Source organism: Plantibacter sp. AC185, assembly GCF_979258065.1.
This window is the reverse complement of record NZ_OZ409831.1, coordinates 2,423,898-2,480,376: the sequence shown is the minus strand read 5'-3', so window position 1 is coordinate 2,480,376 and position 56,479 is coordinate 2,423,898. Positions and strand designations below refer to the sequence as shown.

Genomic DNA, 56,479 nt, shown 5'->3' with positions numbered 1-56,479 from the left:
TACGCCGACGACGACCTCATCGTCGGTGCAGCCGACCCGTTCCAGCTGTTCCGGATCCTCTACGAGGTCGTCCGCGGCGGCGGCCTCGACGACGACTCGCCGGTCGCGTTCATGCTCGACCAGTGCCACAACGTGGAGGACAAGATCCCCGGGCAGATCCGCTCGGTGTTGAACGTGCAGGAGATGACCGCGCGCGCACTGCTCGTCGACCGCGACGCACTGACCGCGGCACAGGAGGCCGGCGACGTCCTCGGCGCGAACGGCATCCTCATGGACGCGTTCTACACCGACGTCCGCGGGCCGCTCGCCGCCTGGCGCGAGAGCCGCGGCCTGCCGGCCGATCCGTTCAGCGCCTACCTGGCCTCGGGCTACCAACAGCAGATCGCCGAGGAGCGCGTCGGCGGGACCCAGGCGAGCTGGGGCGCGTAGGCGGGAAGGCCGAGCCCTTCGACAGGCTCAGGGACCGGGTATCAGTCACTGAGCCAGCCCCGGTCACTGAGCTTGTCGAAGTGCACACCAGCAAACCCGCCCTTCGACAGGCTCAGGGACCGGAGATCAGTCACTGAGCGCGTCGAAGTGCCGACTACTTCGCGAGGAAGGCGAGCAGCTGCTCGTTGACCTCGCGGTAGTGGGTCCAGAGCATGCCGTGCGGCGCGCCCTCGATCTCGACGTACTCGGCGGAGGGCAGCGCCCTGGCGAACACGCGACCGGTGGAGTCGATCGGCAGGACGCGGTCCCCGGTGCCGTGCACGATGAGTGACGGGACGTCGATCTTCGCGACGTCGGCCCGGAAGTCGGTCAGCCAGGTCGGCTGCGCAGCGACCGATGCGTACGGCGACGCGTTGTAGGCGAGCTGCGTGTTGGCCCGCAGCGCCTCCTCGCTCAGGCGCGAGCCGAGGTTCTCGTCCGTGTTGAAGAAGTTCTCGAAGAAGCTCGTGAAGAACGCGTAGCGGTCGTCGGTGACGGCCTCGAGGAGCCCGTCGAACACGTCCTGCGGGACACCCGTCGGGTTGTCGTCGGTCTGCAGCAGGTAGGGCTCGAGCGATCCGAGGAAGACGGCCTTCGCGACGCGCTCCGAGCCGTAGGTGCCGAGGTAGCGGCCGACCTCGCCGGTGCCCATCGAGAAGCCGACGAGGACCGCGTCGTGGAGGTCGAGCCCGTCGACGACGGCCTTGAGGTCGGCGGCGAAGGTGTCGTAGTCGTAGCCCTCGGTGGGCTTGGAGGACTTGCCGAAGCCGCGGCGGTCGTAGGTGATGACGCGGTAGCCGGCGTCGAGGAGCGCCGCGGTCTGCTTCTCCCACGACGAGCCGTCGAGGGGGTAGCCGTGGATGAGGACGACGGGCTGGCCGCTGCCGTGATCCTCGACGTAGAGCTCCACGGAGGTGCTGTTCTCGGTTCCGACGGTGATGAACGACATGGTTCGATTCCTTTCGTCTTCGGCGTCCGGACTCGTCGCCCGATTCCACGCCCCGAATTGAGAACGATCGTTCTCTTCGGTGTCCATCAGCATAGGGAACGATCGTTCTCAATGCAAGTACACTGAGGGAATGACCAGCGAACAGACGATGACGATCACGTCGCCGAGCCCGGCGGCCACACCCGCGACACCAGCATCCGTGCGCGACATCATCGTCGACGCCGCCGACCGCCTGTACTACGCGAAGGGCATCCAGTCCGTCGGCATGGACGAACTGCGCTCGGCGGCCGGCGTGTCGCTGAAGCGCCTGTACTCGGAGTTCCCGAGCAAGGAGGACATCGTCCTCGCGGTCATGGAGCGTCGACACGAGCTCTGGACCACCGGCGTCAGCGCGCTCGTGGACGACGCCGAGACGCCCCGCGACCGACTCCTCGCGATCTACGACTACCTGGCCGGCTGGTTCAGTGACGACTCGTTCCGCGGCTGCGGCTTCATCAACGCCTTCGGGGAACTCGGGGGCGTCTCGCCGGCGGTCGCCACCATCACCCGCGAACACAAGGCGTCCTTCCAGGACTACGTCGCCGACCTCGTCGCCGACGCCGGCGCTCCGGCATCACTCGCCCCCCAGCTCGCGATCCTCGCCGAGGGCGCCCAGACCACCGCCGCCATCACCGGCTCCCCCGAGGCCGCGCTGCACGCTCGTCGCGCCGCCGAGACGCTCATCGACGCCGCCTCCTAGGGATTCGTTCGCCCATTTCCGGGCGAACGGGACCTCGCTCGCCCGAAAATGGGCGAACGGATGTGGTCAGGCCACACTCTGATATATTTTCCGCTCAGAACTCCCCCGGGTTCCACGCGCCGTCGACGCGTCCCACCTCAATGGAGAGAGAGCATGTCCTCACCAATCGGAACACCCGCGCCCAGCATCGGATCCCCCGGCACCCGACCACCGAAGGCCTTCCTCGGCCTCTCCGGTCCGCTGCTCTGGGGGTACGTCGCGATCGCCTTCTTCATGACCGGCGACGGACTCGAGCAGGCGTTCCTCTCGGACTTCCTCGTCACGAGCGAGGGCTTCAGCACCGACCAGGTGGGCTCGCTCTTCACCGTCTACGGCCTGATCGTGGCGATCGGGGCGTTCGCCTCCGGTGTGCTGGCCGAGTACTTCGGACCGCGCCGCATCATGATCGCCGCCGCCGCGGGGTGGATCGTCTTCCATGCCGGCTTCGTGTACTTCGGCATCATGCAGCACGACTTCGCGATGATGATGGCGATGTACGCCATCCGCGCCGTCGCCTACCCGCTGTTCGTCTTCGGGTTCGTCGTGTGGATCTCCTACGCCGCCCCGCAGGACAAGCTGTCTTCCGCGATGGACTGGTTCTGGTGCTCGTACTCGGTCGGCGTCGGCGTGTTCGGGTCGTATCTGCCGAGCTTCACCATCCCGGCGTTCGGAGCCGTCGAGACGATGTGGGGCGCGATCGCCTTCATCGCCGTGGGCGGCGTGCTCGCGGGCGTCCTCGTACGCGGCAAGGGACCGGAGACCTCCGAGCCCCGCACCCTCCGGGGCCTCGGCGAGACCCTCGCGACCACGATCGCGCTCCCGTTCCGGAACGTCCAGCTCGCCTACGGCATGCTCCAGCGCGTCATCAACCAAATCTCGCTCTACGGGTTCATCGTCATGCTGCCGATCGTCTTCGTCCGCGACATCGGCTTCGAGCAGGGCACCTGGCTGCAGCTGTGGGGGCTCGTGTACATCGTGACGGTGTTCACGAACCTCCTCTGGGGCATCCTCGGCGACCGCATCGGCTGGATCCGCACCGTCCGCTGGTTCGGGAGCCTCGGCATGTTCGCGTCCACGCTCCTGCTCTACTTCATCCCGCTCGTCGTCGGGCCGAACCCCTGGCTCACGGGGATCGCCGTCGTCATGTTCGGGTTCGCGGTCGCGGCCTATGTCCCGCTGTCGGCGCTCATGCCGGCGCTCGAGCCGAACCACCGCGGCGGCGCGGTCGCACTCCTCAACCTCTCCGCCGGACTCTCCCAGTTCGTCGGGTCGCTGCTCGTCACCCTGCTCTGGACGTCCTTCGGCACCACGGCGACCGTCATCGCGCTCGCCTGCACCTATCTCGTCGGGTTCGCGGTGACGTTCCTGATGCGGGTCGACCAGGACGCCCTGGCGAAGGCGGAGACGACGCGGAGCATCCCGACGGTTTCAGGCACGACGACGCGAACCGCCACCACGGAGACGGACCGGCCCGGGGTGGAGCACACGACCGCAGAATGACCTCAGGCGGCAGCCCTGGCCGCTCGCGCGAGCTCCGCGGAGAACACGACAGGTGGCGGATGCGAGGCGCCTCCACCGCGCTGCGCATCACGCCACGTATCGTGCTGCACATGGACACCCGATCATCCAGGACGAGCGCACTCGATTTCTGGCAAAGCCTCGAGGCGTTCACGCCGCAGGCCATGCCAGCGGTGTCGCGGAGTCGGGATGACCGCCCGTTCGTGGCGGACTACATGAACGACGACACCCCACTTCCCTGGCTCGACCCGTCATGGCCTGCCGCACGCGAGCACTTCGCCTGGGAGCACCGGGTGTACGCGGGTACCCTTCGATCTCTCCTCGGCTTGGGCCGTCCTCTCACCGCCCCCGGATAGCAGTCCAGAGCGCCCAAGACCTGCCCAGAGCGCGATGTTCACCATGCGGATCCAGGACGACGGCTCGATCGTGCCCGACAGCTGGGTGCCATCGCAAAGCGCTTGGGCTGCCGGCCGCTATGCCCTGACGAATCAGATCGCCGATGTGTGGGCAGGGTTCGACGGTTTCGAAGCCACGTGGAAAGCGGCGATCTCGCGTCTGATCGTCGCCGGAGGGCTGGCGATCGGCGGCGAACCTGCGGGCGATGGCCAGACCGAACCGGTCGACAAGAGCCGAATAAAGGCGCTGCTGTTTCAGTCGATGCCCGAGCACACGCTCTCGAGGCTCACGCTCGCCGGCGGAGAACCGGGCCTCCGCATCCTCAGTCGGGAGGTCCGAGTGCGGCAGACCGCTCCCGGCTCCCCTGGGCCGGCGGACGAGACGGATTACCTCAACAGCTTCTTCTCAACCGACCTCCGGATGATCGCCGCCGACACTGCCGATCATCCCGCCGGGTCCTCGTATCTCGGGGAACGACCGCCGTCGCGTCAGGTCGATGTCCGGGCCGAGCTGCGCGCAGTGTTCGACGGCGTTGCTCCGAGCATCATGCCGGAGGGCCGGTGGCCGAGTTCACCCAACGATGCACTGTCGTTGTCCCAACAACTGGCGGTGAACCAAAGCCTGCGCGACCTCTCGGCCAACGATGGGGTCTTCGGGGTGAACGGACCGCCGGGGACCGGGAAGACCACGCTGCTCCGCGACGTGGTCGCAGCACTCGTGACGGATCGCGCGGCCGCCCTGAGCGCCTTCACTCGCCCCGCAGACGCCTTCGTCGGGAAGTTCTCATGGCGAGCCCGGGACGAGAAGCTCCGCGTGGTGCACCGACTGCACGAGTCGATTCGGGGCCGCGAGATCATCGTCGCCTCGTCGAACAACGGTGCCGTCGAGAACGTGAGTCTGGAGATCCCCGACGCCAGGTGGCTCGACTCGGCGTTCAGCTCGTTCGCACCCGACCCACTGGCCGACATCGGTTCTCTTCTGTTGCACTCGGACGAACGACCCGGATCCAGCCCGACGGCTTGGGCGGCGATCGCCGGCCAGCTCGGTAACTCGCGCAACCGTTCGCGCTTCGCCCAGAAGCTTGCATACGGACGCAGCGCGTCGCCGGACCATCCCGCCGAGGTTCGAGGGGTGATCGCGATGCTCGGGTCGCCGCCGGACGAGGTGCTCCCGTGGGACGAGGCGCGGAGGCTGTTCCAGGAGGCCCGTCGCAACGTTCACAGACTCCGAGCAGACCGGCAGCGGGCGCACGAGGCACTCGGGAGGAGGGCGGCGCTCACCGCCGAGCTCGACTCCGCGCGCCGCAGCGCTTCCGATCTCATGCTCCTCGACGAAGCCCAACAGCGGGAGATCGATGCGCTGCGCGGGAGCGCCGAGGCGCTGGCCGCGGAACGGACACTCGCTCACGATGCCCTCTCCGCCCTGGCGGTGGCGAAGCCGTCATGGTTCGCCTCAGTGTGCACGCTCGGACGAGCCACCACACCGTGGCGGAACGGCATGTTGCGCCTCACGGAGCGCTGCGAAGCGCTGGCACAGGAGGCCGACCGACAGGCCCAGTCGCTCGAACGATCCCTGACGGAGAACGCGACGACCCGGGCGGCTCGGTCCTCGCATCAGCGTGAGGCCCAGACCCTGGAGCTCACGATCGCCGCCGACAGCGTAGCGATCGCCGCACAGGCGGACGGCGCCCCGTCCGAGGACTGGTTCGAAGCCACCGACGAGGCCCGAGAGACACGGGCCCCGTGGAATGATCGGGCCTACAACACCGCCCGATCCGAGCTGTTCCTGCGCGCCGTTCAACTGCATCGCGCGTTCATGTTCGCGACCCCTTCCCAGACTCGCAGCAACCTGTACTCCGCGGTCGATGTCCTCCAGAACCGCACACCATCGCAGGCTTCGCCCGCCATGATCCGAGCAGCGTGGGAAGCGCTGTTCCTGGTGGTCCCCGTGATGTCGACCACGTTCGCATCATTTCCGCGCATGATGGCATCGCTCGGTTCCGAACGTCTCGGCTGGTTGATCGTGGACGAAGCCGGGCAGGCTGCCCCGCAGCACGCGCTGTCCGGCGTCTGGCGGGTACGGCGCTGCCTGATGGTCGGTGATCCGCTGCAACTCGAACCAGTGCTCACGCTGCCGCCCGAAGTCCAGGAGCGACTTCGGGAGCTCACCGCCTGCAGCGACGCCTGGTCGCCTCGGTCCAACCCGGCGCAAGTCCTCGCCGACCGGGCATCCACGTTCGTCTCGACGATCAGGCCTCCGGATGGAGAGCCGGTCACAGTCGGATCACCGCTGCGACTGCATCGGCGCTGCAACGACCCGATGTTCTCGGTCATCAACGATGCCGTCTACGGCGGCTTGATGATGCACGGCGGTGATCCGTCCGCAGACTGCCTGCTGCCGTCTGGTGCGTCGGTGATGGACTCGGCTTGGCTGGACGTCCACACGAGCCGCTGGGACGAGAACTGCTCGCCAGCAGAGGTGGAGCGACTCGACGGCCTCCTCCAGGCACTCGGGGTGAACGGCTGGCCGATGTCGGACCTGCTGATCGTCTCACCGTTCCGGACGGTTGCGGCTGCCATCGCGCGGGTCGCGGGGCGTCACGGCGTCGATCGGCGGACGCAGGCCGGAACGGTACACACGGCCCAGGGGAAGGAAGCCGCAGTCGTCATCATCGTGCTCGGCGGGCGGACGTCTGGGTCCCGCAATTGGGCCGTCGAGACACCCAACCTCTTCAACGTGGCGGTCAGTCGCGCGAAACGGCGGCTGTTCGTCATCGGTGACAGAACCGAGTGGTCGCGACTCCAGTACTTCGGTCAGCTCGCGAACCTGATGGCGACGATCCCGCCCACTGCGACGCTCACGACGCTGGTCGCGAAACCACCGGGGTCGGAGACTCCCTGAACGGAAACCTGACGCGGGCCGCGTTGACGAGGCAGCGGCCCGCGTCGTCAGCTCACACCACGGTGTACCCGCCGTCGATCCGGAAGCTCTGCCCGACGACGTAGGAGGAGCGCTCTCCGGCGAGGTAGACGACGAGGTCGCCGAGCTCGTCCGGCTCACCCATCCGGCCGGCCGGGATCCGCGACACCCAGTCCTCGGCCATGTCCGGATTGGCGGCGACGAAGTCACGCGTCATGTCGCTCGCGAAGTAGCCCGGTGCGATGGCGTTGACCCGGATCCCCAGCGGCAACCACTCGATCGCGAGACTGCTCGTGAGCATGGAGACGGCGGCCTTCGAGGCGTTGTACGCGGCCTGCGTCTGCGGCACGTTCACGGCGAAGGCGGACATCGAGGACACGTTCACGATGCTCGCGAGGTGACCCGCGTCGCGACGGTCGGCGACGAAGCGTCGCGCGAACTGCCGGGACACGAGGAAGGTCCCGGTGACGTTCACCCGGAAGAGCCGATCCCAATCGGCCACTTCGGTGTCGATCGCGCGGGCGCCGTGCGTCATCCCAGCGCTGTTGACGAGGATGTCCGGCGTCCCGAGGGTATCCGCGACGTGGTCGAGCGCGGCGTTCACGGATCCCTCATCGGTGACGTCGACCGGGAGCCCGATCACCGCGGGCGAGACCTGTGCATCGAGGACCGACGCGGCGTCGGCCACCGTCTCCAAACGGTCGAGGAGGGCGACCTGGGCGCCGGCTTCGGCGAGTGCCGTGGCCATCGCGAGCCCGAGCCCGCGGGCGCCTCCGGTGATGATCGCCGTGCGACCGGCGAGGACTGGTTCGTGTGTGGTTTCCATGGCGCCAGTCTAGAAGTTCCAGATGCTCATATATCTTTGCTCGTCCGTAACTCAGGACGCTTGCGGCGCGTTGCGCACGCCACGCCGCGTCATGTCGGCGACGCGCCGGAGTGCTCCTGAATTGGGAACCGTTCGGCATCCCTCGCTGTGACATCCTGTTGAGACGGACACGAACGGACACGTCCGACACCGATAGACAGGGGGCGGCATGGCCACGACCGGCACGCTCGGCGCCGAGGAACGACGGACCCGACTGACGGCGATCCTCGAACGCGACGGCAGCATCCGCCTCGACGATGCGGCTGCGGAGCTCGACGTGTCCTCGATGACCGTGCGACGCGACCTCGCCGACCTGGAGCAGCTCGGCCTGGTGCGGCGCGTCCGGGGCGGGGCGATCCCGACCCTGCGACCGAGGACCTTCACCGAACGGTCTGCGACGGGCGTCCGCGAGAAGGGCGCCATCGTCGAGAAGCTCCGGGCGCTCATCCCGACGGACGGCGCGATCGCGATCGACGCCTCCAGCACGGCCGGTGGCATCAGTCGACTGCTCGGCGAGTCGACCCTCACGGTGGCGACCAACTCCTACCCGAACTTCCTCCTCGCCGGCGCGAACCGCGAGGTCACCGCGATCCTCGTCGGCGGCCAAGCCGAGTCGCGCACCGACAGCTTCATCGGCCCCATCGCCTGCCAGGCGGCGTCATCGGCGCTCTACCGGCGCTTCTTCCTGTCGGCCGCCGCCATCGACCCGACCGTCGGCAGCTCGGAGGTCACCCTCGAAGAAGCGCAGGTCAAGCAGGCGTTCGCCCGCGCCTCCGACGAGACGATCCTCGTCGCCGCGTCCTCGAAGCTGGGGCAGCGCGCGATGGCGGTCGGCTTCGCCCTCGCGGACGTCGACCTCCTCGTCACGGAACTCGACCCCGCCGACCCCGCGCTCGACGCCTACCGCGACGCCGTCGAACTCCTCTGAGCACCCGGCCCCGCACGTCCCGTTCTCAGGAGTCACCGCGCGCGTCGCTCCGGGCCGACCGCAACGCGCCGAGGTTCTCCTGAGATCGGGACATCGCCATTGCGAGATCTGTGACTTCTTGTCATACTTAACACGATTGAACACCGGGCACGGGCGTGCCCCGACGAAGGAGTGCGAATGTCCGTGAACCCAACCGCTGCCGAGCTCATCGCCCGCAGCAACCGCCTCGGGAGCGACCCGAAGAACACCAACTACGCCGGCGGCAACACCTCGGCCAAGGGCACCGAGATCGACCCCGTCACGGGCGAGCCGGTCGAGCTCCTCTGGGTCAAGGGCTCCGGCGGCGACCTCGGCACGCTCAAGCCCGAAGGTCTCGCGGTCCTCCGCCTCGACCGCATGCGCGCCCTGCAGGACGTCTACCCCGGCCTCGACCGCGAGGACGAGATGGTCGCCGCCTTCGACTACACCCTGCACGGCAAGGGTGGCGCGGCCCCGTCGATCGACACCGCGATGCACGGCCTCGTCGACGCGGCCCACGTCGACCACCTGCACCCCGACTCCGGCATCGCCATCGCGACCGCCGCCGACGGCCCCGCACTCACCGCGAAGATCTTCGGCGACAAGGTCGTGTGGGTCCCGTGGCGTCGCCCCGGCTTCCAGCTCGGCCTCGACATCGCCGCCATCAAGGCCGACAACCCGCAGGCCATCGGCACCATCCTCGGCGGGCACGGCATCACCGCCTGGGGCGACACCTCCGAGGAGGCCGAGGCGAACTCCCTGTGGATCATCGACACCGCGGCCGCCTACATCGAGGCGAACTCCCGCCCCGAGCCCTTCGGTCCGGCGCTCGACGGCTACGCGGCCCTCCCCGAGGTCGAGCGTCGGGCCAAGGCGGCGGCTCTCGCGCCCACCATCCGCGGGCTCGCCTCCGCCGACCGCCCCGTCGTCGGCCATTTCACCGACAGCCCCGAGGTCCTCGACTTCCTGGCCTCGGCGGAGCACCCACGCCTCACCGCGCTGGGCACGAGCTGCCCCGACCACTTCCTCCGCACCAAGGTGAAGCCGCTCACGGTCGACCTGCCCGCCACAGCGAGCGTCGAGGAGGTCGTCGAGCGCCTCGGCACCCTGCACGAGGCGTACCGCGAGGACTACCAGGCCTACTACGACCGCCACGCCACGGCCGACAGCCCGGCCATCCGCGGGGCCGACCCGCTCATCGTCCTCGTCCCGGGCGTCGGCATGTTCAGCTTCGGCAAGGACAAGCAGACCGCCCGCGTCGCCGGCGAGTTCTACGTCAACGCCATCAACGTCATGCGCGGGGCCGAGGGGCTCTCCACCTACGCGCCGATCGACGAGGCTGAGAAGTTCGCGATCGAGTACTGGGCACTCGAGGAGGCGAAGCTGCAGCGTCAGCCTGCGCCGAAGCCACTCGCGACCCGCGTCGCGCTCGTCACCGGTGCCGCATCCGGCATCGGCAAGGCCATCGCCACGCGTCTCGTCGCGGAGGGCGCGGTCGTCGCGATCGCCGACCTCTCGCTGGAGAAGGCGCAGGCCGCAGCAGCCGAGCTCGGCACCACGGACGTCGCGATCGGCATCGCCGCCGACGTCTCGAACGAGGCCGCCGTCCAGGCCGCGATCGACGAGACGGTCCTCGCCTTCGGCGGGCTCGACCTCGTCGTCAACAACGCGGGCCTCTCGCTGTCGAAGTCGCTCCTCGAGACCACCGAGGCCGACTGGGACCTCCAGCACAACGTCATGGCGAAGGGCTCGTTCCTCGTCTCGAAGGCCGCCGCACGCGTGCTCATCGACCAGAAGCTCGGCGGCGACATCGTCTACATCTCGTCGAAGAACTCCGTGTTCGCGGGCCCGAACAACATCGCCTACTCCGCGACGAAGGCCGACCAGGCCCACCAGGTCCGCCTCCTCGCCGCGGAGCTCGGCGAGTACGGTGTGAAGGTGAACGGCATCAACCCCGACGGCGTCGTCCGCGGCTCCGGCATCTTCGCCTCGGGCTGGGGTGCGAACCGCGCGAAGACGTACGGCATCGACGAGCAGGACCTCGGAAAGTTCTACGCGCAGCGCACCATCCTCAAGCGCGAGGTCGTCCCCGAGAACGTCGCGAACGCGGTCTTCGCGATCTGCACGAGCGACTTCAGCCACACGACCGGACTGCACATCCCCGTCGACGCGGGTGTGGCCGCAGCCTTCCTGCGATGAGCGCGGCAGGCCGGAGCGGCACCGTCGCGGCGGTCGACCTCGGGGCCACGAGCGGGCGGGTCATGCTCGGCCACGTCGGCCCCGGCGAGCTGCGCCTCGTACCGGTCGCACGGTTCCCGAACACGCCCGTCCGCACGCCGGACGGCCTGCACTGGAACATCCTCGAGCTGTACCGCTCGATCGTCGCGGGGCTGTCGGGCGCAGCGAAGCAGGAGCCGCACCTCGCGAGCATCGGCATCGACTCGTGGGCGGTCGACTACGGCCTCCTCCGGCAGGGGCGCCTCCTCGGCGCACCGTTCCACTATCGCGACGAACGGACGGCGGCAGGTGTCGAGGCGGTCCACGGGACGGTCCCCTTCGCCGATCTCTACCGCGTGAACGGCCTGCAGTTCCTGCCGTTCAACACCGTCTACCAGCTCGCGACCGAGCGCGACGCCGGCATGCTCGACGTCGCCGACACCGCGCTCCTGGTGCCCGACCTCATCGCGCACTGGCTGACCGGTGCTCGCGTCGCCGAGGCCACCAACGCGTCGACCACCGGCCTCGTCCGCGCCGGCGAACCGACCAGGTGGGACGCCGGACTCCTCACCCGACTCGGCATCCCGGCGGCCGTCCTCCCGCCCATCGTCCAGCCGGGCGATCGCATCGGGACGCTCCTCGAAGCGGTCGCCGCCGAGGTCGGTCTGCCCTCGTCCACGCCCGTCACCGCCATCGGCTCACACGACACGGCCTCAGCGGTCGTCGCCGTCCCGATGACGACCCCGGATGCCGCCTACATCTCGTGCGGCACGTGGGGGCTCGTCGGGGTCGAGCTCGAACGACCTGTCCTCACCGAGGCGAGTCGAGCGGCGAACTTCACGAACGAGGGCGGCGTCGACGGACGCACCCGCTTCCTGCACAACGTGATGGGACTCTGGCTCCTGAGCGAGTCGGTGCGCACCTGGGAGCGCGGTGGCGAAACGATCGACCTGCCCGGGCTCATCGCCCAGGCCGCCGCGGTCGACGCACCGGTCTCGGTGTTCGATGCGAACGACCCCCGGTTCCTCGCCCCCGGCGACCTGCCGGCGCGCATCGCCGAGTTCCTCGTCGAGCACGGGCGTGCGGTGCCGCAGTCCCGTGCCGAGTTCGTCCGGTGCATCATCGAGAGCCTGGCCCAGGCGTTCGCGGATGCGGTCCACACGGCTTCCGAGCTGTCCGGGGTCCAGGTGCGCACGATCCACGTCGTCGGCGGTGGATCCCAGAACACGCTCCTGTGCCAGCTGACGGCCGACCGCGCGGGGATCCCCGTCATCGCCGGCCCGGTCGAGGCGACGGCGCTGGGGAACGTCCTGGTGCAGGCCAGGGCGGTGGGGATCATCGACGGCGACCTCGAGTCCCTGCGCGCCCTCGTCGCCCGTTCCTTCGAGCCGACCCGCTACGAGCCGCGCAAGCCTGCCGGCTCCACGTCCGTCAGCCGGTAGCGTCGCAGCATGACCGCTTCTCCACTCATCGTCAGCCTGCCCGCCGACCTGCGCGAGGAGGTGCTGTCGCAGGGCCCCCTCCCCGAGGGCGTCGAGTTCGTCGAATGGGATCTGCGCGCCGAACCGCCGGTCGAGCACATCGACCTCGTCGTGCCCGTGTACCTCGGCTCGAACAAGCCGCTCGCGAACGTCGCCGCGGTGACGCCGAAGCTCGTCCAGGTGCAGTCGATCGGCTACGACGGCCTCGCGGACCTCCTCCCCGCGGGCATCACGCTCGCCAACGCGGCGACCGTCCACGAGGCGTCGACGGCGGAGCTCACGGTCGGCCTCATCCTCGCCTCGCAGCGGGGCATCCCGGACTTCGTGCGCGCCGAGCGGACGGGCGAGTGGCTGCAGAGCCAGCGCCCGAGCCTCGCCGACCGCCGCGTACTCCTCATCGGGTACGGCGGGGTCGGAGCGGCCATCGAGGAGCGGCTGCTCCCGTTCGAGGTCGAGGTCACCCGGGTGGCGTCGAGCGCGCGGGAGGACGAGCGGGGGCCGATCCACGGCATCGACGAACTGCCCGGACTCCTGCCGCACGCTGAGATCGTCATCGTCGTCGTGCCACTCACCGACGGCACCCGCGGCTTGATCGGAGACGACTTCCTGGCGGCACTGCCCGACGACGCCCTCGTCGTGAACGTCGCCCGCGGCCCCGTCGCCGACACCGACGCCCTGGTGGAGCACGCGACGAGCGGTCGCATCCGACTCGCGCTCGACGTGACCGACCCCGAACCGCTGCCCGCCGACCACCCGCTGTGGTCCCTGCCGAACGTGCTCGTCTCCCCGCACATCGGGGGCGCGACGAGCGCCATGCTGCCGCGGATGGCGCGTCTCCTGCGTCGACAGATCGAACACCTGTTGGCCGACGAGGAGCCGGAGAACATCGTCCTCCGCACCTGAGACGGGCGTCGAGGTCCGTCGATTTCCCTTCGCAGAAAAATCTGCGGCGGGGGCTCGCGTTGAATCGGTTCAAGAGGTAGGGTTTGTGGTCTGACCACACCGCAGTGTCGAAGGAGGATCGATGAACGCACCAGCGACGGCCGCGCCGGCAGCGGCCGCGGCGACGCGGCCCGCCACCGCAGCGGCGGAGCCCAGGGCCTGGGAGGTCGTGCTCGCCCGCATCGAGTCGGACCTCCTCAGCGGTGTCCTCACCCCCGGCGACCGCCTGCCCGGCGAACGTCAGCTCGCGATCGACCTCGGTGTCGGCCGGTCCAGCGTCCGCGAGGCGATCCGCGTCTTGGAGGTCCTCGGACTCATCCGGACCCACACGGGATCCGGCCCCACCGCCGGCGCGATCATCGTCGCCACGCCGTCCGGTGGCATGGCCACCCTCATGCGGCTCCAGGTCGCCGCGCAGGGCTTCGCCGTCCAGGACGTGGTCGACACCAGGCTCGTGATCGAGACCGCGGTCGTCCACAGTCTGGCGTCGCGTGCCGAAGCAGCCGTCCCCGATCTCACGCACCCCGAGTCCCTGCTCGACGCGATGGACCAGCCCACCCTCACGGAGGCCGAGTTCCTCGCCCTCGACGCGCAGTTCCACCTGTCGCTCGCCGAGGCGGAGGGCAACCAGGTCCTCGTCGCCACGATGTCGGGTCTCCGTGACTCCATCGAACGCTACGTCCTGGCCGGTGTCCCACAACTGGCGTCGTGGTCAGCCACCGCCGACCGCCTGCGCGCCGAGCACCGGGGCATCGTGGAGGCGATCCGCCACGCCGACGCCGAGCTGGCCCGCCAGTCCGTCCGCTCCCACATCACCAACTACTACCAGGCTCGCGAACTGTCAGAAGACGACAGTCCGCACCCCTCGACACCCACCTCAAGCGACAGTTCGCGGAAAGAAGAGACAGACCATGGTTGAACGCCGCATCCCCAAGCCCCACGACCTCCTGCCGCTCATGCAGTTCAAGAAGCCGGAGTTCAACGCCCGGAAGCGCCGCCTGGCGGCCGCGACGACCATCGCCGACCTGCGCACGATCGCGAAGAAGGTCACGCCGACGGCGCCCTTCGACTACACCGACGGCGCCGCCGAGGGCGAGATCTCGCTGGCCCGGGCACGCCAGGCGTTCCAGGACATCGAGTTCCACCCGGCCGTCCTGAAGAACGTCGCGAACGTCGACACCGGCTGGGACGTCCTCGGCGAGCGCGTCGCGTTCCCCTTCGGCATCGCCCCGACCGGTTTCACCCGCATGATGCAGACCGAGGGCGAGCGCGCGGGAGCCTCCGCCGCAGCGGCCGCCGGCCTCCCCTTCACCCTGTCGACCATGGGCACGACCTCGATCGAGGACGTCAAGGCGGCGGCACCCGGTGGCCGCAACTGGTTCCAGCTCTACATGTGGAGTGAGCGCGAACGGTCGATGGCGCTCGTCGACCGCGCGGCAGCGGCCGGCTACGACACCCTCGTCGTGACGGTCGACACCCCCGTCGGCGGCGCCCGCCTGCGCGACGTCCGCAACGGCATGACGATCCCGCCGTCGCTCACCCCGAAGACCATCGTCGACGCGCTCCCCCGCCCGGCGTGGTGGATCAACTTCCTCACCACGGAGCCGTTGGCCTTCGCGAGCCTCGACCGCTGGTCGGGAACCGTCGCGGCGCTCATCGACACGATGTTCGACCCGACCGTCGGTCCTGACGAGGTCAAGTACATCCGCGAGCAGTGGAAGGGCAAGCTCATCGTCAAGGGCGTCCAGTCGGTCGCCGATGCGAAGCTCGCCGTCGACCTCGGTGCGGACGCCGTCCAGCTCTCCAACCACGGCGGCCGCCAGCTCGACCGCGCGCCGATCCCGTTCCACCTCCTGCCGAGCGTCGTGCGCGAGGTGGGCAAGGACGCCGAGGTGCACCTCGACACCGGCATCATGAACGGCGCCGACATCGTGGCGTCCGTCGCGCTCGGTGCGCGCTTCACCTTCATCGGCCGCGCGTACCTGTACGGACTCATGGCCGGTGGGCGCGAGGGCGTCGACCGCGCGATCCAGATCCTCTCGGGCGAGATCGTGCGCACGATGAAGCTCCTGGGTGTCGCGTCGCTCGAGGAGCTGCAGCCGCACCACGTGACCCAGCTGTCACGGTTCACGACGCTGCAGCCGATGCCGGAGCAGTCGTCGCTGAGCGCCGGCCGGCCGGCAGCCGCGAAGCCCGCGGCACCGGCCGCGCGGAAGGCTCCGGCCCGGAAGCCGTCGGCCGCGAAGGCCTGACCGCTCGACCGCACGCGGTCACCGCCGCACTCCACGGGTTGTCCCCGATGTCCTCCGTCGCCCCTTCGGGAACGATGGAACCGTCCCGACGGTCGCAGCACCTGCGCCGTCGGGCCGGTGTTCGACGATCTGGAGGCGACGGTGGCACAGCTCCTCGTGATCGGTGGGAGCGGCCGCACCGGGCGGCTCATCATCGGCGAGGCACTCCGCCGTGGCCACTCGGTCACCGCGCTCGTCCGCGACCCCGCCGCCGTCGTTCCGGGCGACCGGCTGACGGTGGTCCAGGGGTCTCCCCTGCGGAGTGAGGACGTCGAGGACGCCATGCGTGGCGCGCAGGCCGTGATCATCGCCCTCAGCAACATCGGCTCGTCCGACTGGCCGTGGGCGCGCCAGGTCAGCCCTCCCGACCTCATCTCGAACGCCGTGCGGGTCGTGACGGATGCGATGCGCTCGCGTGGCCTCCGCCGAATCGTCCTCCTCTCCGCGCTCGGTGCCGGCGAGTCGGTCCGGAGCGTCCCCGCCGGCCTGCGGTGGGCGACGCACTTCCTCCGGCTCGGCACCGTCTACGCCGATCACGAGCAGGCGGACGCGTTCCTCCGCCGCTCGGAGCTCGACTGGACCATCGTGCACCCGACCGTGCTCTCTGCCAGCGACGCCCGACGCCCGGTCGTGTCGTCACCGCCGGGAAGCTGGCCGAGCTCGCTCCGGATCCCTCGCTGCGACGTCGCCGCGTTCCTCGTCGACGCTGTCGACGACGAGGACCTCATCGGCTCGGCCCCGGTCATCTCCTCGGGGCCGCGCCGCAGCTGACGGTGCGCCCGCCGATGGGGCGCCACCGCGACTCAGGAGCCGGCGGCCGCCCGTGACGCTGCCGGACGACGCCCGATGATGCGGTCCGTCAGTTCGCAGACGCCCCACCAGGTGACGCGGAGCATCGCCTCGACGACGATGCCGCTCGTCATCTTGGAGGCCCCGAGCGTCCGCTCGGTGAAGGTGATCGGCACTTCGACGATCCGCAGACCGGCGCGGTTCGCGTGCCAGAGCATGTCGACCTGGAAGCCGTAGCCGTGGCTGTGGACCTCGTCGAGCTGCAGCCGACGCAGTGCGTCAGCGCTGAACACGCGGTAGCCGCCGGTCACGTCCCGCGCGGGGAGCCGGAGCGCGAACCGGGCGTAGGCACTGCCGACCCGTGAGATGGCCTCGCGATGCTTGGGCCAGTTGACGACGGTGCCGCCCGGGACCCAGCGCGACCCGAGGACGACGTCCGCGTCCGCGGTGGCCGCGAGGAGGGCCGGCAACTGCTCGGGGGCATGGGATCCGTCGGCGTCCATCTCGACCACATTGCCGAATCCGCGCCCGAGTGCCCAGGAGAAGCCGGCCTTGTACGCGGCGCCGAGCCCTTCCTTGCCGGTGCGGTGCAGCACGTGCACCGCGTCGTGCTCGGCAGCGAGCCGGTCGGCGATCGCTCCGGTGCCGTCGGGTGAGTTGTCGTCGACCACGAGCACCTCGACGGAGGGAGCAGCGACACGGACGCGCGCGACGATCCTCTCCAGGTTCTCGCGTTCGTTGTAGGTGGGAATGATGACCACCGTGGAATCCATGTGCCGTCCTCGTGTCTGCTCAGCCAGCGTAGCGCGCTGAACAGGACCGTATCGGCGGCCTCCGTCTGGACGGCCGGACGCTCAGGAAACGGTCGGCGAACGTCCGGCTGGGGGTCAGTTGTTGCTGGCGAAGTGCGCCGGGATGAAGATGGCGAGCGCGATCATGAGGATGCCACCCATGAACCAGACGGCCTGCAGGACGTCCGTGCGGAACGCCTCGCCGAATGCCCACATGCCGCCGGCGAACAGGGCGAAGGCGATCACGACCCAGAACCCCGTCGCATCGCTCAGGGTGCCGGAGCGCCCTGCGTTGGCGCGTTCGTGGTCACGTCGTTCTCCGGCGTCCATGGGTGCCCTTCCTCAGGTTCAAGCGGTCAGTGCAGGTATACGCCGCCCCACTGGGACCCGCAACCCTCTCGGCCAGACCGATGATCGTGCAAGGCCGGTGCGGCTGAGGTCGCCGAGCGACTTGCGGGGTCGCTTCGGACAATCGGCGGACCCCATGCGGCCCGCCTGGGGTCGTACCCCATTGTCGTGGCGGAGCGGCGGTTCATAGCGTCGGAGCACCACGTCCGCTCCCGACGACAGGAGAACCATGACCGCACTCACCCCCACCCAGCAGGAGACCATCGAGCAGGAGGTCTGCGAGATCCTCGAAGTGGACCCCGCCGCCGTCAGCACGGGCCGACCGCAGGCTGCGGGTGACCTGGCCAGTCGACACCAACGCCCAATGGGAGGTGTCGGCGATCGCCCTCGCCGCGACGCTCCGCGCGGATCAGCAGCTCGGGAAACGCCTCGCATACGCGCTCTCGACGGCGCGCTGGCAGCACGGCGTCGACGTGCACGAGGAGACTCAGGTGGCGGAGGTGCTCCGAACCTGCGACCTGGACCCGGCCCTCGCGGTCCTGCACGCCACGGACGAGGGCTCTGAGCTCGGTCGTACGCTCCTCACCGAGCTCGACCGGGACGGCGTCTTCGGTGTGCCGCTCGTGATCGTCGGACGGGAGCCGTTCTGGGGGATCGACCGGCTGACCGCGGCAGCGGCGGCGGACGGCCTGACCGGCTCGCCGTCGATCGATCCGGACGGTGACCCGGGCCCCAAGCCTCAGGGCTCTGAGAGCGGCGAGAATGCTGCCGATGACCATGCGGGCGGTTGTGGGTGATCACGGAACATTGGTATGTTACATGTGATATTGGAGGTAGGATGCAGATCAACGACGCGTCGCGCGACGAGCCCGCGATGATCCGTCTCGTGGCAAGGTTCGCCGCCTTCGCGCTCCTGCATCCACGGCGCCGACCGCCACATCGTCGGCCCAGCGACCACGGGGTGGCCGACTGGCGTTCGATCTCGGTGGCCACGGACCGCGGACGGCTCGACGGCTGGCTGCTGCACGGCCGACGCGATCGACTCGCCCTGGTCGGGCATGGCATCGGACTGTCCCGATCCGCCTCGCTCGACCAGGCCGCGCACCTCCACCGCCGCGGCTACACCGTCCTCCTCTTCGACCTCCGCAACCACGGCCGGTCGCACCGTGACCCCTCCGGGACAGGCATCGCCGACCGCTTCACCACCGACATCGAGCAGGCGGCTCAGACCCTGCGGGCCGACCACGGCTCCACCGATGCGCTCCTCCTCGTCCTCGGCACCTCCTTCTCCACCTTCCCGAGTCTGGCGGCCGTAGCGCGTGGCTCCGCCCGGATCGACGCACTCGTCTGTGACAGCGGACCGGGGCTCACGCTCGATTCCCTGTTCACCGGCTTCTTCCGCGCGGGGTTCGGCCCGCGCGTCCCCGGCTTCCGCAGCCCGGAACGACGGGCGGCGCTGTACCGGGCGATCGCCAGTGACGCGGTCCGACGTCTCGGTTCTTCCTGGCCCCCCGAACCCGCGAAGGGCGATCTCGCGCGGACGCCGATGCTGTTCATCACCGGCTCCACGGACGACATCATGCCGCCGAGCGAAGTACGACGATTGACCGACCGCTACGACACGGCTCAGCTGGTCACCCTCGACTGCGGCCACCTGCGCGGCAACAAGGATCAGCGCGAGCGCTACTACACCGAGCTCGACGCCTTCCTCACCGCGGTCGAGACCGTCCACACGGACCGCGGCGCCCCGTGAGTGCTCGTGGCCCCGACCTCCCGCAGCGCCCCCCGTGGCACTGGTGCGGAGCATTGCCCGAGGGGATGGCCGTTCCGCGACCGCGCAACCCGCTCGTCCAGCGCGGCGCCGAGCAGCGTTGGACGAGGGCGGTCTGGGCGGCGGCCACACCGGCGACCGCCTTCTCGTGGCTCTGCCAGCTCCGGGTCGCCCCGTACAGCTACGACCTGCTCGACAACGGCGGACGGCGCAGTCCCCGCGCGCGGAACCCGGAGCTCCTCGCCGTGCGGACGGGCGATCCGGTGATGACCATCTTCACCACGACCGCCGTTGAGCCGGGACGGTCCATCGCCGTCCGCATGAACCCGGGCGTTGCGACGTTGCTGTTCGGGGCGATCGAGCTCCGGTACACCACGATCCCAGCCGGAGCGGGGGTCTGGCTCCTCGCGGAGATGCTCGTCCCGCCCACCCCTGGACCCTTCGGGCGAGTCCGGCGGACAATCCTGGCCTGGGGCGACTTCGTGATGATGCGGAAGCAGCTGCTCGTGCTCGCTCACCTCGCCGCAGCGGAGGACGCCGCCACCTGAGGCGTACGGCGCTCAACGACCTCGAGGAGGCGCTGGAACTCTTCAGTTCGGGCGTCGTAGCCCCGCGGGGGTGTCCAAATCGGGCCCACCCTTACCCCCGCGACAATCATGCAAGTCGTATGACCTACTCACACGAGTATACATGTGAAATATTACCCGTGGAGCGAGAAGGAGCGGACGGGATGGAGCGGGCTACGCGCGCAGCTCGAGGGTGCAGCACTTCACGCCGCCGCCGCCGAGCAGCAGCTCGGACAGGTCGACGCCGATCGGCGTGTAGCCGCGCTCGCGCAGTTGACCCTCGAACCCGATTGCCCGGGCGGCGATGACGACCTCGCGACCGTTCGAGATCGAGTTGAGGCCGAGGACGGCTGCGTCCTCGGTGCTCACGTGGATCGCGTCGGGGTAGCGCTGCTCGAGGATGCGGTTGCTCGCCTCGTCGAACGCGGTCGGCAGGTAGGCGATGTTCGCGGGCGAGCCGTCGGCGGGAGCCTCCGGGTCGAGCACGGCGATCGCGGTGTCGAGGTGGTAGAAACTCGGGTTCACGAGGTTGAGGGTCACGACCTCGCGGTCGAAGATCCGACGCACCTCCTCGTGGCTGCGGGGATCGGTGCGGAACCCGGTCCCGGCGAGGATGGTGTCGCCGACGAGCATGATGTCGCCCTCGCCCTCGTTCACGAACTCGGGGCGCTCGACGCGGAACCCGTTCGCCTCGAACCAGTCCATGTAGGCCGGCCCCTCGGGGATGCGCTCCTCGTAGGTGAACTTCGCCCCGTAGGCGATGCCGTCGAGCGTGAAGCCGCCGTTCGCCGCGAAGACCATGTCCGGCAGGCCGTCGAGCGGGTCGATGAGGTCGATCCGGTGGCCGAGATCGAGGTAGGCCTGGTGCAGCTGTTCCCACTGCGACACCGCGAGCGAGGTGTCGGTCGGGTCGTCCGGGTTCATCCAGGGGTTGATCCGGTAGCTGACGGTGAAGCGGTCCGGCCGGCACATGAGGTACCGGCGACGGTTCGCGACGCGGGTGCCGGTCGCGGCGTCCTGCGTGGTGGGGGTGGGGTGGTTGAGCGTCGACGACACGTCGGCCTCCAAACGAGCGAGGGTCGGCGGACGAGGTCCAGGGGCCCGGGGGCACGCCACGTTCATCATTGCATGCGATTCGCAGCGTTTTCACGGAGTTTGGCGCAGGAATGCTGCGAAGTGGCAGCTTTTCGCGCAATGATTGCGCTTACACTGAGTCTCATGGACAACCTCGACCGCGGCATCATCGACCTGCTCCGACAGAACTCACGCGCCGGCTACGGCGACATCGGCACGGTCGTGGGCTTGTCGGCCTCAGCGGTGAAGCGACGCGTCGACCGCCTCGTCGCCGACGGGGTCATCCAGTCGTTCACGATCCAAGTCGACCCCACGGTCGACGGCATGCAGACAGAAGCCTACGTCGAACTCTTCTGCCGCGGCACCGTGTCCCCCAACGAGCTGCTGCGGATCCTGTCGGGCGTCCCGGAGGTCGTCGACGCGGGCACCGTCACCGGGAGTGCCGACGCCATCGTGCACATGCGTGCCCGCAACATCCCAGCCCTCGAGGACGCCCTGGAGAAGGTGCGGATCGCCCCCAACGTCGACCACACCCGCAGCGCGATCGTCCTCACCCGCCTCATCCACCGCCACATCGACTGACCCCTCCCCCGGCCCGCGAACGGTCACCAACGCACAGTGCGGCGCGTCCGAAGTCGCCATTCGTGACCGTTCGCGGGCAGGATGGGCGGATGGAGTGGACGATTCAGACGGGGACCAGTGTGTTCGAGCAATTGCGGACGCAGGTGATCGAGGCCGTCCGCGATGGACGGCTGGCGACCGGGGCGAAGCTCCCGACGGTGCGCGGGCTGGCCGACGAGCTGGGGATCGCACCGAACACCGTCGCCAAGGCGTACCGGCTGCTCGAGACCGACGGGGTCATCGAGACCCGGGGGCGCGCAGGGACGTTCGTGTCAGCGCACGGCGACGCGATCGACCGGCAGGCGCAGCTGGCAGCGGCGGCGTACGCGGACCGCATCCGGGACCTCGGCGTCTCGCCGGAGGACGCCGTGGCGCTCGTGGAGGCCGCGCTCCGCGCCTGACGTCGCTGCCCGGCTCAGATGACGCTCTGGGACCACGGATCGGGGTTGCCGAACCGGTGCGCGGTGATCGAGATCGCCTGTTCGCGGAGGAACGGCAGCAGCTCCACCCGTCCGGCCTGGGTGACCGGCCCACCCCAGATCGCGATCTCGGGATCGCCGCCGAGCGCCTCAGCGAGTCGCTTCGCGAGCGGCTCAGGCTCGGAGGCCTCCGTTCCGGGTTCCGCTTCCGCGACCGTCTCGGGACGCGGACCGACGATCCGTACCCGGGTCGCGACCGGCGGCTCCTGGCCCAGCTCGCCCGTGTCGATCGACCCGCGGGCCGCCATCCGGGTCAGCCACTGCTCGTCGGTCTCCAGCGAGACGGGGATGCTCAGCTCGGACAGCCAGTCGCGGACCTCGCGCGGCAACCGCCCGCCGAGACTGACGGTGAACCGTGACCGCGACCGCACCGCGGCGATGAGCACCCGCAGCGCATCGCCCAGGTCGGCCCCCGATGCGACCCGCACCGCGACCGGAACCGGCCGGTAGCGCAGGAGGTTCCGTTCCACGCCGAGCTGCGAGACGTCCTTCACCTCGCCGAACTCGTTCCCCCACGCGATCGCGTCACTGAGCGCCGACCGTCGCAGCACGTCGAAGGCCTCGTAGGTGAGCGACGGCTGGGCCGCCTCGATGAGCTTCACGATGCGGGTGTCGAGCCCGCGGAGGTGCAGGCTGCGGCTCGCCGATCCCGGATCCGGTCGCCACTCGCCGAGCCCGAACAGGTAGTTGGGGCCACCGGCCTTCGTGCCGGTCCCGACCGACGAACGCTTCCACCCGCCGAAGGGCTGGCGCTGCACGATCGCACCGGTGATGCCCCGGTTGACGTACAGGTTGCCCGCCTCGACGGTGTCGAGCCACTCCCCGAGATCGACCGGGTCGAGGGTGTGTAGGCCCGCGGTCAGCCCGTAGGGGGTCGCGTTCTGCAGGGCGATCGCCTCGGTGAGGTTCGCGGCCTGCATGACACCGAGGACCGGGCCGAAGTACTCGGTCACGTGGAAAGGCGAGCCCGGCTGGACACCGGTGCGGACCCCCGGTGACCAGAGGCGCTCGCTCGGCTGGCCGAAGTTGACCGAGGAGTCGTCGAGCAGCTTCGGCTCGACGAGCCACTTCTCGCCGAGGCGCAACTCGGTCAGCCCGGCGAGGAGCTTCTCCCCCGCCGGCTCGACGATCGGCCCCATCTGCGTCCGCGCATCGGACGGCCAGCCGACCCGGAGCGAGCGGACGGCGTCCTCGAGCTGCCGCAGGAAGCGGTCGGATCGGGCGACCGAGCCGACGAGGATCACGAGCGACGCGGCGGAGCACTTCTGCCCGGCGTGCCCGAAGGCGCTCTTCACGATGTCGGCGACGGCGAGGTCGAGGTCGGCACTCGGCGTGACGATGATCGCGTTCTTCCCGCTCGTCTCCGCCAGCAGCGGCAGGTCGGCACGCCACCCACGGAACAGCTGCGCCGTCTCGAAGGAACCGGTCAGGATCACCCGGTCGACGGCCGGGTGGGAGACGAGCCGACGACCGAGGTCGCCCTCCGCCACGTCGGCGAGCACGAGGAGGTCGCGCGGCACCCCGGCGTCCCAGAGCGCCTCGACGACCACCGCTGCGCACCGCTTGGCCTGTGGAGCGGGCTTGATGATCACACCACTGCCGGCGGCGAGCGCCGCGAGGACGCCTCCGGCCGGGATGGCGACGGGGAAGTTCCAGGGCGGCGTCACGACCGTGAGCGCGGAGGGGACGAAGCTCGCGCCGTGCACGCTCTCGAGCAGGGGTGCGTTGGCCGCGTAGTAGTGCGCGAAGTCGACCGCCTCACTCACCTCGGGATCGGCCTCGGCGATCGTCTTGCCGGTCTCGCTCGCCATGACCTCGATGAGGTCCGCCCGACGGGAGGCGAGGACCCGAGCTGCAGCGTGCAGGACGGCGGCCCGTTCGGCAGCGGGTCGGGCTCCCCATCGCTCACCGGCGGCGCGGACCATCGTGATCGTGCGTTCGAGGACGCGTGGGTCGTCGATGGCTGCGGCCGCGACCGCGGAGCCACCGAGGGTCGACTGCGGGACGCGCGCCAGGATCGACGCTCCCCACGCCCGGTTCGCCGCGAGCGAGGGGTCGGTGTCGGCGGTGTTCTCGAAGCCCGGGGCGCCGTCGACGACACCACCACGCTCCGAACGGGAGAAGACCGCCGTCTCGACGTACGCGGAGGACGGATCGGCGTGGAAGCGGTCCTCGCCGCCGCTCGATCCGCGTTCCAGCCCGAGGACCTGCTGCGTGAGTCCCGCGTCGGGCGCCTGTGCGGGATCGCGGAAGCGGTCGTCCCCGTCGTTGTCGGGCAGCGGTGCCTCCGGGGCCTCCGCGGCGCGGTCCTGCGTCCGGTTGGGGGTCGGCACCTGCCCGGCGGTCTCTCCGAGGGCGTCGACTGACGCGAGGAACCGACGTCGCTCGCGTGCGAACAGGGTCGGCTTCTCGGCGAGCTCGAACACCGCCGACATGAAGTTCTCCTCGCTGGCGTTCTCCTCCAGACGGCGGACGAGATAGGAGATCGCGACGTCGAACTCCTTCGGGTTCACGACGGGCGTGTACAGCAGCACCGTCCCGACGTCCCGCTTGATGGCCTCGACCTGACCGGTCGCCATCCCCAGCAGCATCTCGAAGTCCACCCGCTCACGCACACCGCGGTCACCGGCGAGGAGCCACGCGTAGGCGATGTCGAAGAGGTTGTGCCCGGCGACGCCGACCCGCACGACGTCCGTGTGCGCCGGCGTGAGCGCCCAGTCGAGCACGCGTTTGTAGTTGGTGTCGGTCTCGCGCTTCGATCCGGTCGTCGCGAGCGGCCAGCCGTGGATCGCCGCGTCGACCCGCTCCATCGCGAGGTTCGCGCCCTTCACCAGCCGCACCTTGATGGGCGCGCCACCGGCGGCCACGCGCTGCTTCGACCAGGCGGTGAGCTGCATCATCGCTTCGAGGGCGTCGGGCAGGTAGGCCTGGATGACGATGCCAGCCTGGTACTGCAGCAGCTGCGGCTGGTCGAGGAGTCGGGTGAAGACCGCGATGGTGAGGTCGAGGTCGCGGTACTCCTCCATGTCGAGGTTGATGAAGGTGCCGGTCGCGAGCCCCTCCTCGTAGAGCGGCACGAGGCGACGGACGATGCGGTCGACGACCTGCTCGAACGACCACATGGAGAGCTGGCTGGCGATCGACGAGACCTTGATGGACACGTAGTCGACGTCGGGGCGCTGCAGGAGCTCGCGGGTGCCGGCGAGCCGTTTCGCCGCCTCGCCCTCGCCGAGGACGGCCTCCCCGAGGAGGTTCAGGTTGAGTCGGGAACCGTCGGCGCGCAGTTTCGCGATCGCGTTGCCGAGCTCACGAGGACGGCTGTCGACGATGAGGTGGCCGACCATGCCCCGGAGGACGCGGCGCGCGGCGGGGACGACGACCCAGGGCAGGACCGGACCGACCAGACCGCCCGTGCGGACGGCGGCCTGCTCGTACCAGGGCAGGAACCGCGGCGTCCGACCGGCGAGGGCGGCGAGGGCGTTCCCGGCGACGAGCGGGTCCTCCGGGCGCATGACGCCGTCGACGAAGCCGACGGTGAACTCGAGGCCGTTGGGGTCGCGCAGCACGCCGGCGAGCCGCTCGGCGGCGGGATCGGTCGGAGCTTCCGCCCCTTCGTCGACCCATTTCGACGCGAGGGCGATCGCACGATCCGCGAGTCCGACCGGTTCGGTGGGACCCTCGTTCGCAACGTTCGCCATGCTGCTCAGCCTATGCGCCGATCCGCCGATCCCCGCTGAGGCTCGCGAGTACACGCCTGGCGGCTGAGCACCCCGGTCGGTCGCCGCCCTTCGACAAGCTCAGGGACCGGTGGGCCATGTCGCGGAGACCCCGCCCCGGCCGCCGCCCTTCGACAAGCTCAGGGACCGGTGGGCCATGTCGCGGAGACCCCGCCCCGGCCGCCGCCCTTCGACAAGCTCAGGGACCGGTGCACCACATCGCTGAGACCCCTCCCCGGTCACTGAGCCTGTCGAAGTGCGCCTGCGAATAGGGTGTGGTCATGCATTCCGTCGAGCAGTACGACGCCGTCATCGTCGGCGGCGGGCACAACGGCCTCACCGCCGCCGCCTACCTCGCACGCGCGGGCAAGCGCGTCCTGCTCCTCGAACGCCTCGACCATACGGGTGGAGCAGCCGTCTCGGAACGTCCGTTCCCCGGCGTGGACGCACGTCTGTCCCGGTACTCGTACCTCGTCAGCCTGCTGCCCCAGCGGATCATCGACGAGCTCGGGCTCGACGTCCGGCTCGTCCGGCGCCGCTTCTCGTCCTACACGCCCGACCCCGCGAACCCCGGCACGGGTCTCCTGATCGACAACCGTGACGACGACGCCACCGTCGCGTCGTTCGCGTCGATCGGGTATCCGGAGGACGCCGCGGGCATCGCCGAACTGCACCGTCGGATCGGTCACCTGGCCTCGGTGCTCTGGCCGACCGTGCTCGAGCCGCTCCGCAGCCGTTCCGACGCGCGTGACGCGGCGATCGCCGCCGCCGCGGACCTCGGGGTGCCGGCCGCGGAGGTCGCGTCGATCTGGTCGGCGGTGTTCGATGAGCCGATCGGCCGTGCCATCGAGGACGCCGCGCGTTCCGACCTCGTCCGCGGCGTCGTCTTCACGGATGCGCTCATCGGCACCTTCGCCCGCGCCGACGACCAGACCTTGCAGCAGAACATCTGCTTCCTCTACCACCTGATCGGCGGCGGGACGGGCGACTGGGACGTCCCGGTCGGCGGCATGGGCGCGGTCACGGACGCGCTGCGCCGCGCGGCCGAGGAGGCCGGCGCCGAGATCCGGACGCTCGCCGAGGTGACCTCCATCCAACCGGAGCACGGGCTCGTCGCCTACGTGGACCTCGCCGCGGAGGCGGAACTTGAGGCGACCGAACCGATATCGACGCTGGACCGGTTCCGGCCTCGCCCCGGGGTCGTCGTCCGCGGCGAGTGGATCCTGTCGGGTGCGGCTCCGGCGGTGCTGGAGCGCCTCCTCGACCCGGCGGCGGAGCAACGGGCGGTCGCGGCCGCGTACGCCGCGTGGTCGGCAGCGCGGGGGACGCCGGTGCAGTGGAGTGATGCCGACGCGATCCTCGGCACGGCGCCAGCGCCGGAGGACGGTGTCCCGCATCCCGAGGGCGCCCAGGTGAAGGTGAACCTGTTGCTGCGGAGGCTCCCCGAGCTCCTCGACCCGGCCGTCGATCCGTCGGCGGCGTTCGGCGGCACCTTCCACATCAACGAGGGCTGGGCGCAGCTGGAGCACGCCTACCTCGAGGCGGAGGCCGGCCGGATCCCCGACCCGCTGCCGTGCGAGATCTATTGCCACACGCTGAGCGACCCCAGCATCCTCTCGCCGGAGCTGCAGGCCTCGGGGGCGCAGACGCTCACCGTGTTCGGCCTCCATGTGCCGCATCGGCTCGCGGTCGCTGCGGACGCGGTCCCCGGCGGCCACGACGCCTTCCGTGACGCGCTGCAGGCCGCGGTACTGCGATCGTTGGAATCGGTGATCGCGGAACCCATCGAGGACCTGCTGCTGCTCGACGCCGAGGGGCGGCCCTGCATCGAGACGCGGACGACGCTCGACCTCGAGCGCTCCCTGGCGATGCCGGGCGGGAACATCTTCCACGGCCCGCTGTCGTGGCCGTTCCTGGAGGACGACGCCCCACGGGCCACGGCGGCCGAGCGGTGGGGCGTCGCGACGGCGCACCCACGCGTCCTGCTCTGCGGCGCCGGGGCCCGACGCGGTGGCGCGGTCAGCGGACTCGGTGGGCACAACGCCGCGATGGCCGTCCTGGACGCCTGACCCGCACGCCGGAGAACGCGCTGACGCGCTCAGTGGTGACGGTGGTCCTGGATGGTGATCTTCGGGCCACGACGCGGCTTGTGGATGCCGCTCCGACCGATGAGCCGCAGCACCCGCTGCCGGTGACCCGCCCAGGGAGCGAGCAGTTCGAGCATGCCGTCGTCGTCCACGGGTGAGCCGGTGAGCGCCTGCCCCACCGAGGCCGCGAGGTGGTAGTCACCGACACTCACGGCGTCGGGGTCACCGTGCGCTCGGAGCGTCACCTCGGCGGCCGTCCACACGCCGATGCCCGGCAGACTCTGGAGGCGCCGTGACGCGTCATCGGGGTGCTCGTCGATCGTCCGCTCGATCGCGGAGGCGAGTCGCGACGACCGCACGACCGTCTCCGAGCGCTGCGGCCCGACACCCGCCGTATGCCACTCCCAGCTCGGGATCATCCGCCAGGTCTCGGCGGACGGCGCGACGACCATGCCCTCCGGGGCTGGACCAGGAGCGACATCGCCATGTCGGCGCACGAGTGACCGCCACGCACGCCACGCTTCGAGTGCGGTCACCTTCTGCTCGAGGATCGACGGCACGAGCATCTCGAACACGAGCCGGTTGCGGCTCAACCGCAGTCCAGGGTTCCGCCGGGACACCTCGGTGAGCAGCGGGCTCCGGCTCACGTCGAGTTCCGACCAGTCGTCCTCGCGGCCGAGCAGCTCCGGCACACCGGCGATCATCCACTCGGCACCCGGACCCCAGGCGGCCGCCTCGACCTCGCCGTCGCGGACCGTCGAGACGTACAGGGTCGCGCCGCCCTGTGGGGTGCGCGCCGTCAGCCAGACCCCGCCAGGCGTTCGGCGATAGCACGGGCCGTCGCCGCCCCGGGCGATGAGGCGCAGGGTGCTGTGGACGTCGAGTGGACCACTCGGGCGGTACACCGTCCGAACCGGCTCCGCCACGCGCGACGCCGGTCCGGTCGGCTGCAGCGCGGCCTCGACGGACGACAGCGATGGAGCGGCGAACGATGTGGTGGCGGACATGGTGGTCACCCTACGTGGTGACCACCGACATCCGGCGACGCCGACGGCGGCAAAGGATCGCGAGGACGCCCCGACCGCCGCCGCCGATCCGCTATCGCACCAGGCGGAAGTCATACCCGGCCTGATCGATGAACGTTCCGTTCACGCGTTGCTCGACGCGTCCGCCCTGGTAGCGGCCCGGGAGGTAGTCCCGGCTCCATTCGACGGTCCACGAGCCCGAGGAGTCGGCCTTCGTCGTCCCGAGTCGGGTGCCCCAGGCTCCGATGATCTCGATGTCGGCCAGCGGTGTCGCCGTGCCGGTGAACACGGGCCGCGTACCGGTGAGGGTGTCGCCGATCCTCGGCGACGTCACCCTGAGGACGGATGCGACGGTGAAGTCGTAGACGGAGCGGTGCGTCTCGACGCCGCCGATGATCTGTCGGACGGTGCCACCCGCGTACCGGGCGGGGAGCAGCGACTTGTTCCAGCTGATCGTCCAGCGTCCACTCGCAGCGACGGCCTCGGTGGTGCCGACGAGATCGCCCCAGGCGCTCCAGATCTCGAGCCTCGCACCGGGCTGTGCCGTGCCGCTGAACACGGGCACCGACGAGGAGATGACGCCACCGCTCGCGGGCGACTCCACGACAAGCGGTGCGACGACCGCGTGGGCGGCCACGGTGAAGTCGTACGGCGCGCGAGACTGCTCCACCCCGTCGATCTCCTGGCGCACGGAGCCGCCGCTGTACCGACCGGGGGTCAGGCTCTTGTTGATCGGCGCCGCCCAGCGATGGTCGTCTCCGACCTCGGCTGCAGCGATCTCCGTACCCCAGGCACCGATCACCCGGATGGTCGCGCCCGGCTCTCCACGACCGCTGAACACCGGGTCTGCGGTCTCGACGGTCTCCCCGATGGCGGGCGAAAGAAGGGTGACGTCCTCGACCGGGCCCGGCTCGGGCGTGGGCTCCCGATAGGTGAACCGGAGCGGTGCCGTGGTGCGCTGTTCCCCGAAGACCTGCGTCGCGGTCGCGGTGTACGCGCGCGGCTCGAGCGTCCGGAGTGACTGCTGACTCCAGGCGCCGCTTCCGTCCACCTCGACGTCGACCAGTGTCACACCCGTCGTGTCATCGAGGACGGTCACCCGCGCGCCCGGTTCTCCGAGACCGGAGAACACCGGACGCGGATCGTCCACCGTGGCGTCGAGTGCGGGCGTTCGGACCGTCACCGCTGTGACGACGCGGTAGGTCAGCGACCAGTTCGCGGTCGAGTCGTCAGAGCGTTGACGAACGGTGCCGGACTGCGCTCCGGGCGCGAGATCGCGGGTCGGAACGGCAGACCAGGTGCCCTCTGCGGTGACGGTCGCCGTGGCGAGTGGTCCGCCGGACGAGTCGAGGACCTCGACGACCGCATCGGGCGTGCCTCGCCCGCTGAACACGGGACGTGGCTCCCGGACGACTGAACCGGGCGTCGGCGCTTCGAGGGTGACCGGGATGGCGACGGGGACGGGATCGAGTCCCTCCGGGGTGACCCGGTCGGCATCCACGACCGAGCCGAACCCGCCCACGGCCAGCCTGCCGTCGAACTGACGAAGGAAGCCGCCTGCTCCGCCGTTCGAGACGAGGCCGTATCCGCTGACACGGTCGTTCGCGAAGACCTCCCAGCCCCATTGCTGCGCGGTCGAGCCGGTGCAGACCGCCGGGTACACGTACTTGTAGGCCTGCGACGGATCAGGCTGGAGGCACCTCGTGACGCCTCCGACCGTGGTCGTGACCGGACCGGACGCGTCCACCGACGGGAACGTCCAGCGGCCGGATGCGGCGAGCGCCTGGTCGAGCGTGGCGTGCAGCGTCACCCTGGCCGGGTTCAGGACGTCCGTCGAGCCACCGACCGCAAAGAAGGCGTCCGAGCCGGAGGGGAACGCCTGGCCGACGAACCTGCCCTCGACCGAGGACACCGCCGGGGTCGTGTCAGGCGCCGGCTCGGTGGCCCGGGCGGCCGGACCGGTGAGCAGACTCACCGTCATGCCGAGCAGACTGACGATGGCGATGGGGATGGGGAGTTTCATGGGCGACCTTTCGCAAGGGTGCGCCCGAGACGACCCGAGGGAGGGACGTCCGGACGCACCGGCGGAGCGTTCGCGAACGAACGCGGTCAGCCTACAAGTATTCCAGTTGCTTAATCCAGTATGTCGACCGACTGCGAGTCACCAGTCGCTGGGAGCCGGTGCCTTCGTGGGCGGCAGGGCCACATCCCTCGCCCACTGCGCCTGCCACGCAGGCAGGTCGGTTGGAGCCGGGCCGGTGAGCTCGATGAGTTCCGAGAGCGCCACCACGCCGCCCGTGCGCTTGAGGAACCGACCTCGCACGAGGGCTTGTGTGTAGATCTCCCCGCCCACGACCACCCGGTGTTCGATGAACACGCCCTTGTCGTCATAGCCCGTGACCCGGGTCTCGACGGTGAAGCGCTGCCAGGGCTGCAGCGACTTCCGGAAGGTGATGCTCTCACTCGACACCACCGGGTACCAGCCCAGGTGCTTGAAGCGATCCCAGAGTCCGTTCCGGATCAGGAGGTCGAAGCGGCCGAGATCGAAGATCGAGAGGTACACACCGTTGTTCATGTGGCCGAGGACGTCGAGATCGGTCGGCAGCACGCGCAGCCGGATCCGACCGACGTCCCAGGTGTCGAGGCGCTCGCCGCGGCGGGCTCGACGGCGGGACTGCAGGAACATGGCGATGGTGCGGAAGATGAGGTGCACGGATGCGACCGTATCCCGCCGGCGCGGCATCGTGCACCACGGTTGTCCCGACTCGACAACACCCGGGTCCTGGGACGCCTGGTGACGTGTGGCGTCCGACACACCTGGGCCGGATCGCGAACGGTCAGTCAGCGCCGACGGTGTTGCCCTCCCCGCTGTCGGTGACCACCGGGGCCGACGAGGTCGCGACCTTGTTGCCGTTGGCTCCCTCGACGAACGTGACGTTGTCGACGGTCGAGACGTTCACGAGCGTGATGGAGCTGTTGAACGAGAGGTTCACGACGGCTCCCGTCACGGTCACGATGCTGTTGGAGGCCTCCACGACGACGTTCTCGCAGTCGCCGTCGATGGTCACGTTCGAGCTGTCGTCGACGATGGTCGCCGTGCCGTCGACGCACTCACCCGTGACGTCGGGGATCGTGTACTCGGAACCGGTGGTGGAATCGGCGGCGACCGTCGGTGACGCGCTCGTCGTCGACGTCGCACCCGCGTCGGTGCATCCGGAGAGGGCGATGACGGCGAGGCCCGCGGCGGCGAGGAGGGTGGGTTGCTTGGACATGGGTGCTCCTTCGGAGGCTCGGTAGGGGAGGCAGGAGCCGCCGGCCCGGTGCAGCGACACCGGGCCGGCGGCCCCAAGGTCAGCTCACTGGGTGAGGGTGAAGTCGTACCCGGACGAGGCGATGACCTGGCCGCCGACGGTCTCGGTCACGGTGCCGCCGAAGTACCGCGCCGGGAGATAGTCACGCGGCCAGGTGATGGTCCACTCCCCGGTCCGTGGGTCGGCGATCGCGGAGCCGAGGTCGGTGCCCCACGCGCCCGTGATCCGCACCCGCGCCCCCGGGTTCGCCGTACCGGTGAACACCGGCCTGGTGCCGGTGAGGGTGTCGCCGACTCTCGGCGAGGTGACGACGAGTCGGGGCTGGACGATCGTGAAGTCGTAGACGAAGGTGTGCGTCGGTACCCCGTCCACGAACTGCTTCACGGTGCCTCCGGCATACCGGGTCGGCAAAAGGCTCTTGTTCCAGGTGATCGACCACGCACCGCTCGCGTCCACCCGCTCCACTGAGCCGAGGACGTCGCCCCACGCGCCACGGATCTCGATGCGCGACCCCGGCTCGCCGGTCCCACTGAACACGGGGGTCGTCTCACTGATCGTCTCGCCGCGCCTCGGCGACTCGACCACCAAGGGGGCGATCGGCTCGTCCGGCGCCCGGACGATGTTCGCCGTGAAGTCGGCGATCGTGATGCGGGAGGAACCGTAGGTGACCTTGCCGCCCGTGGCCTCGCCGACGGGAGCGTCGTCGTTCGCCCGCAGCGTGAACCTCAGCGTGGTCGCGCCGACCGGCAAGACACCCCCGATGCCCAACGCGTCGAGGGTGAAGGCCGGGTGGTCGACCGCAGTGATCCGCGTGTTCGCCGGGTGGTAGACGTCGATGCGCTGACCACCGGCATCGGCGTTGAACGTCGCCTCCACCTCCACGGACTGACCGGGGGCGAGCGTCGGCGTGGGGATCGAGGCGCCGGGCGCGAGCGGCGCCGGGACCGTGAAGTCGAAACGCACCTGGACATCCGACCCGGTTCCGCTCTGGCTCGCGGTTCCCGTGTAGCGGCCGGGCTCGAGCTGGATTGACCGAACCGACCAGGACGTGGAGTCCAGGGGGACGCTCGTGCTCGCGAGCAGGACCTGCGCGTCGGCCCGGATCGAGATGGACGATCCGGGCTGCCCGATACCGCTGAACGTGGGGGTCGGCGTGTCCACCGTGGCGCCGATCGCCGGGGTCCGCAGTTCGAACGGCTCGATCGGGGCCAGCTGCGACTCCACGACGACATCGGTGAGCGCGTCCATCGTGAGCTCGACGAAGGTGTCGTTGTCCGTCCCGCCTAAGGAGTACGGACTCGACACCGGGTACAGGGCGTAGCCGGCCACCCACGTGTTCGAGACGTACCGCCACTCGAAGTCCTGCGACGGGGACCCGGTGCACGTCCGGGCTGCGACGAGCGCGCGGGAGCCGTCGCCCGCGGGCGTCAGGCAGAGCGTTGAGGAGGTTCCCGTGCCGGTGATCGGCCCGGCCGCACCGACGGCAGGGAGGGAATACGTCCCCGCGAGCGACGCTGCTCCGCCCACCGAGGACGAGTACAGCCGCTGGACGTTGCGACCCGACTCCGGCGCGGAGAGCCCGACGTACGCCGAAGATCCGGTGGAACGGTTCTGCAGGACGAGCTTGCCGATCACCCTCGACGTGCCTGCCGAAGGGACCACGGCGTCCGACGCACCGGGGACCTCCCCGGTGCCGAACGCGTCACCGGCTCCGTCGTCGTGCTCCTGCGGGTCCGCGATCGACCCGACGGGCGGAGCGGCGGACGCAGGAACCGGGACCGGGAGTCCCACCGCGGTGAGCAGGATGGTCGCAGCGACCACGGCCGAGCGTGTGGATCGCAGGAACAGGGAGCGCGGAGCACGGATCAGAGCAGTCACGAGGACCGAGGCTACTCATCTGGAATATCGCCGTGGGGGCTGCGGCCGAATCTGTGGAGAACTCTCCCCTCAGTCGGTCGGCACGTGCCGCTCGTCTGGCCCGACGTACTCGGACAGCGGACGGATGAGCGCGTTCGACGCCAGCTGCTCGGCGATGTGCGCCGTCCACCCGACGATCCGAGCGGCGACGAACAGCGGCGTGAACGTGACCGTGTCGAACCCGATCAGGTTGTACGCCGGGCCCGAGGGGTAGTCGAGGTTCGGCTTGATGTTCTTCCGCGCGACCATGTCCGCTTCGAGCGTCGTGTACAGCTCGAGGATCTCGGGCTTGCCGTAGTGCTCGGCGAGCCGCTCCAACGCCTTGAGCATCGTCGGCACGCGCGAGTCGCCGTTCTTGTAGACCCGGTGTCCGAAGCCCATGATCTTGCGCTTCTCGGCGAGCGCCGCGTCGAGCCACGCGCTGGCTTGGTCAGCCGTCCCGATCTCGTCGAAGACGTGCATGACGGCCTCGTTCGCCCCACCGTGCAGGGCGCCCTTGAGTGCGCCGATCGCGCCGGTGACCGCCGAGTACAGGTCGCTGAGGGTCGAGGTGATGACCCGGGCGGTGAACGTCGACGCGTTGAAGGAGTGCTCCGCGTAGAGGATCATCGAGACGTCGAACGCGTCGACGACGACCGGATCAGCCTCTTCGCCGAAGGTCATGAAGAGGAAGTTCGCGCTGTAGCCGAGGTCGTCGCGCGGCGGGACGAGCTCGAGGCCGTGGCGGCGGCGCTGGTCGTAGGCGACGATCGCCGGCAGCTTCGCGTACAGGCTCGCGGCCTTCACCGCGTTGCCCTCGGGGGTGTTGGTCTCGGCGGTCGGGTCGTTCGCACCGATCACGCTGACGGCCGTGCGGAGGGCGTCCATCGGGTGGCTCGTGGTCGGGAGGAGGTCGATGGCCGCCTTGACGTTGTCGTCGAGCGCTCGCTGGCCCCGCTCCAACGCAGTGAACTCCGCGAGTTCGGCGTCCGTGGGCAGTTCACCGTTCCAGAGCAGGTACGCGACCTGCTCGAAGCTGCAGTGCTCGGCGAGCTCCTGGACCGGATACCCGCGGTAGAGCAGGGAGTTCGTCTCCGGGTTCACCTTCGAGACGCTCGTCACGTCGACGACGACGCCGGCGAGACCCTTCTTGATGTCGCTGGTCGCTTCGGTCATGCGTTGCTCCTTTGCGGCGGCTCCGGTCACTGAGCCTGTCGAAGTGTCTTGGTCGAGCCTGGCACCCGGTACACCCCTCGACAAGCTCGGGGAGCGGAGACCCAGGTGGTGTTCACCGGCGAGGGGACGCCTACCGGTCGATGGTGAAGTTGAAGACCGAGGTGTCGAAGCGGTTGTAGCCCTCGTAGTCGATCAGTTCGTAGAGGTCGGCACGGTGCTGCATCTCACCGAGCTTGCTCGTGAGCGAGCCCTCGTCGTTCAGCGTGTCGAGCGCGCGACCCGCGGCGCCCATCGCGATGCGGAGGAGCGACACCGGCCAGATGACGATGTTCACGCCCACATCGGCGAGCTGCTGACTCGTGAACAGCTCGCTCTTGCCGAACTCCGTCATGTTGGCGAGGATCGGCACGTCGACCGCGTCGCGGACGGCGGCGAACTCCTCGAGCGACCGCATCGCCTCGGGGAAGATCGCGTCGGCTCCGGCGTCGACGAGCTGCTTGGCCCGGTCGATCGCGGCGTCGAGACCGTCGACGGCGGCGATGTCGGTGCGCGCCATGATGAGCAGGTTCGCATCGCGCCGGGCGTCGACGGCGGCACGGATCCGGCCGAGCGCGGTGGAGGTGTCGACGACCTGCTTGCCGTCGAGGTGGCCGCAGCGCTTCGGGTTGACCTGGTCCTCGATGTGCAGCCCGGCGAGCCCGGCGTCCTCGATCTCCTGGACGGTGCGCGCGACGTTCATCGGCTCCCCGAAGCCGGTGTCGGCGTCGACGATCGCGGGCAGCTCGGTCATCCGGGCGATCTGCTTGGCACGACCGGCGACCTCGGTGAGGGTCGTCAGTCCGATGTCGGGCAGCCCGAGGTCGGCGGAGAGCACCGCGCCGGAGATGTAGACGCCGTCGAAGCCCTTCTGCTCGATGAGCCTCGCCGAGAGCGGGTTGAACGCGCCCGGGAAGCGCAGCAGCTCACCGGTGGCGAGTCGCTCGCGGAACAGCCGGCGCTTCTCCGCCGGCGTGGTCTCGCTGTACAGCATCAGCACAGTCCCTTCTGGAGGTCGGCCGGCATCAGAACAGGCCGGTCGGGTGGGGTGCCGAGGCGAGGACCCCGGAGGCGGCCTGGATGCTCAGCTGCTTGACCTCGTCGGCGTCGAGCTCCGGGAGGCGTTCGGCGAGCGCGAGGAAACGCTCGATCTCCTCCGCATCGAGGACGTCGGCGGCGAGCGTGCGGAACTTGTGGACGTAGTCGGCGCGCGCGAACGGCCGGGCGCCGAGCGGGTGGGCATCGGCGACGGCGATCTCGTCGACGATGGTCGACCCGTCCGTGAGCGTGATCTCGATGCGCCCGCCGAACGCCTGTTCGGCCGGGTCGAGCGAGTGGTAGCGGCGCGTCCACTCAGCGTCCTCCGCCGTCGAGATCCTGTGCCACAGCTCGACGGTGTCGGCTCGGGTGGCGCGTTCGGGACGGTAGGAGTCGACGTGGTGCCACGCGCCGTCCTGCAGCGCCACCGCAACGATGTAGGGGATGGAGTGGTCGAGGGTCTCGCGCGACGCCGTCGGGTCGTACTTCTGCGGGTCGTTCGCGCCGGAGCCGATGACGTAGTGCGTGTGGTGCGAGGTGTGGAGGACGATGCGGTCCACGGCTCCGGGGGCGAGGACTTCCGGGTGCTCGTGGTGCAGCTTGCGGGCGAGGTCGATCCACGCCTGCGCCTGGTACTCCGCCGAGTGCTCCTTCGTGAAGGAGTCGAGGATCGCGAGCTTCGGCTCACCGGCGCCGGGCAACGGGACGTCGTAGGAGGCGTCGGGGCCGTCGAGCAGCCAGGCGACCACGCCGTCCTCGCCCTCGTAGATCGGCGACGGGCTGGTCTCGCCGCGCATCGCCCGGTCGACGGCCTCGACCGCCATCTTGCCGGCGAACGCGGGAGCGTGCGCCTTCCAGGTGGAGATCTCGCCCTTGCGCGACTGGCGGGTGGCCGTCGTGGTGTGGAGCGCCTGGCCGATCGCCTGGTGGATGGTGGCCTGGTCGAGGCCGAGCATCGTGCCGATGCCGGCCGCGGCGCTCGGGCCGAGGTGTGCGACGTGGTCGATCTTGTGTCGGTGCAGGCTGATCGCCTTCGCGAGGTCGATCTGGATCTCGTAGCCGGTCGCGATCCCGCGGACGAGGTCGGCGCCCGTGCAGCCGACGTGCTGCGCCACCGCGACGATGGGCGGGATGTTGTCGCCCGGGTGCGAGTACTCGGCGGCGAGGAAGGTGTCGTGGAAGTCGAGCTCGCGCACGGCGACGCCGTTGGCCCAGGCCGCCCATTCCGGGGAGACGCGGCGGGCGAGGTCGGGCCCGAACACCGTGGCACCGTCGCCGCCGGTGCTGACGGGGTGGCTGAGCGCCTGGGCGCGAGCCGAGGAGACGGGCCGGCGCGTGAGCGAGGCGGCTGCGACGGCGGCGTTGTCGATCACGCGGTTGATGATCATGTCGACGACCTCGGGCGTCACCTCCACCGGATCGGTCGCGACGCGGGCGAGCTGCCAGGCGAGCTGTCCTTCGCGGGCGAGGTTCTCGTCGCTGCGGTGGACGCGCAGGTGGTGCTGGATCACGGGTGTTCCTTTCGGGTGCGGCCCGTCCGAGTGTGCTGCGGGGCGTCGCATCCTCCAGCCTACGCCCGCGGGTCCGTCGCGCCGCAGCAGGAGAACCGCCCGGGAACAGGACATTTCGCGTGGAACGGTCCTGCTGTCGCGCCGATCTCCTGGCGCCGTGGAATACCAGCTTCGTTCTCCGCATCCACCCAGCCCGCGCACACCGCGCATACGGCGGCCAAGGACAGAGTGACACGCGTACCGACCCCTCACGAACCGAAGGAGACGACCGTGCCGATGCACACCCCTGGGGCACCGCAGACCCCGCACCTGTTCGGCGACGTGATCCGAGCCGAGGCGCTCCACTACACCGAACTGTTCGCGGAGAAGCCGTTCGTGCCGGCCCTGCTGCTCTACTGCTCGAACGGTGCGTACCGCATCCTGTCGCCGGGCGAGGACCACCCCGGCAGTTACGTCGCCGAAGGGCCGCTGTCCGCGGAGCGGGTGCGCGTGAACTTCATCTCGTGGCCGTCCGAGGACTGGAACCGGAACGTCGCCTTCCACGTGCTCGACTTCGACCGGACGACCGGAGGGTTCACCCAGCGACTGCGGCTCCCGGGCGATCCCGAGCCGAAGCACCAGGCCGGCCGCCACACCGAGGTCACCGACCTCGGTGCCTGGGACGCGGACACGACGTGGGAGACGGCCGAGCCGCTCCTCCACGAGACCTTCGAGGCACTCGCCCGCGGCTGACGGAGCGAGCGGTGGGCCGAGCGAGCGGCTGGCCGTCACCGGACGGGACGAACCAGCGCGTCCGGACGATCGCCGACGGTCGGGGTCAGGCGGCGAGCAGCTGCGGGTCGGCAGCGGGGCGCAGCGGGGTGATCGTCGCGTCGGCGAGCGCGTCTTCGCCGAGGGGCAGCTCGACGACGATCGGAGCCGCCGCGGTCTCGAAGCGGTCGGCGATGTCGAACATGAGCGCGTCGAGGCGGGTGCGCAGCGCGTCGGCGATGGTCACCACCACCTCGGAGGAGGCGTCCTTCCGGCCGCGTTCGATCTCCGACAGGTAGGGCGTCGAGACGGCTGCGGCGGTCGCGACGTCCTGCAGGGTGCGTCCCTGTTCGAGTCGACGCGTGCGCAGGGCCGCGCCGAGGGCCTCGCGGTACAACATGGCGACTCCTTCCGGCTGCGGGCGCGGGCTCCGTGACCGCGTGCTCTCACTGTAGGCGCGGCTCGGCCAGGCTCGGGGAGCCCGCGTTCTGCCGTCAGCGGACAGGGCGAGCCGTCCGCTACAGGAAGATGTCGGGGTAGAGCTCCGACTCGTCGACGCCCGGTGAGTACTTCGCGAGGTCGGTGACCCCGGCCTCCGCGAGGACGTCCTCCACGATGAGCGATCGACCCGTGAGCTCACGCGCCGACGCCGTCAGGACCTCGTAGGCCGCGTCGGCGTAGATCTCCGGGGTGCGGCTCTTCGCCAGGAGGGCCTCGCCGCCGAGGATGTTGCCGACCGCCGCCGTCTTGATCGTCGTCTTCGGCCAGAGCGTGTTCGCGGCGATGCCGTCGCGTCCGAACTCGGCAGCGAGACCGAGCGTCACCATCGACATGCCGTACTTCGCGAGCGTGTAGCCGGTGTGCGCGCCGAGCCACTTCGGGTCGAGGTTGAGCGGCGGCGACAGCGACAGGATGTGCGGGTTCTCCGCGTCCTTCAGCATGGGGACGGCCGCCCGCGACAGCATGAACGTGCCACGCACGTTCACGTCCTGCATGAGGTCGTACCGCTTCGCATCGAGGTCGAGGGTCCGCGCGAGGCTGATGACACTCGCGTTGTTGACGACGATGTCGATGCCGCCGAACTCACCGGCCGTCTCGAACACGGCCCGGGTGATGTCGTCGTCGTTCCGGACGTCGCCGAGGATCGGGAGCGCCTGCCCACCGGCCTCGCGGATCGCGTCCGCTGCGGTGTGGATCGTCCCCTCGAGGCGGGGATCGGGGGTGTCGGTCTTAGCGAGGATCGCGACGTTCGCGCCGTCGCGGGCGGCACGCAGGGCGATCGCGAGGCCGATGCCGCGGCTGCCGCCGGACATGAGGATGGTCTTGCCGGCGAGGGTGGTCATGCGGTGGGCTCCTTCGGGGTGGTGGTGGTCGACGCGGCGGCGCGCTTCGCCGACGCGGCGGCGAACGCTGCGACGCGCGCGACCGACTCGGGCGTCTCGATCGCCGCGCCGATCGTGCGGGCTTCGTCGTCGAGGGCGTCCTGGTAGCCGCGGCCGACACTCTCGCGCAGCAGCCGCCGCGCCTGACCGAACGCGGTCGTGGCTCCGGCCAACCAGAACGCGGCCACCTCGCGGGCACGGGCGTCGAGCTGCTCAGCGGGGACCACCTCGGTCACGAGCCCCCAGGCGAGTGCCTCCTCGGCGCTCAGCATCCGCGGGCCGAGGGTGAGCTCGAGCGCCCGGCGCATGCCGACCGCCTCGGGCAGCAGGGTGCTCACGCCGCAGTCGGGCGTGAGGCCGATGTCGGCGTACTTGCTGACGAACTTCGCCCGGTCGGACGCGATGATCACGTCGGCGACGAGCATGAACCCCAGACCGCCGCCCGCGACAGCACCCTGGACGGCGGCGACGATCGGCTTCGCGACCGACTGCAGCGTCCGGTGGCCCTCGTGGATGATGTCGGCGAGCTCGGTGACGAAGGCGCCCGTCGATCCTGCGCTGCCGTCACCCATCCGCGACATCGCGAGGACGTCGCCGCCCGCGCAGAACGCCGGTCCGTTGGCGTCGAACAGGACCGCCCGGACGTCGTCGCGCTCCGCGATCTCGAGGGCGAGGTCTCGCCACCGTCTGGCCGCACGGTCGTCGATCGCGTTGAGGCTCGCGGGCCGGTTGAGCGTGAGGTGCGCGAGGCCGTCGCTCACCTCGAAGAGGATGGTGTCGTCGCTGGTCACGGAGTGGCTCCCTGGTCGGTGGATGGGTTCGTCGGCATCGGAGAGCCGGTCATTTCGGCGCCATCCGGATCGCGCCGTCGAGGCGGATCGTCTCACCGTTGAGGTAGCCGTTCTCGACGATGTGCAGCGCGAGTGCGGCGTACTCGTCGGGACGGCCGAGGCGGGCCGGGTACGGCACCTGGTGCCCGAGCGACTCCTGCGCCGCCTCGGGCAGTCCGGCGAGCATGGGCGTCTCCATGATGCCGGGCGCGATCGTCACGACCCGGATCCCGAAGCGTGCCAACTCGCGGGCGATCGGCAGCGTCATCGAGTGCACCGCCCCCTTGGACGCGGCGTAGGCGGGCTGGCCGATCTGTCCGTCGAAGGCGGCGACGGACGCAGTGTTGATGATGACGCCGCGGTCCCCGGCGCCGTCGGCGGGGTCGCCGTCCGGATCGTTGTGCTGCATTGCGTCGGCGGTCAGCCGGATGACGTTGAAGGTGCCGAGGACGTTGACGCGGAGGACGCGTTCGAAGGCGTCGAGGTCCGCCGGACCGTCGCGGCCGAGCACCTTCGCCGGTGGTGCGATGCCGGCGCAGTTCACGACGACCCGCAGCGGCCCACGCGACACCGCCGCTTCGACCGCCGCCTGCACCTGCTCGCCGTCGGTGACGTCGGCGGGCACGAAGGTCGCGAACCCGCCGAGCTCCTCGGCCCGCTCCGCCCCGGGTGAACCGGGGAGGTCGACGAGCACGACGCGCGCACCGGCACCGGCCAGCCGCGTCGCGGTCGCGAATCCGAGTCCCGAGGCGCCGCCGGTGACGATCGCCGAACTACCGGTCACATCCATGTCGTGGTTCCCTTCACCTGGTGGGCGCGCCCATCAGAGGCGCTCGATGATCGTCGCGTTGGCCATACCGCCGCCCTCGCACATCGTCTGCAGACCGTACCGGCCGCCGGTCGCCTCGAGCTGGCCGAGGAGGGTGGCGAGGAGCTTCGTCCCGGAGGCGCCGAGCGGGTGCCCGAGGGCGATCGCCCCGCCACGCGGGTTGAGCCGGTCGTCGTCCACCCCGAACTCGCGTTGCCACGCGAGCGGGACGGACGCGAACGCCTCGTTGACCTCGAACGCGTCGATGTCGTCGATGTCGAGCCCGCTGCGCTCCAGGATGCGGCGGGTGGCGGGGAGGATGCCGGTGAGCATCTCGATCGGGTCGCTCCCGACCGCGGCGAAGGAGACGAAGCGCGCACGCGGTGTGAGCCCCAGCTCGATCGCCCGGACCTCGCTCATGATGAGCGCGGCGGAGGCGCCGTCGGTGAGTGGTGAGGCGTTCCCCGGCGTGATCCGCCAGGCGATCTCAGGGAACCGGGCCGCGAGCCGGTCGTCGCGGAAGACGGCGGGGAGTCCGGCGAGCGCCTCGGGGGTCGTCCCGGCACGGACCGTCTCGTCGGTCGTGACGACGGAACCGTCGGGGAGGGTGACGGCGACGACCTCGCCGTCGAACCCGCCGGACGCCCAGGTCGCGGCGGCGCGCTCATGGGAGCGGGCGGCGAAGGCGTCGAGTTCGTCGCGGCTGAGGTTCCAGCGGGCGGCGATGAGTTCGGCGGAGACACCCTGGCCGACGAGGCCCTCGGGGAAGCGGGCTCGGAGTGCGGAACCGAAGGGGTCTGCCCCCTGCACGTTGGAGCCCATCGGCGCTCGACTCATCGACTCGACACCGCAGGCGATGACGACGTCGTCACCCGCCGACATGATGCTCTGCGCGGCGAAGGTGGTGGCCTGCTGGCTGGAGCCGCACTGTCGGTCGATGGTGGTGCCGGGGGTCTCCTGCGGGAGCCCTGCGGCGAGCGCCGCGTTCCGCGCGATGTTCTGCGCCTGCTCGCCGGACTGGGTGACGCAGCCGGCGTAGACGTCCTCGACGACCGCGGGATCGATGCCGGTCCGCTCCACGAGCGCACGGATCGTGCCGGCGAGGAGGTCCGTCGGGTGCACGGCGTTCAGCGCACCGCCCGGTTTGCCCCGGCCGGACGGCGTCCGGATCGCGTCGACGATCACTGCAGTGCGCATAGCCATCTCCTTCGAGGTCTGCGTCCACCCTAGGCCTGGCGCCTGCGCGGACGGCGGCGGTTGTCGCCCTTCGACAAGCGAGGGGCCGGAACGTCCGTGTCCGCTGGACCGGCCCGACGATCCGCGGTCGGCGCCACGTACGATTGAGCGGTGGCCGACCCGAAGATCCTCCTCTACTACGCGTTCGCTCCCCTGGCGGACCCGGAGGCGATCCGGCTGTGGCAGCGCGACCTCTGCGAGTCACTCGGTCTCCGTGGTCGCATCCTCATCTCGAAGGACGGCATCAACGGCACCGTCGGCGGCGAGCTCGACGCCTGCAAGCTCTACGTCCGGAAGACGAAGGAGCACCCCGCGTTCCGCGACCTCGACGTGAAGTGGAGCGACGGCTCCGGCTTCGACGAGGACGACCCCGTCCGCACGGCCAGGCACCGGCCAGCGCCCTGGCGTCGGAGTAGCGACTTCCCGAAGCTCAGCGTGAAGGTGCGCGAGGAGATCGTGTCCTTCGGCGCCCCCGGTGAGCTCGTGGTGGACGAGCACGGCGTCTCCGGCGGCGGGGTGCACCTGCAGCCGACGGAACTGCACGAGCTCGTCGCGGAGCGCGGCGACGACGTCGTGTTCTTCGACGGCCGGAACGCGTTCGAGGCCGAGATCGGGCGGTTCGCCGGCGCGGTCGTCCCCGACGTCGCGACCACCCGGGACTTCGTCGCCGAACTCGACAGCGGCAAGTACGACCACCTCAAGGACAAGCCGGTCGTCACCTACTGCACGGGCGGCATCCGCTGCGAGGTGCTCTCGGGCCTCATGCGCTCTCGCGGCTTCGGCGAGGTGTACCAGCTCGACGGCGGCATCGTCCGGTACGGCGAGCAGTTCGGCGACGACGGCCTGTGGGAGGGATCCCTGTACGTGTTCGACAAGCGGGGCTCGCTCGAGTTCAGCGATCACGCGGCCGTCATCGGGCACTGTGTCGTCTGCGACGCGTCGACCAAGCACCTGCAGAACTGCGCGGACCCCTCCTGCAAGACGCAGTTGGTCGTGTGCGAGGCGCACGCGGACGGGCCCGACGGCGGCCCGCGATGCGCCGTGCACACCGGGGCCGACGTCTCCACCGATGCTCGCACCGGCCAGCCCGCCTGATCCGCCACCGTCATGACCGCCCACTTCCGCCTCCGTACCGAGCTCGCCGGGACGATGCAGCAGGCCTTCGACCTCTCGCGGTCGATCGACGCCCACCTCGGCTCGATGGCGGACACCGGTGAACGGGCGGTCGGCGGCGTGACCTCCGGGCTGATCGGCCTCGGTGAGACCGTCACCTGGCGGGCGAAGCACTTCGGTGTGCCGTGGACGATGACGAGTCGGATCACCGCGTTCGAGGAACCCCACCGGTTCACCGATGAACAGGTGTCCGGTCCGTTCCGGACGTTCCGCCACGTCCACCTCTTCGAACCGCTCGAGCGCCCGATGGGGACGGCGCGGACCATCATGCTCGACGACGTCACGTTCTCGGCGCCGTTCGGTCCGCTCGGCGTCGTGGCCGAACACGTCGCGCTCACCCGGCACCTGCGACGGCTCATCGAGTCGCGGAACCGGTGGTTGGCGGAGGCACTTCGACAGGCTCAGTGACCGAAAGATGCGGCTCAGTGACCGATAGGTGCGGCTCAGTGACCGATAGGTGCGGCTCAGTGACCGGAGGGCGGCGGATACCTCGACATCGAGACAACCCGACACCCGTCGTGCCGCGCCCTGACCGCGCACATCCGCCCCTGCCAAGATGGAGCCATGGGTGCTCGCACGAAGTCGAAACTGGCCATCATCGGGGCGGGGAGCGTCGGTTCGTCCCTCGCCTACGCCTCGCTCATCCGCGGCAGCGCCCGGCGGGTGGCGCTCTACGACATCGACGGCAAGCGGGCCTCGGCCGAGGTCCTCGACCTCGCCCACGGGACGCAGTTCACCGGGTCGAGCAGCATCACTGGCGGTGACGACATCTCGGTCGTCGCTGATGCGGACGTCGTCGTGATCACGGCCGGCGCGAAGCAGGAACCCGGCCAGACCCGACTCGACCTCGCGGGCACGAACATCCGCATCCTCGAGCAGCTGCTCCCGAAACTCGTCGAGCAGGCACCGGACGCCGTCTACATGCTCGTCACGAACCCGTGTGACGTCCTCACGGTCGCGGCCCAGCAGATCACGGGGCTGCCGCGCGAACGCGTCTTCTCCTCCGGCACCGTCCTCGACACCTCCCGGCTGCGCTGGTTGCTCGCTGAGCGCGCGGGTGTCGCGACCTCGGCGGTGCACGCACTCATCGTCGGCGAGCACGGCGACAGCGAACTGCCGCTCTGGTCGCAGGCGACCATCGGCCCCGTCCCGATCCTCGACTGGGAGCTGCCCGACGGCTCGCGCTTCACGGAGCAGCAGCTCGACGAGATCGCGACCGACGTCCGCACGGCCGCCTATCGCGTCATCGAAGGCAAGGGCGCGACGAACTACGCGATCGGGCTCTCCGGTGCACGGATCGTCGAGGCCATCCTCGGCGACGAGCACGCGATCCTGCCGGTGAGCACCGTGCTCGACGGATACCACGGCGTCAGCGGGGTCGCCCTGTCGGTGCCGAGCATCGTCGACCGCTCGGGCGTGCGCTCGGTGGTCGAGGTCGCGATGTCGCCTCGCGAGGAACAGCAGTTCGCCGACTCGGCCGCTGCCGTCCGCGCGTCGCTCGACTCCCTCGGGCTGTAGCAGCCGACCTCCTCCTCGGCTCGGCCGTCCCTGTCTCAGGAGAGGTGCGGCGCGTCGCACCAAGGCGCGCCCGCCACGCCGGGCATCTCCTGAGACGGGGCCACCGGCGCCTTCGCCGGGATCTCCCCCGAGCGGCCGATGCGCGATGGGTGTCGGCCCCGATAGCGTTGCAGGACGAGGCGCGGATCCGGCCGCGCCCCTGGGGAGGCACCGGATGACCGCTGGCGTGACGATCGAGTTCGATGGACTCTCGAAATCCTTCGGGGCGGTGCAGGCGGTCGACGACCTGACGTTCCACGTGGAACCGGGCAAGGTCACCGGCTTCCTCGGCCCGAACGGAGCCGGGAAGACGACGACCCTGCGCATGCTGCTCGGCCTCGTGCAACCGACGTCGGGGAGGGCGACCTTCGGCGGTGTCCCCTACGCCAAGCTGCCGGTTCCTGCCGCGACCGTCGGGGCTGCACTGGAAGCGGCGAGCTTCGTTCCCGGCCGCACCGCCCGCAACCACCTGCGCGTGCACGCCTCGGCAGCGCGGCTGCCGGCGAGCCGGGTGGACGTCGTGCTCGCGCAGGTCGGACTGCTCGAGGTCGCGGACCGACGCGTCGCCGGATACTCGCTCGGCATGCGACAACGGCTCGGCCTCGCGACCGCGCTCCTCGGCGACCCCGGTGTGCTCGTCCTCGACGAACCGATCAACGGGCTCGACCCCGAGGGGATCAAGTGGATCCGCGGCTTCCTCACCGCACTCGCGGCCGAAGGGCGGACCGTCCTCATCAGCTCGCACCTGCTCAGCGAGGTGCAGCAGTCCGTCGACGAGGTCGTGATCATCGCGAAGGGGCGGCTCGCGCACGTGGGCACGCTCGCGAGCCTCGACGCCGCCGACACCCTCCGCGTCGTCGTGAACTCCCCGGAGCACGAGCGGCTCGCCACGGCGCTGACCGCCGCGGGGTACACCTTCGACCAGGCCCGCTCGGGGCTCGTCGTGCACGATGTGGAGGCGATCGACATCGGCCGGGTCGCGCTCGCCGCCGGCATTCCGCTCAGTGCGTTGTCGCGGCATCGATCAGGGCTCGAGGATTCGTTCCTCGCGCTCGTCAGCGGTGGGGAGGACCACGCATGACCTCACTTCTGGCAGCCATCCGCTCCGAGTTCCTCAAGGTGTTCACCACCCGCGTGTGGTGGGGACTCGCCCTCATCCTGTTCGTGTACGTCGGTTTCGCCGCGGCCGGGGCGGCGCTCCTCTTCGCCAACATCCCGGGCGCGGCCGAGTCCAGCGGGGCCGGGGCGCAGGCGACGAGCGAGATGCTCACCCAACCCGGTCTCATCTACGGCTTCGCGACGAGCATCGGGTACGTCTTCCCAGTCCTGCTCGGTGCGCTCGCCACGACCGGCGAGTTCCGGCATCAGAGCCTGACGCCGACGTTCCTCGCGAACCCGAACCGCGGCCACGTCCTCGTCGGCAAGGTCCTGGCACTGACCGGGGTCGGCGCACTGTACGGCGTGATCGCGCTTGTCGCGTCCGTCGGTCTCGGCGGCGGCGCCCTGGCCATCAGCGGCATCGATCCGATGCTGACCGACCCCGACACCTGGGCGCTCATCGGTCGTGCGGTGCTCGCGATGGCCCTGTGGGGTGCGATCGGCGTCGGTCTCGGGGCGGTGCTGCCGAGCCAGGTGGGCGCGATCATCGTCGTGCTGGCCTTCACGCAGTTCGTCGAGCCGCTGCTGCGCCTCGCCTCCTCGTTCTCCGAGGTCACCGCGTCCATCGGCCGGTTCCTGCCGGGTGCCGCGACGGACGCGCTCGTCGGACCGAGCTTCTACTCGATGATGTCCGCTCAGCAGGACGCGCTGACCTGGTGGCAGGGCGGACTCGTCCTCCTCGGTATCGGGGTCGTCGTCGCGCTCATCGGCTACGCCACGACCTGGCGCCGCGACGTCACCTAGGCACGGTGCGCGCGCTGGCTCGAGCCAGGCTGCCCCTCGGCGGGGAGGCGTAGGCTCGACGGACAGCCACCGACCGGTCACCGCACCGGAGACAGGAGCACCATGGGCCGCGCATACCTCGTCGAGCAGGTCGAGCACGAGGGTGGCAAGCCCACCCGGACGGTCGATCTCCGCGACCTCCCCGACACTTCGCTGCCCGACGCCGCCGTCACCGTCGACGTCGAGTACTCGAGCATCAACTACAAGGACGCCCTCGTCCTCACCGGGAAGCCGGGCGTCGTGCGGTCGTTCCCGATGGTCGCGGGCATCGACCTCGTCGGCGTCGTCGCAGCGTCGAGTGATCCCGCGTGGACGGCCGGCGACCGCGTGGCCCTGTTCGGTGACGGCCTGAGCGAGACCCGGTACGGCGGGCTCTCCGAGCGCGCGAAGGTGCGGTCCGACGCGCTCGTCCGCGTCCCCGACCACGTCTCGAGCGCACAGGCCGCCGCGATCGGCACCGCCGGGTACACCGCGGCCCTCGCCGTGCTCGCGCTCGAGCACGGCAGCGCGACCTCCGGCGCCGTCCGCGTCGGCGGGCTCCCCGTGCTCGTCACCGGAGCCGGCGGCGGGGTCGGAAGCATCGCGATCGCACTGCTGGCCGCCGCCGGCTTCGAGGTCGCCGCCTCGACCGGGCGGGTCGACGAGCTGGGTGACGCCCTGCGGCGGCTCGGCGCGGCGTCGATCGTCGACCGCGCCGAATTCGCCGAACCCGGCCGCCCACTCGGCAGCCAGCGCTGGGCGGGAGCCGTCGACTCCGTCGGCGGTCAGACGCTCGCGACGGTCCTGTCGCAGGTCGAGTACGGCGGGACGGTCGCCGCCTGTGGGCTCGCCGGCGGGTCCGATCTCCCGACGTCGGTCATGCCGTTCATCCTCCGCGGGGTCACGCTCGCGGGCGTGAACTCCGTCGAGGCACCGCTCCCCCTGCGGCAGGCCGCCTGGGAGCGCGTGACCACCGCGCTCGACCTCGACGTCCTCGACACGCTGACCGAGACGGTCTCCCTCGCCGAGGCGACGGATGCGGCGGAACGGGTCCTCGCAGGCTCGGTCCACGGTCGGATCGTCGTCGACGTCCGCGCCTGATCCCGCGTTCACAACTCAGGACGGCCCTGGCATGTCGCGCCCCAGGTCGCGTCGCTGACGGCCGACACACCGGCACGCTCCTGAATTGCGAACAGCCAGAGGTGAGTCGTCACCGCGTTCACAACTCAGGACGGACCCGGTATGTCGCGCCACTGGTCACACCGCTCGATGCCGACACACCGGCACGCTCCTGAGTTGTGAACGCAGGAACGCGACAGCGGCCGGTGCCCGAAGGCGACCGGCCGCTGCCGACGGAACTGCTGAGACTCAGTAGCCGGCGGTCGACATGACCGAGCCGAGCGCGACGGCGTAGAAGATGCCGCCGATGATGCCGAGCACGACGAGGATGATGCCGATGATGACACCGATCTTGGCGAGCTGGTTCGGGTAGCCGGCGTCCTTCGACTGCTTCTGCGCGACGAGGCTGATGATCAGGCCGACGAGCGGCACGACGATCGCGAGGATGAGGCCGACGAGGCCGAGCGTCTTGCCCGGGTAGTCGGCGGGCAGGGCGCCGCCCGGCTGCTGCGGGGCGTTGTACTGGGGTGCGTTGGTCATGATGGTTCCTCTCGAGGATGGTAGATGCGCCACGGGCGCGAGCCAACAGTAGTGGGTTAGGTACCCGACAGGCGATGGGGACAACTCCCCAATCGACCGGATGTCACCGGGTTACGGGCAGGTGATGGTGGTCGTGCCGTCGGTGTGGACACCGCTCCCGAGGGAGGCGCACGCCTCGTTGAACGCCGCAGCACCGATCGCGATACCCGCGATGGTCGCGATGATCGCGATGACGATGAAGACGATCGACAGGATGAGGCCGACCTTCGCCAGCGTGTTCTTGACACCCGCGTTCTTCGACTGCACCAGGGCGACGATGCTGAGGATGAGACCGATCGGCGGGGCGAGGAACGCGAGGATCAGGCCGACGATGCCGAGCGTCTTGCCGGCGGTCGCGTCGCCGGAGGGAGCTGCGCCGCCGGAGTACGCGGGAGCCGCGCCGTACTGGTCCTTCGGGGGCTGCGGCGCCTGGGGAGCCTGCGGCGGCTGGCCGGGGTATTCACCGGGAGGAGGAGTCGACATGGCTGTGGTCCTTTCGAACAGGCGGATCTACGGAGGTTCGAGCGGGCCCAGAATACCGGTCAGACGTCGTTTTGTGCCCTGTTCGAGGCAAATGATTGCGCACGGCCCTGATCAGCGCCAGGATGCGAGGACACCGCGTCCTCGCCGACGATCCGGATCCGGCCGAGACCGCCGTGAGTGTGGCAGCTCGTCCTAGTGCAGGTCGAGGGCCGCGATGAGCTCGGCACTGCGACGGGTCGTGATGATGAGCCGCGAGTACTCCGCGTCTTCGAGATCGATGACGACCGACGGTTTGGTGCCCTTGATGACCAGGAAGTCCATGCCACCGTGGAACTTCCACTGGCCGATGGCGAGCGTCAACGGGATCACGGTGCCCGGCGCACGGATGCCCCGGACCCAGATCCACGGGTCGTCGGTGATGGTGGCGGAACGGATGCTCGACCGGGGCACGACGACGTTGCTCCGACGCAGCGAGAGCGCTTTGTCGTACGCGGACAGCTCGATCTCCAGTCGGTCGGGGTGCAGACGCAAGGAGGCCATGCCTCTAGTCTGCCAACCCCCGCCGACGTTCGCGTTGCCGGAAGTTCACAAAGCGGTAACGCATGCCCTGTGCAGCGTCCGACGTCGGCGGCGGGGCGACCGTCCGACTCAGCGGATGGCCGCCGCAGCCGCTCGGGCCGCCGCGGGCAGGGCGTCGACGATGCGCCCGATCGCCTCGTCATCGTGCGCCGCGGAGACGAACCAGGCCTCGTACACGCTCGGCGGGAGCGACACCCCAGCGTCGAGCATGCGGTGGAAGAAGGCCGGGTAGCGGAAGGCGTCCTGCCGCAGGACCGCGGCGTAATCGGTCGGTGCCGTCTCGCTGAAGGCGAAGGAGAACAGGTTCCCGGCGCGCTGCACGGTGTGCGCGACCCCGGCCTCCGTGAGCGCGTTCGAGGTCGCCTCGGACACGATCGCGGCCGCCGCGTCGACCCGACGGTAGACGTCCTGGTCGGCCAGGCGCAGCGTCTCGATGCCGGCGGCGAGGGCCACCGGGTTCCCCGAGAGTGTGCCGGCCTGGTAGACCGGGCCGGTCGGTGCGAGCAGGTCCATGAGCTCGGCGCGCCCACCCAGCGCAGCGAGGGGCATGCCACCGCCGATGACCTTGCCGAAGGTGAAGAGGTCGGGCTGGTACACGCCGACGGGGATGCTGATGGCGCCGGTCGAGTTCGCGACGGCGTGGTTGCCGGCCTCCCAGGCCTCTGCGCCCGGGACGGGCTCCGTGCCCGGCGCGACGGCGGCGAGTCCGCGGTTGTCGAGCCCCCACCAACCGGCGGAGGAGACGCGGAACCCGGTGAGCACCTCGTCGATGATGACCAGCGAGCCGTACTCGTGCGCGAGCTTCACGACGCTCGCGTTGAACCCGGGAGCCGGCGGGACGACGCCCATGTTGGCGGAGGCCGCCTCCATGATGATCGCGGCGATGTCCTGGCCGCGCTCGGCGAAGACCTCGCGGAGCGCCGCCCGGTCGTTGTACGGGACGACGATCGTCTGGGCGGCCGTCTCGGCGGTGACCCCGGCGGACCCCGGCAGGGCGAGGGTCGCGACGCCCGACCCCGCTTCAGCGAGCAGGCCGTCGGAGTGGCCGTGGTAGTGCCCGGCGAACTTCACGATGAGGCTGCGACCGGTGGCACCGCGCGCGAGGCGGATGGCCGTCATGGTCGCCTCAGTGCCGGTGGAGACCATGCGCAGCTTCTCGATCGGCGCGACACCGGACGCCTGGACGCGCTCCTTGACGAGCTCTGCGAGCTCGGTCTCGGCCGGGGTGGACGCGCCGAAGGAGAGGCCGCGGGCCGCAGCGGCCTGCACGGCCTCGACGACCTGCGGGTGCGCGTGTCCGAGGAGCGCGGGGCCCCACGCGCTCACGAGGTCGACGTACTGCACGCCCTCGGAGTCGGTGATGTAGGGTCCGGTCGCGGACACCATGAACCGCGGCGTGCCGCCGACGGAGCGGAAGGCACGGACGGGCGAGTTCACCCCACCGGGGATCGACCGCTGGGCTCTGGCGAATGCTGCGTCGTTCATCGGGTTCCTCCTGCACGCAGACCGCGCGCCTCATCCAACCAACCGGCGAGTTCGACGGCCCAGTAGCTCAGGACGACCTCGGCTCCGGCGCGCTTGATGGACAGCACCGACTCCTCGATCGCGCGTCGGCGGTCGATCCAGCCCTGCCGGGCGGCGGCCTCGATCATCGCGTACTCGCCGGACACCTGGTACGCCCAGACCGGGATCGACACCGTGTCCGCCACGTCGGCCAGGACGTCGAGGAAGCTCCCTGCGGGCTTCACCATGACGATGTCGGCGCCCTCGGCCTCGTCGATGAGCGCCTCGCGCAGGCCCTCACGGCGGTTGGCGGGGTCGAGCTGGTAGGTGCGGCGGTCGCCCTGCAGCTGCGAGTCGACGGCCTCGCGGAAGGGGCCGTAGAGCGCGGACGCGAACTTCGCCGAGTAGGCGAGGATGATCGTGTCGTCGAACCCGGCGGCGTCGAGCGTCTCGCGGACGGCGGCGACCTGGCCGTCCATCATGCCCGAGAGGCCGAGGAGGGCCGAGCCGGACTCGGCCTGGGCCAGCGCCATGTCGCGGTAGCGGTCGAGCGTGCGGTCGTTGTCGACGCGCCCGCGGTCGTCGAGGACGCCGCAGTGTCCGTGGTCGGTGAACTCGTCGAGGCAGAGGTCGGTCTGCACGACCAGGGCGTCGCCCACCTCGGCGACGAGCGCGCGGGTCGCGACGTTGAGGATGCCGTCGGGGTCGGTCGCGGCGGAACCCACGGCGTCGCGCTCGGCCGGGACGCCGAAGAGCATGACCCCACCGATGCCGGCCGCTGCCGCCTCAGCCGCGGCCCGCTTGGCGCTGTCGACGGTGTGCTGCCGGACGCCCGGCATCGAGGAGATCTCGACCGGCTCGGAGACGCCCTCCCGCACGAACATGGGGAGCACCAGCTCCGCCGGGTCGAGTCGCGTCTCGCTGACGAGGCGACGGATGGCCGGCTGCTGCCGGAGACGACGGGGACGGGTCTCGGGAATGCTCACCCGTCCAGCCTACGCGCCGCTGCCGACGCGCCCTCCCGGTTCGCGCAGGGCGTGAAGCCGGTCAGCGGATCCCGTCGCCGGCGTCCTCGTCGCGGTTCTGGCTGAGCGCCACGGACACGATCGCCTCGATCAGCGAGTCGACCGTCTGCTGCTCCGCCACGACGTCGACCCGGAGCCCGTAGCCTCGGGCGTCACGAGCCGTGCGGGGTCCGATCGCGGCGATGACGGTGCTCTCGGGGATCTCGGGGAACTGCGAACGGACCTGCTCCGCCACGCTGCCCGAGGTGACGAGGATGGCACGCACCCGGCCGCTGGCGACGTCGGCGACGATCTTCTCTGCCACGGGGACACCGACCGTGCGGTAGGCCACGACGGACTGGACGTCGTGTCCGGCGGCGATCAGGCCCTCCGTGAGGAGCGGCTTGGCGATGGCCGAGCGGAGCGTGAGGATGCGCTTCGGGTGCGGTTCGAGCGCCGTGAGCTCCTGCACCATGCCCTTGGCGGAGTTGTCCTTCGCCGGCACGAGGTCGACGCTGTAGCCGACGGCGGTGAGCGCGGCAGCGGTCGTCTCGCCGACGGCGGCGACCCTCGTCGTCTCGGGGATCCGGATCCGCTGCGAGGACAGCACGTCGACCGTGGTCGCGCTCGTCACGGTCAGCCAGTCGAACTCGCCAGCCTCGAGCGCCGCGAGCGCGGCCCCGAGGGTCTCCGGGTCGTCGGTGCTGGCGAAGTTGATCATCGGGGCGACGACAGGCGACCCGCCCTTGCCACGGACCGTCCCGGCGACCGAGTCGCCCCACGGACCGCCGCGCGGCACGAGGACGCGCCACCCGCCGAGCGGCTTGGTGGCGGTGGGAACGGTGTTCGACTTCGTCCAGTCCTTCACGCAGCGCCTCCCAGCGGGGCGAGGTCGGCTGCGCCGGCCTCGATGAGCTCGTCCGCGAGCGAGACACCGAGCGCGTCGGCCGCTTGCAGCAGCTCCCGTCCGTGTCCGTCGCCGGAGAACCCCTCCGCGCGGCTCTCCCGGTGGATCATCTCGGTGCCGTCGAGCGAGTAGACGGCGGCCTGCAGCACGAGGTCCTCGTCGTCGAGCCAGGCTGCGGCACCGACGGGGGCCGAGCAACCGGCCTCGAGTCGACGGAGCACGGCCCGCTCCGCCGTCGCCTGCCAGCGGCTCGGCGCGTGGTCGAGCAACGCGATGGAACCGGCGATGGACGATTCGTCGTCGTCGAGGCACTCGATCGCGAGCGCCCCCTGCCCCGGCGCGGTCGGCCAGGTGTCGAGGTCGAAGAGCCCGGTGACGGCGTCGAGGCGTCCGAGGCGGGTGAGACCGGCGGCCGCGAGGACGACGGCGTCGAGGTCGTCGTCGATGCGGCGCAGGCGGGTGTCGATGTTGCCGCGGATGTCGACGACCTCGAGGTCGGGCCGGATGCGCTTCAGCTGCGCAATCCGTCGCGGTGAGCCGGTGCCGATCCTGGCACCCTGCGGCAGGTCGTCGAGCGAGCGGTCGTCGGAGGCGCACAGGGCGTCGCGCGGATCCTCGCGCATCGGCATGGCGGCGATCGTGAAGCCCTCGGCCGGAGCCGTCGGCAGGTCCTTCAAGGAGTGCACGACGAGATCGCAGGCGCCGTCGAGCAGGGCGTCGCGGAGCGCGTTGACGAACACACCCGTCCCGCCGATGGTCGAGAGCGACTCGCGACTCGTGTCGCCCTGCGTCGTGACGGTGACGATCTCGACGTCCTCACCGGTGGCCGCTGTGAGGGCGTCGGCCACATGACCGGTCTGCGCCAGCGCCAGGGCGCTGCCGCGGGTTCCGATGCGAAGGGTCATGGGGCGATCCCCGAGAACGCCGGTTTGAAGCCCAGCCGGGCGTTCTCGCAGCACCCGGGGCGGCAGACGTCGTACCAGGGGCCGAGGTCGGTCATGTGCGGTCGTTCCTCGACGGGCGTGCCGTCGCGGCGCTCGAGGACGAGGTCGACGAGTCCCTTGACGTAGGCGGCGGCGGTGCCCGGCGTCGGGACGCGTACGGCGGCCAGGCCGTGTTCACCGGCCGTCTCGATGGCCTCGTTGTCGAGGTCCCACATGACCTCCATGTGGTCGCTCACGAAGCCGAGCGGCACGATGACGATCGCCTTGCGGCCGGCGGCGGGCAGCTCGGCGATCGCGTCGTTGATGTCGGGCTCGAGCCACGGCATGCTGGGCGGACCCGAACGGGACTGGTAGACGAGCTGCCACGGCACCGAGACACCGCTGCCGACCGCGCCGCCGAGGACACCGGCCTCACGGAGCTGGTCGATGGCGTTCGCCATGACGACCTCGGCCACCGCGAGGTGCTGGGCCTCGTACGCGCCGTGGTCGCCGAAGCCGCGGAAGTCGGGGCCGGAGCGCGCGGCGTCGCCGGTGGGGATCGAGTGCGTCGCGAAGAGCACCTCGATCTCCGTCTCAGCTGAGAGCTCGGGCTGCTCGCGCAGGTACTCGGCGATCGCCTCACGGACACCGTCGATGAAGGGTGTCACGAAGCCGGGGTGGTCGAAGAACTGACGCACCTTGTCGATCTGGATCTCGCCCTGGAGGTTCGTCTCGTCGACGGCGATCGCGAAGTCCTCGCGGTACTGCCGGCAGCTCGAGTACGAGGAGTAGGCGCTCGTGGCGATCGCGATGAGCTTCGTGAAGCCGCGCTCGTGCGCCTCGGTCAGCGCGTCGCGCAGGTACGGGTCCCAGTTGCGGTTGCCCCAGAGGACCGGGAGGTCGATGCCGCGGGAGGCGAGTTCGAGCTCCAGGGCCGCCTTGAGCGCACGGTTCTGGTCGTTGATCGGGCTGACGCCGCCGAAGTGACGGTAGTGGTGGGCGACCTCTTCGAGACGCTCCTCGGGGATGCCGCGACCGCGCGTGACGTTGCGGAGGAACGGGATGACGTCGTCCTGGCCCTCAGGCCCGCCGAAGCCGGCGAGGAGGATGGCGTCGTAGTCCGTCGGCTCGGAGACGTGCTCAGGACCGGCCGCTGCGGCGTCGGTCGCGCCGCGGACGATGCGCTCGGGGGACTCTGCTCCGGTGCTCCCCAGGTTCATGGCTGCCATCAGCGCACCACCTCCAATGCCTCGGCGGGCGTGATACGGCGGCCCGTGAAGAACGGCACCTCTTCGCGCACGTGGCGGCGCGCTTCGGTGTTGCGCAGGTCGCGCATGAGGTCGACGAGTTCGACGACGTCGTCGGCCTCGAGCGGCAGGAGCCACTCGTAGTCGCCGAGGGCGAAGGAGGCGACGGTGTTGGCGAGCACACCCGTGAACGCCGCACCCTGACGGCCGTGCTCGGCGAGCATCTTGCGACGCTCCTCCTCCGGCAGGAGGTACCACTCGTAGCTGCGCACGAAGGGGTACAGGCAGAGCCACCCCTTCGGCTCGATGCCGCGGAGGAACCCGGGGACGTGCTGCCGGTTGAACTCGGCGTCGCGGTGGACGCCCATGGCGTTCCAGGTGGGTGCCAGCGAACCGAGGATGGCGGTGCGGCGCAGCTCGCGGAGGCCGGCCTGCAGGCCCTCGGCGGTGTCGCCGTGGAGCCACAGCATGAGG

52 protein-coding genes (2 of these 52 only partly in view) are annotated in these 56,479 nt (G+C 70.3%); 24 read left to right on the top strand and 28 right to left on the bottom strand.

What is annotated here, in order from left to right:
• Window positions 1-429 carry the 3' portion of an L-rhamnose isomerase gene (gene rhaI, locus ACZZZB_RS11815; protein WP_208612358.1) on the top strand. The gene continues 738 nt to the left of window position 1, outside the view, so the window shows 429 of its 1,167 coding nt (coding positions 739-1,167); its start codon lies off the left edge, out of view; it ends in the stop codon at window positions 427-429.
• A gap of 154 nt (window positions 430-583) precedes the next feature.
• On the opposite strand, the gene ACZZZB_RS11810 is transcribed toward rhaI, so the two are convergent.
• Window positions 584-1,417 carry an alpha/beta fold hydrolase gene (locus tag ACZZZB_RS11810; protein ID WP_463529745.1) on the bottom strand — a complete coding sequence of 278 codons (834 nt, stop codon included), beginning with the start codon at window positions 1,415-1,417 and terminating at the stop codon, window positions 584-586.
• A 148-nt stretch (window positions 1,418-1,565) separates the two neighbouring features.
• Here ACZZZB_RS11810 and ACZZZB_RS11805 point away from each other — a divergent pair, with 148 nt between their 5' ends.
• From ACZZZB_RS11805 to ACZZZB_RS11795, 3 genes are all read left to right on the top strand, one after another.
• Window positions 1,566-2,156, top strand: a complete 591-nt coding sequence (locus ACZZZB_RS11805; RefSeq protein ID WP_463530559.1) for a TetR/AcrR family transcriptional regulator — start codon at window positions 1,566-1,568, stop codon at window positions 2,154-2,156.
• 153 nt (window positions 2,157-2,309) lie between these two features.
• On the top strand, window positions 2,310-3,695 hold the full coding sequence (locus tag ACZZZB_RS11800; protein WP_463529744.1) for an MFS transporter: 1,386 nt from the start codon (window positions 2,310-2,312) through the stop codon (window positions 3,693-3,695).
• A gap of 408 nt (window positions 3,696-4,103) precedes the next feature.
• Window positions 4,104-7,010 (top strand): DEAD/DEAH box helicase, encoded by a 2,907-nt coding sequence (locus ACZZZB_RS11795; protein WP_463529743.1) that lies wholly within the window; start codon window positions 4,104-4,106, stop codon window positions 7,008-7,010.
• Window positions 7,011-7,062: 52 nt separating this feature from the next.
• On the opposite strand, the gene ACZZZB_RS11790 is transcribed toward ACZZZB_RS11795, so the two are convergent.
• Entirely contained in the window at window positions 7,063-7,854 is a 792-nt protein-coding gene (locus ACZZZB_RS11790; RefSeq protein WP_191942016.1) for an SDR family NAD(P)-dependent oxidoreductase, read from the bottom strand.
• 208 nt (window positions 7,855-8,062) lie between these two features.
• Here ACZZZB_RS11790 and ACZZZB_RS11785 point away from each other — a divergent pair, with 208 nt between their 5' ends.
• The 7 genes from ACZZZB_RS11785 (at window position 8,063) to ACZZZB_RS11755 (ending at window position 16,541) form a co-directional block, all read left to right on the top strand.
• Complete coding sequence (locus ACZZZB_RS11785) at window positions 8,063-8,821, top strand: DeoR/GlpR family DNA-binding transcription regulator (RefSeq protein ID WP_463529742.1); 759 nt, start codon at window positions 8,063-8,065, stop codon at window positions 8,819-8,821.
• A gap of 177 nt (window positions 8,822-8,998) precedes the next feature.
• A complete protein-coding gene (locus ACZZZB_RS11780; RefSeq protein WP_463529741.1) occupies window positions 8,999-11,038 on the top strand; it encodes a bifunctional aldolase/short-chain dehydrogenase in 2,040 nt (679 codons plus the stop codon).
• Entirely contained in the window at window positions 11,035-12,498 is a 1,464-nt protein-coding gene (locus ACZZZB_RS11775) for a rhamnulokinase (protein WP_202938742.1), read from the top strand. The genes ACZZZB_RS11780 and ACZZZB_RS11775 overlap by 4 nt, the downstream gene beginning before the upstream one ends.
• A gap of 9 nt (window positions 12,499-12,507) precedes the next feature.
• A complete protein-coding gene (locus ACZZZB_RS11770; RefSeq protein WP_229939472.1) occupies window positions 12,508-13,440 on the top strand; it encodes a 2-hydroxyacid dehydrogenase in 933 nt (310 codons plus the stop codon).
• 121 nt (window positions 13,441-13,561) lie between these two features.
• Window positions 13,562-14,398, top strand: a complete 837-nt coding sequence (locus ACZZZB_RS11765; RefSeq protein WP_137244198.1) for a FadR/GntR family transcriptional regulator — start codon at window positions 13,562-13,564, stop codon at window positions 14,396-14,398.
• Window positions 14,391-15,731: an alpha-hydroxy acid oxidase gene (locus tag ACZZZB_RS11760; RefSeq protein ID WP_463529740.1), complete on the top strand. Its 1,341-nt coding sequence runs from the start codon at window positions 14,391-14,393 to the stop codon at window positions 15,729-15,731. Before ACZZZB_RS11765 ends, ACZZZB_RS11760 begins: the two co-directional genes overlap by 8 nt.
• 141 nt (window positions 15,732-15,872) lie before the next feature.
• Complete coding sequence (locus tag ACZZZB_RS11755) at window positions 15,873-16,541, top strand: NAD(P)-dependent oxidoreductase (RefSeq protein ID WP_192019097.1); 669 nt, start codon at window positions 15,873-15,875, stop codon at window positions 16,539-16,541.
• Window positions 16,542-16,573: 32 nt separating this feature from the next.
• Here ACZZZB_RS11755 and ACZZZB_RS11750 read toward each other — a convergent pair whose 3' ends face one another.
• Complete coding sequence (locus tag ACZZZB_RS11750; RefSeq protein ID WP_229939476.1) at window positions 16,574-17,332, bottom strand: polyprenol monophosphomannose synthase; 759 nt, start codon at window positions 17,330-17,332, stop codon at window positions 16,574-16,576.
• 114 nt (window positions 17,333-17,446) lie between these two features.
• Complete coding sequence (locus ACZZZB_RS11745) at window positions 17,447-17,680, bottom strand: hypothetical protein (RefSeq protein ID WP_079706387.1); 234 nt, start codon at window positions 17,678-17,680, stop codon at window positions 17,447-17,449.
• A 353-nt stretch (window positions 17,681-18,033) separates the two neighbouring features.
• Here ACZZZB_RS11745 and ACZZZB_RS11740 point away from each other — a divergent pair, with 353 nt between their 5' ends.
• The 3 genes from ACZZZB_RS11740 (at window position 18,034) to ACZZZB_RS11730 (ending at window position 20,017) form a co-directional block, all read left to right on the top strand.
• Window positions 18,034-18,495 carry a DsbA family protein gene (locus ACZZZB_RS11740; protein ID WP_229939477.1) on the top strand — a complete coding sequence of 154 codons (462 nt, stop codon included), beginning with the start codon at window positions 18,034-18,036 and terminating at the stop codon, window positions 18,493-18,495.
• A 41-nt stretch (window positions 18,496-18,536) separates the two neighbouring features.
• The gene (locus tag ACZZZB_RS11735) at window positions 18,537-19,451 is read left to right on the top strand and encodes an alpha/beta hydrolase (RefSeq protein ID WP_229939478.1); all 915 of its coding nucleotides are present in this window, start codon (window positions 18,537-18,539) and stop codon (window positions 19,449-19,451) included.
• A gap of 65 nt (window positions 19,452-19,516) precedes the next feature.
• Window positions 19,517-20,017 (top strand): SRPBCC family protein, encoded by a 501-nt coding sequence (locus ACZZZB_RS11730; RefSeq protein WP_463529739.1) that lies wholly within the window; start codon window positions 19,517-19,519, stop codon window positions 20,015-20,017.
• Between the two features lie 192 nt (window positions 20,018-20,209).
• Here ACZZZB_RS11730 and ddaH read toward each other — a convergent pair whose 3' ends face one another.
• Window positions 20,210-21,091 (bottom strand): dimethylargininase, encoded by an 882-nt coding sequence (gene ddaH, locus ACZZZB_RS11725; protein ID WP_463529738.1) that lies wholly within the window; start codon window positions 21,089-21,091, stop codon window positions 20,210-20,212.
• A 162-nt stretch (window positions 21,092-21,253) separates the two neighbouring features.
• On the opposite strand from ddaH, the gene ACZZZB_RS11720 reads away from it, so the two are divergent.
• Together ACZZZB_RS11720 and ACZZZB_RS11715 are read left to right on the top strand one after the other, a co-directional pair.
• Window positions 21,254-21,691, top strand: coding sequence for an Lrp/AsnC family transcriptional regulator (locus ACZZZB_RS11720; protein ID WP_079706386.1), 438 nt, complete (start codon window positions 21,254-21,256; stop codon window positions 21,689-21,691).
• A gap of 89 nt (window positions 21,692-21,780) precedes the next feature.
• Window positions 21,781-22,131 carry a GntR family transcriptional regulator gene (locus ACZZZB_RS11715; RefSeq protein WP_202939585.1) on the top strand — a complete coding sequence of 117 codons (351 nt, stop codon included), beginning with the start codon at window positions 21,781-21,783 and terminating at the stop codon, window positions 22,129-22,131.
• A 14-nt stretch (window positions 22,132-22,145) separates the two neighbouring features.
• Here ACZZZB_RS11715 and ACZZZB_RS11710 read toward each other — a convergent pair whose 3' ends face one another.
• Window positions 22,146-25,907 carry a proline dehydrogenase family protein gene (locus ACZZZB_RS11710; protein WP_229939480.1) on the bottom strand — a complete coding sequence of 1,254 codons (3,762 nt, stop codon included), beginning with the start codon at window positions 25,905-25,907 and terminating at the stop codon, window positions 22,146-22,148.
• A 299-nt stretch (window positions 25,908-26,206) separates the two neighbouring features.
• On the opposite strand from ACZZZB_RS11710, the gene ACZZZB_RS11705 reads away from it, so the two are divergent.
• A complete protein-coding gene (locus ACZZZB_RS11705; RefSeq protein WP_463529737.1) occupies window positions 26,207-27,994 on the top strand; it encodes a phytoene desaturase family protein in 1,788 nt (595 codons plus the stop codon).
• A 29-nt stretch (window positions 27,995-28,023) separates the two neighbouring features.
• Here ACZZZB_RS11705 and ACZZZB_RS11700 read toward each other — a convergent pair whose 3' ends face one another.
• The 8 genes from ACZZZB_RS11700 to ACZZZB_RS11665 all read right to left on the bottom strand — a co-directional run bounded on the left by ACZZZB_RS11700 (window position 28,024) and on the right by ACZZZB_RS11665 (window position 38,056).
• The gene (locus tag ACZZZB_RS11700) at window positions 28,024-29,019 is read right to left on the bottom strand and encodes a DNA-3-methyladenine glycosylase family protein (RefSeq protein ID WP_463529736.1); all 996 of its coding nucleotides are present in this window, start codon (window positions 29,017-29,019) and stop codon (window positions 28,024-28,026) included.
• Between the two features lie 91 nt (window positions 29,020-29,110).
• A complete protein-coding gene (locus ACZZZB_RS11695) occupies window positions 29,111-31,060 on the bottom strand; it encodes an Ig-like domain-containing protein (protein ID WP_194644888.1) in 1,950 nt (649 codons plus the stop codon).
• 138 nt (window positions 31,061-31,198) lie between these two features.
• Window positions 31,199-31,750 (bottom strand): acyl-CoA thioesterase, encoded by a 552-nt coding sequence (locus tag ACZZZB_RS11690; protein ID WP_229939483.1) that lies wholly within the window; start codon window positions 31,748-31,750, stop codon window positions 31,199-31,201.
• A 124-nt stretch (window positions 31,751-31,874) separates the two neighbouring features.
• Entirely contained in the window at window positions 31,875-32,309 is a 435-nt protein-coding gene (locus ACZZZB_RS11685; RefSeq protein ID WP_194644886.1) for a hypothetical protein, read from the bottom strand.
• A gap of 84 nt (window positions 32,310-32,393) precedes the next feature.
• Entirely contained in the window at window positions 32,394-34,226 is a 1,833-nt protein-coding gene (locus ACZZZB_RS11680) for an Ig-like domain-containing protein (RefSeq protein WP_463529735.1), read from the bottom strand.
• 69 nt (window positions 34,227-34,295) lie between these two features.
• Window positions 34,296-35,420, bottom strand: coding sequence for a bifunctional 2-methylcitrate synthase/citrate synthase (locus ACZZZB_RS11675; RefSeq protein ID WP_229939487.1), 1,125 nt, complete (start codon window positions 35,418-35,420; stop codon window positions 34,296-34,298).
• A gap of 130 nt (window positions 35,421-35,550) precedes the next feature.
• Window positions 35,551-36,450, bottom strand: a complete 900-nt coding sequence (gene prpB / locus ACZZZB_RS11670; RefSeq protein WP_079706378.1) for a methylisocitrate lyase — start codon at window positions 36,448-36,450, stop codon at window positions 35,551-35,553.
• A 31-nt stretch (window positions 36,451-36,481) separates the two neighbouring features.
• Window positions 36,482-38,056: an MmgE/PrpD family protein gene (locus ACZZZB_RS11665; protein WP_202939463.1), complete on the bottom strand. Its 1,575-nt coding sequence runs from the start codon at window positions 38,054-38,056 to the stop codon at window positions 36,482-36,484.
• A gap of 219 nt (window positions 38,057-38,275) precedes the next feature.
• On the opposite strand from ACZZZB_RS11665, the gene ACZZZB_RS11660 reads away from it, so the two are divergent.
• A complete protein-coding gene (locus ACZZZB_RS11660; RefSeq protein ID WP_463529734.1) occupies window positions 38,276-38,737 on the top strand; it encodes a hypothetical protein in 462 nt (153 codons plus the stop codon).
• Between the two features lie 85 nt (window positions 38,738-38,822).
• Here ACZZZB_RS11660 and ACZZZB_RS11655 read toward each other — a convergent pair whose 3' ends face one another.
• The 5 genes from ACZZZB_RS11655 to ACZZZB_RS11635 form a co-directional block, all read right to left on the bottom strand.
• Window positions 38,823-39,155 carry a helix-turn-helix domain-containing protein gene (locus ACZZZB_RS11655; protein WP_192006377.1) on the bottom strand — a complete coding sequence of 111 codons (333 nt, stop codon included), beginning with the start codon at window positions 39,153-39,155 and terminating at the stop codon, window positions 38,823-38,825.
• A gap of 118 nt (window positions 39,156-39,273) precedes the next feature.
• Window positions 39,274-40,098, bottom strand: a complete 825-nt coding sequence (locus ACZZZB_RS11650; RefSeq protein ID WP_463529733.1) for an SDR family oxidoreductase — start codon at window positions 40,096-40,098, stop codon at window positions 39,274-39,276.
• Entirely contained in the window at window positions 40,095-40,928 is an 834-nt protein-coding gene (locus ACZZZB_RS11645; RefSeq protein WP_463529732.1) for an enoyl-CoA hydratase/isomerase family protein, read from the bottom strand. The genes ACZZZB_RS11650 and ACZZZB_RS11645 overlap by 4 nt, the downstream gene beginning before the upstream one ends.
• A 49-nt stretch (window positions 40,929-40,977) precedes the next feature.
• The gene (locus ACZZZB_RS11640; protein WP_086475200.1) at window positions 40,978-41,757 is read right to left on the bottom strand and encodes a 3-hydroxyacyl-CoA dehydrogenase; all 780 of its coding nucleotides are present in this window, start codon (window positions 41,755-41,757) and stop codon (window positions 40,978-40,980) included.
• Between the two features lie 33 nt (window positions 41,758-41,790).
• Window positions 41,791-42,972, bottom strand: coding sequence for a thiolase family protein (locus tag ACZZZB_RS11635; protein WP_463529731.1), 1,182 nt, complete (start codon window positions 42,970-42,972; stop codon window positions 41,791-41,793).
• Window positions 42,973-43,122: 150 nt separating this feature from the next.
• Here ACZZZB_RS11635 and trhO point away from each other — a divergent pair, with 150 nt between their 5' ends.
• From trhO to ACZZZB_RS11605, 6 genes are all read left to right on the top strand, one after another.
• A complete protein-coding gene (trhO, locus tag ACZZZB_RS11630) occupies window positions 43,123-44,106 on the top strand; it encodes an oxygen-dependent tRNA uridine(34) hydroxylase TrhO (protein WP_191942041.1) in 984 nt (327 codons plus the stop codon).
• Window positions 44,107-44,118: 12 nt separating this feature from the next.
• The gene (locus tag ACZZZB_RS11625) at window positions 44,119-44,592 is read left to right on the top strand and encodes an SRPBCC family protein (RefSeq protein WP_194644880.1); all 474 of its coding nucleotides are present in this window, start codon (window positions 44,119-44,121) and stop codon (window positions 44,590-44,592) included.
• 156 nt (window positions 44,593-44,748) lie between these two features.
• Window positions 44,749-45,702, top strand: a complete 954-nt coding sequence (locus ACZZZB_RS11620) for an L-lactate dehydrogenase (RefSeq protein ID WP_085514293.1) — start codon at window positions 44,749-44,751, stop codon at window positions 45,700-45,702.
• 214 nt (window positions 45,703-45,916) lie between these two features.
• On the top strand, window positions 45,917-46,822 hold the full coding sequence (locus tag ACZZZB_RS11615; protein WP_137244235.1) for an ATP-binding cassette domain-containing protein: 906 nt from the start codon (window positions 45,917-45,919) through the stop codon (window positions 46,820-46,822).
• Window positions 46,819-47,643 carry an ABC-2 transporter permease gene (locus ACZZZB_RS11610; protein WP_079706366.1) on the top strand — a complete coding sequence of 275 codons (825 nt, stop codon included), beginning with the start codon at window positions 46,819-46,821 and terminating at the stop codon, window positions 47,641-47,643. The genes ACZZZB_RS11615 and ACZZZB_RS11610 overlap by 4 nt, the downstream gene beginning before the upstream one ends.
• 102 nt (window positions 47,644-47,745) lie before the next feature.
• Window positions 47,746-48,762 (top strand): MDR family oxidoreductase, encoded by a 1,017-nt coding sequence (locus tag ACZZZB_RS11605; RefSeq protein ID WP_137244236.1) that lies wholly within the window; start codon window positions 47,746-47,748, stop codon window positions 48,760-48,762.
• Window positions 48,763-49,029: 267 nt separating this feature from the next.
• Here ACZZZB_RS11605 and ACZZZB_RS11600 read toward each other — a convergent pair whose 3' ends face one another.
• The 9 genes from ACZZZB_RS11600 to hemQ form a co-directional block, all read right to left on the bottom strand.
• The gene (locus ACZZZB_RS11600) at window positions 49,030-49,320 is read right to left on the bottom strand and encodes a hypothetical protein (protein WP_064294905.1); all 291 of its coding nucleotides are present in this window, start codon (window positions 49,318-49,320) and stop codon (window positions 49,030-49,032) included.
• 111 nt (window positions 49,321-49,431) lie between these two features.
• Window positions 49,432-49,842 (bottom strand): DUF4190 domain-containing protein, encoded by a 411-nt coding sequence (locus ACZZZB_RS11595; protein WP_138945552.1) that lies wholly within the window; start codon window positions 49,840-49,842, stop codon window positions 49,432-49,434.
• A gap of 192 nt (window positions 49,843-50,034) precedes the next feature.
• On the bottom strand, window positions 50,035-50,382 hold the full coding sequence (locus tag ACZZZB_RS11590; RefSeq protein WP_463529730.1) for a hypothetical protein: 348 nt from the start codon (window positions 50,380-50,382) through the stop codon (window positions 50,035-50,037).
• A gap of 108 nt (window positions 50,383-50,490) precedes the next feature.
• Entirely contained in the window at window positions 50,491-51,906 is a 1,416-nt protein-coding gene (gene hemL, locus ACZZZB_RS11585) for a glutamate-1-semialdehyde 2,1-aminomutase (protein WP_191942045.1), read from the bottom strand.
• Entirely contained in the window at window positions 51,903-52,910 is a 1,008-nt protein-coding gene (gene hemB, locus ACZZZB_RS11580) for a porphobilinogen synthase (RefSeq protein ID WP_463529729.1), read from the bottom strand. Before hemB ends, hemL begins: the two co-directional genes overlap by 4 nt.
• A gap of 61 nt (window positions 52,911-52,971) precedes the next feature.
• Complete coding sequence (locus ACZZZB_RS11575) at window positions 52,972-53,796, bottom strand: uroporphyrinogen-III synthase (RefSeq protein WP_137244240.1); 825 nt, start codon at window positions 53,794-53,796, stop codon at window positions 52,972-52,974.
• Complete coding sequence (hemC, locus tag ACZZZB_RS11570; protein ID WP_064294911.1) at window positions 53,793-54,740, bottom strand: hydroxymethylbilane synthase; 948 nt, start codon at window positions 54,738-54,740, stop codon at window positions 53,793-53,795. The genes ACZZZB_RS11575 and hemC overlap by 4 nt, the downstream gene beginning before the upstream one ends.
• Entirely contained in the window at window positions 54,737-55,987 is a 1,251-nt protein-coding gene (locus tag ACZZZB_RS11565) for a ferrochelatase (RefSeq protein WP_244650842.1), read from the bottom strand. Before ACZZZB_RS11565 ends, hemC begins: the two co-directional genes overlap by 4 nt.
• On the bottom strand, window positions 55,987-56,479 hold the 3' portion of the coding sequence (gene hemQ, locus ACZZZB_RS11560) for a hydrogen peroxide-dependent heme synthase (RefSeq protein ID WP_064294913.1). Its footprint extends 230 nt past the window's final position; only the last 493 of its 723 coding nucleotides appear in the window; its start codon lies beyond the right edge, outside the window — the gene reads right to left on this strand; it ends in the stop codon at window positions 55,987-55,989. The genes ACZZZB_RS11565 and hemQ overlap by 1 nt, the downstream gene beginning before the upstream one ends.

What these genes read in the sequence shown, in the direction of transcription:
- ACZZZB_RS11605 (WP_137244236.1), top strand. Translation starts at nt 47,746, where the DNA reads ATGGGCCGCGCATACCTCGTCGAGCAGGTCGAGCACGAGGGTGGCAAG.
- ACZZZB_RS11615 (WP_137244235.1), top strand. Translation starts at nt 45,917, where the DNA reads ATGACCGCTGGCGTGACGATCGAGTTCGATGGACTCTCGAAATCCTTC.
- ACZZZB_RS11705 (WP_463529737.1), top strand. Translation starts at nt 26,207, where the DNA reads ATGCATTCCGTCGAGCAGTACGACGCCGTCATCGTCGGCGGCGGGCAC.
- ACZZZB_RS11675 (WP_229939487.1), bottom strand. Translation starts at nt 35,420, where the DNA reads ATGACCGAAGCGACCAGCGACATCAAGAAGGGTCTCGCCGGCGTCGTC.
- ACZZZB_RS11600 (WP_064294905.1), bottom strand. Translation starts at nt 49,320, where the DNA reads ATGACCAACGCACCCCAGTACAACGCCCCGCAGCAGCCGGGCGGCGCC.
- ACZZZB_RS11770 (WP_229939472.1), top strand. Translation starts at nt 12,508, where the DNA reads ATGACCGCTTCTCCACTCATCGTCAGCCTGCCCGCCGACCTGCGCGAG.
- ACZZZB_RS11780 (WP_463529741.1), top strand. Translation starts at nt 8,999, where the DNA reads ATGTCCGTGAACCCAACCGCTGCCGAGCTCATCGCCCGCAGCAACCGC.
- ACZZZB_RS11595 (WP_138945552.1), bottom strand. Translation starts at nt 49,842, where the DNA reads ATGTCGACTCCTCCTCCCGGTGAATACCCCGGCCAGCCGCCGCAGGCT.
- ACZZZB_RS11635 (WP_463529731.1), bottom strand. Translation starts at nt 42,972, where the DNA reads ATGCGCACTGCAGTGATCGTCGACGCGATCCGGACGCCGTCCGGCCGG.
- ACZZZB_RS11590 (WP_463529730.1), bottom strand. Translation starts at nt 50,382, where the DNA reads ATGGCCTCCTTGCGTCTGCACCCCGACCGACTGGAGATCGAGCTGTCC.
- ACZZZB_RS11715 (WP_202939585.1), top strand. Translation starts at nt 21,781, where the DNA reads ATGGAGTGGACGATTCAGACGGGGACCAGTGTGTTCGAGCAATTGCGG.
- ACZZZB_RS11795 (WP_463529743.1), top strand. Translation starts at nt 4,104, where the DNA reads ATGTTCACCATGCGGATCCAGGACGACGGCTCGATCGTGCCCGACAGC.
- ACZZZB_RS11685 (WP_194644886.1), bottom strand. Translation starts at nt 32,309, where the DNA reads ATGTCCAAGCAACCCACCCTCCTCGCCGCCGCGGGCCTCGCCGTCATC.
- ACZZZB_RS11710 (WP_229939480.1), bottom strand. Translation starts at nt 25,907, where the DNA reads ATGGCGAACGTTGCGAACGAGGGTCCCACCGAACCGGTCGGACTCGCG.
- ACZZZB_RS11785 (WP_463529742.1), top strand. Translation starts at nt 8,063, where the DNA reads ATGGCCACGACCGGCACGCTCGGCGCCGAGGAACGACGGACCCGACTG.
- ACZZZB_RS11640 (WP_086475200.1), bottom strand. Translation starts at nt 41,757, where the DNA reads ATGGATGTGACCGGTAGTTCGGCGATCGTCACCGGCGGCGCCTCGGGA.
- ACZZZB_RS11775 (WP_202938742.1), top strand. Translation starts at nt 11,035, where the DNA reads ATGAGCGCGGCAGGCCGGAGCGGCACCGTCGCGGCGGTCGACCTCGGG.
- hemC (WP_064294911.1), bottom strand. Translation starts at nt 54,740, where the DNA reads ATGACCCTTCGCATCGGAACCCGCGGCAGCGCCCTGGCGCTGGCGCAG.
- ACZZZB_RS11665 (WP_202939463.1), bottom strand. Translation starts at nt 38,056, where the DNA reads ATGCGACGCCCCGCAGCACACTCGGACGGGCCGCACCCGAAAGGAACA.
- ACZZZB_RS11655 (WP_192006377.1), bottom strand. Translation starts at nt 39,155, where the DNA reads ATGTTGTACCGCGAGGCCCTCGGCGCGGCCCTGCGCACGCGTCGACTC.
- ACZZZB_RS11760 (WP_463529740.1), top strand. Translation starts at nt 14,391, where the DNA reads ATGGTTGAACGCCGCATCCCCAAGCCCCACGACCTCCTGCCGCTCATG.
- ACZZZB_RS11610 (WP_079706366.1), top strand. Translation starts at nt 46,819, where the DNA reads ATGACCTCACTTCTGGCAGCCATCCGCTCCGAGTTCCTCAAGGTGTTC.
- ACZZZB_RS11745 (WP_079706387.1), bottom strand. Translation starts at nt 17,680, where the DNA reads ATGGACGCCGGAGAACGACGTGACCACGAACGCGCCAACGCAGGGCGC.
- ACZZZB_RS11695 (WP_194644888.1), bottom strand. Translation starts at nt 31,060, where the DNA reads ATGAAACTCCCCATCCCCATCGCCATCGTCAGTCTGCTCGGCATGACG.
- prpB (WP_079706378.1), bottom strand. Translation starts at nt 36,450, where the DNA reads ATGCTGTACAGCGAGACCACGCCGGCGGAGAAGCGCCGGCTGTTCCGC.
- ACZZZB_RS11810 (WP_463529745.1), bottom strand. Translation starts at nt 1,417, where the DNA reads ATGTCGTTCATCACCGTCGGAACCGAGAACAGCACCTCCGTGGAGCTC.
- ACZZZB_RS11730 (WP_463529739.1), top strand. Translation starts at nt 19,517, where the DNA reads ATGGCCGTTCCGCGACCGCGCAACCCGCTCGTCCAGCGCGGCGCCGAG.
- ACZZZB_RS11805 (WP_463530559.1), top strand. Translation starts at nt 1,566, where the DNA reads ATGACGATCACGTCGCCGAGCCCGGCGGCCACACCCGCGACACCAGCA.
- ACZZZB_RS11565 (WP_244650842.1), bottom strand. Translation starts at nt 55,987, where the DNA reads ATGGCAGCCATGAACCTGGGGAGCACCGGAGCAGAGTCCCCCGAGCGC.
- hemL (WP_191942045.1), bottom strand. Translation starts at nt 51,906, where the DNA reads ATGAACGACGCAGCATTCGCCAGAGCCCAGCGGTCGATCCCCGGTGGG.
- ACZZZB_RS11620 (WP_085514293.1), top strand. Translation starts at nt 44,749, where the DNA reads ATGGGTGCTCGCACGAAGTCGAAACTGGCCATCATCGGGGCGGGGAGC.
- ACZZZB_RS11650 (WP_463529733.1), bottom strand. Translation starts at nt 40,098, where the DNA reads ATGACCACCCTCGCCGGCAAGACCATCCTCATGTCCGGCGGCAGCCGC.
- ACZZZB_RS11700 (WP_463529736.1), bottom strand. Translation starts at nt 29,019, where the DNA reads ATGTCCGCCACCACATCGTTCGCCGCTCCATCGCTGTCGTCCGTCGAG.
- ACZZZB_RS11720 (WP_079706386.1), top strand. Translation starts at nt 21,254, where the DNA reads ATGGACAACCTCGACCGCGGCATCATCGACCTGCTCCGACAGAACTCA.
- ACZZZB_RS11625 (WP_194644880.1), top strand. Translation starts at nt 44,119, where the DNA reads ATGACCGCCCACTTCCGCCTCCGTACCGAGCTCGCCGGGACGATGCAG.
- ACZZZB_RS11750 (WP_229939476.1), bottom strand. Translation starts at nt 17,332, where the DNA reads ATGGATTCCACGGTGGTCATCATTCCCACCTACAACGAACGCGAGAAC.
- ACZZZB_RS11800 (WP_463529744.1), top strand. Translation starts at nt 2,310, where the DNA reads ATGTCCTCACCAATCGGAACACCCGCGCCCAGCATCGGATCCCCCGGC.
- ACZZZB_RS11790 (WP_191942016.1), bottom strand. Translation starts at nt 7,854, where the DNA reads ATGGAAACCACACACGAACCAGTCCTCGCCGGTCGCACGGCGATCATC.
- ACZZZB_RS11735 (WP_229939478.1), top strand. Translation starts at nt 18,537, where the DNA reads ATGCAGATCAACGACGCGTCGCGCGACGAGCCCGCGATGATCCGTCTC.
- ACZZZB_RS11765 (WP_137244198.1), top strand. Translation starts at nt 13,562, where the DNA reads ATGAACGCACCAGCGACGGCCGCGCCGGCAGCGGCCGCGGCGACGCGG.